Source organism: Hymenobacter fastidiosus, assembly GCF_039539565.1.
In the GTDB taxonomy this organism is placed as follows: Bacteria; Bacteroidota; Bacteroidia; order Cytophagales; family Hymenobacteraceae; genus Hymenobacter; species Hymenobacter fastidiosus.
Window position 1 is genome coordinate 56,567 of sequence record NZ_BAABDJ010000037.1, and the last position, 57,671, is coordinate 114,237.

General features: G+C 63.0%; 38 protein-coding genes and 1 riboswitch (2 of these 39 running past the window's edge). Of the genes, 16 read left to right on the forward strand and 22 right to left on the reverse strand.

The genetic code is table 11. From position 1 onward, the window contains the following. Both ABD833_RS16485 and ABD833_RS16490 read right to left on the reverse strand, forming a co-directional pair. Positions 1 to 2,596: the 5' portion of a beta strand repeat-containing protein gene (locus tag ABD833_RS16485; RefSeq protein ID WP_345074475.1), read on the reverse strand. It extends 659 nt beyond the left edge of the window; 2,596 of the gene's 3,255 nt are visible here — the first part of the coding sequence; the start codon lies at positions 2,594 to 2,596; its stop codon lies beyond the left edge, outside the window. A gap of 761 nt (positions 2,597 to 3,357) precedes the next feature. Beyond that, positions 3,358 to 6,075, reverse strand: coding sequence for a 4-alpha-glucanotransferase (locus tag ABD833_RS16490; RefSeq protein WP_345074476.1), 2,718 nt, complete (start codon positions 6,073 to 6,075; stop codon positions 3,358 to 3,360). Positions 6,076 to 6,537: 462 nt separating this feature from the next. Between ABD833_RS16490 and ABD833_RS16495 the strand changes: the two genes are divergently transcribed. Together ABD833_RS16495 and tamL are read left to right on the forward strand one after the other, a co-directional pair. Beyond that, a complete protein-coding gene (locus ABD833_RS16495) occupies positions 6,538 to 11,865 on the forward strand; it encodes a translocation/assembly module TamB domain-containing protein (RefSeq protein WP_345074477.1) in 5,328 nt (1,775 codons plus the stop codon). A gap of 30 nt (positions 11,866 to 11,895) precedes the next feature. Further along, positions 11,896 to 14,295, forward strand: a complete 2,400-nt coding sequence (gene tamL, locus ABD833_RS16500) for a translocation and assembly module lipoprotein TamL (protein ID WP_345074478.1) — start codon at positions 11,896 to 11,898, stop codon at positions 14,293 to 14,295. Between the two features lie 134 nt (positions 14,296 to 14,429). Here tamL and ABD833_RS16505 read toward each other — a convergent pair whose 3' ends face one another. Then, positions 14,430 to 15,017, reverse strand: a complete 588-nt coding sequence (locus tag ABD833_RS16505) for a hypothetical protein (RefSeq protein WP_345074479.1) — start codon at positions 15,015 to 15,017, stop codon at positions 14,430 to 14,432. Between the two features lie 537 nt (positions 15,018 to 15,554). Between ABD833_RS16505 and ABD833_RS16510 the strand changes: the two genes are divergently transcribed. The 3 genes from ABD833_RS16510 (at position 15,555) to ABD833_RS16520 (ending at position 17,989) form a co-directional block, all read left to right on the forward strand. After that, positions 15,555 to 16,016, forward strand: a complete 462-nt coding sequence (locus tag ABD833_RS16510) for a hypothetical protein (RefSeq protein WP_345074481.1) — start codon at positions 15,555 to 15,557, stop codon at positions 16,014 to 16,016. A 231-nt stretch (positions 16,017 to 16,247) separates the two neighbouring features. Then, positions 16,248 to 17,375, forward strand: coding sequence for an IS701 family transposase (locus ABD833_RS16515; RefSeq protein WP_345074589.1), 1,128 nt, complete (start codon positions 16,248 to 16,250; stop codon positions 17,373 to 17,375). 182 nt (positions 17,376 to 17,557) lie between these two features. Next, positions 17,558 to 17,989 carry a hypothetical protein gene (locus tag ABD833_RS16520; protein WP_345074482.1) on the forward strand — a complete coding sequence of 144 codons (432 nt, stop codon included), beginning with the start codon at positions 17,558 to 17,560 and terminating at the stop codon, positions 17,987 to 17,989. Between the two features lie 588 nt (positions 17,990 to 18,577). On the opposite strand, the gene ABD833_RS16525 is transcribed toward ABD833_RS16520, so the two are convergent. The 3 genes from ABD833_RS16525 to fdhD form a co-directional block, all read right to left on the reverse strand. Next, positions 18,578 to 21,175, reverse strand: a complete 2,598-nt coding sequence (locus tag ABD833_RS16525) for an FdhF/YdeP family oxidoreductase (RefSeq protein WP_345074483.1) — start codon at positions 21,173 to 21,175, stop codon at positions 18,578 to 18,580. Between the two features lie 54 nt (positions 21,176 to 21,229). Continuing rightward, positions 21,230 to 21,562 (reverse strand): DUF7009 family protein, encoded by a 333-nt coding sequence (locus tag ABD833_RS16530; protein WP_345074484.1) that lies wholly within the window; start codon positions 21,560 to 21,562, stop codon positions 21,230 to 21,232. A 75-nt stretch (positions 21,563 to 21,637) separates the two neighbouring features. After that, on the reverse strand, positions 21,638 to 22,531 hold the full coding sequence (fdhD, locus tag ABD833_RS16535) for a formate dehydrogenase accessory sulfurtransferase FdhD (protein ID WP_345074485.1): 894 nt from the start codon (positions 22,529 to 22,531) through the stop codon (positions 21,638 to 21,640). Positions 22,532 to 23,126: 595 nt separating this feature from the next. On the opposite strand from fdhD, the gene moeB reads away from it, so the two are divergent. Together moeB and ABD833_RS16545 are read left to right on the forward strand one after the other, a co-directional pair. After that, complete coding sequence (moeB, locus tag ABD833_RS16540) at positions 23,127 to 24,236, forward strand: molybdopterin-synthase adenylyltransferase MoeB (RefSeq protein WP_345074486.1); 1,110 nt, start codon at positions 23,127 to 23,129, stop codon at positions 24,234 to 24,236. Positions 24,237 to 24,415: 179 nt separating this feature from the next. After that, positions 24,416 to 25,591, forward strand: a complete 1,176-nt coding sequence (locus ABD833_RS16545) for a putative sulfate/molybdate transporter (protein ID WP_345074487.1) — start codon at positions 24,416 to 24,418, stop codon at positions 25,589 to 25,591. A 5-nt stretch (positions 25,592 to 25,596) separates the two neighbouring features. Here the strand turns inward: ABD833_RS16545 and ABD833_RS16550 are convergent, their stop codons facing one another. Both ABD833_RS16550 and moaA read right to left on the reverse strand, forming a co-directional pair. After that, the gene (locus ABD833_RS16550; RefSeq protein ID WP_345074489.1) at positions 25,597 to 26,868 is read right to left on the reverse strand and encodes a leucine-rich repeat domain-containing protein; all 1,272 of its coding nucleotides are present in this window, start codon (positions 26,866 to 26,868) and stop codon (positions 25,597 to 25,599) included. 301 nt (positions 26,869 to 27,169) lie between these two features. Beyond that, the gene (moaA, locus tag ABD833_RS16555) at positions 27,170 to 28,177 is read right to left on the reverse strand and encodes a GTP 3',8-cyclase MoaA (RefSeq protein ID WP_345074491.1); all 1,008 of its coding nucleotides are present in this window, start codon (positions 28,175 to 28,177) and stop codon (positions 27,170 to 27,172) included. A 128-nt stretch (positions 28,178 to 28,305) separates the two neighbouring features. Between moaA and ABD833_RS16560 the strand changes: the two genes are divergently transcribed. Together ABD833_RS16560 and ABD833_RS16565 are read left to right on the forward strand one after the other, a co-directional pair. After that, on the forward strand, positions 28,306 to 28,548 hold the full coding sequence (locus ABD833_RS16560) for a MoaD/ThiS family protein (RefSeq protein WP_345074492.1): 243 nt from the start codon (positions 28,306 to 28,308) through the stop codon (positions 28,546 to 28,548). Between the two features lie 92 nt (positions 28,549 to 28,640). After that, a complete protein-coding gene (locus ABD833_RS16565; protein ID WP_345074494.1) occupies positions 28,641 to 29,057 on the forward strand; it encodes a molybdenum cofactor biosynthesis protein MoaE in 417 nt (138 codons plus the stop codon). 303 nt (positions 29,058 to 29,360) lie between these two features. Here ABD833_RS16565 and ABD833_RS16570 read toward each other — a convergent pair whose 3' ends face one another. Together ABD833_RS16570 and moaC are read right to left on the reverse strand one after the other, a co-directional pair. Beyond that, entirely contained in the window at positions 29,361 to 30,542 is a 1,182-nt protein-coding gene (locus ABD833_RS16570; protein ID WP_345074495.1) for an NTP transferase domain-containing protein, read from the reverse strand. Then, entirely contained in the window at positions 30,532 to 31,023 is a 492-nt protein-coding gene (moaC, locus tag ABD833_RS16575; protein WP_345074496.1) for a cyclic pyranopterin monophosphate synthase MoaC, read from the reverse strand. The genes ABD833_RS16570 and moaC overlap by 11 nt, the downstream gene beginning before the upstream one ends. A gap of 458 nt (positions 31,024 to 31,481) precedes the next feature. On the opposite strand from moaC, the gene ABD833_RS16580 reads away from it, so the two are divergent. Continuing rightward, positions 31,482 to 32,702, forward strand: coding sequence for a molybdopterin molybdotransferase MoeA (locus tag ABD833_RS16580; protein ID WP_345074497.1), 1,221 nt, complete (start codon positions 31,482 to 31,484; stop codon positions 32,700 to 32,702). 34 nt (positions 32,703 to 32,736) lie between these two features. Here ABD833_RS16580 and ABD833_RS16585 read toward each other — a convergent pair whose 3' ends face one another. The 8 genes from ABD833_RS16585 to metH all read right to left on the reverse strand — a co-directional run bounded on the left by ABD833_RS16585 (position 32,737) and on the right by metH (position 43,149). Further along, a complete protein-coding gene (locus ABD833_RS16585; protein WP_345074499.1) occupies positions 32,737 to 33,183 on the reverse strand; it encodes a putative signal transducing protein in 447 nt (148 codons plus the stop codon). Positions 33,184 to 33,458: 275 nt separating this feature from the next. Continuing rightward, entirely contained in the window at positions 33,459 to 33,599 is a 141-nt protein-coding gene (locus tag ABD833_RS16590) for an MFS transporter small subunit (protein WP_345074500.1), read from the reverse strand. A 35-nt stretch (positions 33,600 to 33,634) separates the two neighbouring features. Continuing rightward, positions 33,635 to 35,035, reverse strand: a complete 1,401-nt coding sequence (locus ABD833_RS16595) for an L-lactate MFS transporter (protein WP_345074501.1) — start codon at positions 35,033 to 35,035, stop codon at positions 33,635 to 33,637. A gap of 426 nt (positions 35,036 to 35,461) precedes the next feature. After that, positions 35,462 to 35,995, reverse strand: a complete 534-nt coding sequence (locus tag ABD833_RS16600; protein ID WP_345074503.1) for a hypothetical protein — start codon at positions 35,993 to 35,995, stop codon at positions 35,462 to 35,464. Between the two features lie 56 nt (positions 35,996 to 36,051). Next, positions 36,052 to 36,642 carry an energy transducer TonB gene (locus ABD833_RS16605; RefSeq protein WP_345074504.1) on the reverse strand — a complete coding sequence of 197 codons (591 nt, stop codon included), beginning with the start codon at positions 36,640 to 36,642 and terminating at the stop codon, positions 36,052 to 36,054. A gap of 269 nt (positions 36,643 to 36,911) precedes the next feature. Continuing rightward, a complete protein-coding gene (locus tag ABD833_RS16610) occupies positions 36,912 to 37,391 on the reverse strand; it encodes a tetratricopeptide repeat protein (RefSeq protein WP_345074505.1) in 480 nt (159 codons plus the stop codon). 438 nt (positions 37,392 to 37,829) lie between these two features. Further along, positions 37,830 to 38,786, reverse strand: a complete 957-nt coding sequence (metF, locus tag ABD833_RS16615; RefSeq protein WP_345074506.1) for a methylenetetrahydrofolate reductase [NAD(P)H] — start codon at positions 38,784 to 38,786, stop codon at positions 37,830 to 37,832. Positions 38,787 to 38,883: 97 nt separating this feature from the next. Then, entirely contained in the window at positions 38,884 to 43,149 is a 4,266-nt protein-coding gene (gene metH / locus ABD833_RS16620) for a methionine synthase (protein ID WP_345074507.1), read from the reverse strand. 70 nt (positions 43,150 to 43,219) lie between these two features. Next, a riboswitch (SAM riboswitch) is annotated at positions 43,220 to 43,326 on the reverse strand. Positions 43,327 to 43,444: 118 nt separating this feature from the next. Between metH and ABD833_RS16625 the strand changes: the two genes are divergently transcribed. Beyond that, positions 43,445 to 44,584: a PA14 domain-containing protein gene (locus tag ABD833_RS16625; RefSeq protein ID WP_345074509.1), complete on the forward strand. Its 1,140-nt coding sequence runs from the start codon at positions 43,445 to 43,447 to the stop codon at positions 44,582 to 44,584. A gap of 112 nt (positions 44,585 to 44,696) precedes the next feature. Here the strand turns inward: ABD833_RS16625 and ABD833_RS16630 are convergent, their stop codons facing one another. The 4 genes from ABD833_RS16630 to ABD833_RS16645 form a co-directional block, all read right to left on the reverse strand. Then, complete coding sequence (locus ABD833_RS16630) at positions 44,697 to 46,136, reverse strand: hypothetical protein (protein WP_345074510.1); 1,440 nt, start codon at positions 46,134 to 46,136, stop codon at positions 44,697 to 44,699. 11 nt (positions 46,137 to 46,147) lie between these two features. Further along, the gene (locus ABD833_RS16635) at positions 46,148 to 48,712 is read right to left on the reverse strand and encodes a metallopeptidase domain-containing protein (RefSeq protein ID WP_345074512.1); all 2,565 of its coding nucleotides are present in this window, start codon (positions 48,710 to 48,712) and stop codon (positions 46,148 to 46,150) included. 223 nt (positions 48,713 to 48,935) lie between these two features. Continuing rightward, positions 48,936 to 50,615 carry a hypothetical protein gene (locus tag ABD833_RS16640; RefSeq protein WP_345074514.1) on the reverse strand — a complete coding sequence of 560 codons (1,680 nt, stop codon included), beginning with the start codon at positions 50,613 to 50,615 and terminating at the stop codon, positions 48,936 to 48,938. Positions 50,616 to 50,625: 10 nt separating this feature from the next. Beyond that, positions 50,626 to 51,051, reverse strand: coding sequence for a winged helix-turn-helix transcriptional regulator (locus ABD833_RS16645; RefSeq protein ID WP_345074516.1), 426 nt, complete (start codon positions 51,049 to 51,051; stop codon positions 50,626 to 50,628). Between the two features lie 418 nt (positions 51,052 to 51,469). Here ABD833_RS16645 and ABD833_RS16650 point away from each other — a divergent pair, with 418 nt between their 5' ends. From ABD833_RS16650 to ABD833_RS16670, 5 genes are all read left to right on the forward strand, one after another. Beyond that, a complete protein-coding gene (locus ABD833_RS16650) occupies positions 51,470 to 52,567 on the forward strand; it encodes an alkene reductase (RefSeq protein ID WP_345074518.1) in 1,098 nt (365 codons plus the stop codon). 369 nt (positions 52,568 to 52,936) lie between these two features. Then, complete coding sequence (locus ABD833_RS16655) at positions 52,937 to 53,782, forward strand: SDR family oxidoreductase (protein WP_425553700.1); 846 nt, start codon at positions 52,937 to 52,939, stop codon at positions 53,780 to 53,782. A 15-nt stretch (positions 53,783 to 53,797) separates the two neighbouring features. Beyond that, the gene (locus ABD833_RS16660) at positions 53,798 to 55,384 is read left to right on the forward strand and encodes a M20/M25/M40 family metallo-hydrolase (RefSeq protein ID WP_345074521.1); all 1,587 of its coding nucleotides are present in this window, start codon (positions 53,798 to 53,800) and stop codon (positions 55,382 to 55,384) included. 277 nt (positions 55,385 to 55,661) lie between these two features. Continuing rightward, a complete protein-coding gene (locus ABD833_RS16665) occupies positions 55,662 to 56,252 on the forward strand; it encodes a gluconate 2-dehydrogenase subunit 3 family protein (RefSeq protein ID WP_345074522.1) in 591 nt (196 codons plus the stop codon). 302 nt (positions 56,253 to 56,554) lie between these two features. Next, positions 56,555 to 57,671, forward strand: partial view of a GMC family oxidoreductase gene (locus tag ABD833_RS16670; protein WP_345074523.1) — the 5' portion only. 557 nt of this gene lie beyond the right edge of the window; the window shows 1,117 of its 1,674 coding nt (coding positions 1–1,117); its start codon is at positions 56,555 to 56,557; its stop codon lies off the right edge, out of view.

The following is a 57,671-nucleotide window of genomic DNA, read 5'->3' on the forward strand; positions in this document are numbered from 1 at the left end:
TGCGGTCGGCTACTCTAAAGCGGCCGGTGGCCGCGTCGAAGCCCACGCCTGTCGGCAGCGTAGAGTTGCTGAGTACGGCGTTGGTGATGGTGCCATCGGCATCCGAAACGGTGGCCAGGGTGTAGTCGTTGGCGTAGGGACCGGTTTTGGCCGGAGCAGCGGTGTATACCGCTTCGGTTTCGAACAAGTTGACTCCAACGGCTAGTATTGATTTGCCCCCCTTATTATCGACGGTACTCACCGTGAAGGAGTAATTGCCGTTGACGCACTCACTGGTATTGCTTACGCTACATAACCCGGTGGTAGCATTCAATGCTATACCAGCCGGCAAAGCACCTGCTGAAAGTACCCCCGAAGTAACGGCGCCATCAGCATCGGTTACCGTAGCAAGTGAGCTGCTTGTAGCCAAGGCATCACGGTTGAATGATTGGGTAACAGAATATACGGCTTCCACATCATCCACGATGGTGATGGTAACAGGATTGATGGTCGTAGTGCCACCCGCAATGTCCGTAGTGGTCACCGAGTAAGTGTAGGTGCCCGCCAATGGAACCGAAGTTGAGTTAACTGTGAACTGCCCGGTGGTGGCATTGAATGACATGCCGTTGAAAAGCGTACCGTTCAAAGTTGCATTCGTGACCGGACCATCCGCATCTGTAACCGTTGCCAGCGACGAGCCCGAAGTCAGAGCATCGCGGTTGTAGGTATTGGCAGTGGAGTAAGCTGCTTCAGTGTCGCTGGCTATAATTTTGATAGTAACCGGAATAGTTGTCGTAGTACCCGGCCCGGAGGTAGTAACCGTAAAGGAATACGTGCCGGCTGGGACAGCATTTTTGTTATCTCCGTAAAAAGTGCCTGCAGCCACGGTGAAAGCATTTTGACCATTGCCCAATGCGAGAGCTGTTGTAGCAAAAAACAGGTTACTTGGTAAATTACTGCCAAAACGAGTTGCAGTAGTTATAGTACCATCCGGGTCAGTTACAGTTGCTAACCGGTAGTTATTAATCGTTGCGGTAGTAGTAAATACGTTCGGCGAGCTATACACGGCCGGCTGGTCGGCTACTGTCAAGGCATAGTTGACATTTGGGCTAACTCCGCCGAAGGGGTCGGATACGAAATACTGGAAAGTAGCCGAGGTGGGAGTGGCAGTAGCGCCGCGCCGGAATTCCAGCGTGGTGGCCTGGGCGGCCGTCAGGGTTACGTTGCTACTGCCCGCAACGGCTACCCGTGTGCCGTTATTGGTGTAAGAGACGGTACCAAAGCCAGTCGCCGGAATGCTCGTGCCCACGATAGTAAAAGTCAGCGGGTCGTTGTCCTGGTCGGTACCCGTCATGGCTGGCAAAGCCGTGAACACGGCGGTATTAGGAGAAACGGTAGCTGACTTGAGTTGCGCCGTTGGGCTCTGATTGACGGTGGTCGTTACCTTGGCCGCGGCCAGCGAACCGTTGTTGTCGGCAGGGGCCGCGTCGTCGGTGTCGATGGTGCAGCTGGCCGTGCCCGTTACAGGTGTAGCCGGCATATTGAACCGGATGAGCGACGTGCTGCTGGCTCCAACGGCCAGCGTAGGAACCGTGGCTAGCGTCAACAGGCCCGTAGCATTGTTGTAGCTGCTGCCGGTCGGAAATACCGGGCTCTGCGAGTTCAGGTCAGCACTGAGCTGCACTTTAGGCTGCACGCCGGTGGCACCAAAGTCACCGGAGGCCGTGGTGGTTACGGTGTAGGTTACCTGGGAGGTAGGAATGGCCCGGGCCGGGCCGCTGAGCGTAGTCGCCACGTTCGCCTGCGTACACCACTTCATGTAGTCGATGGCGATGTACTGGTTGCCTGGAGCAACACCAGTAATCAGGTTCTGGTAGATGATCTGCAGGCGGATGATAGGCTTAAGCAGCACTATCTTGACGCTGGCCGTCGTGGCAAGGTTGTCAGAGGCCAGAATGCCTCTTATAAGGTTTCCGGTCAGGGTGTTGTAAGTCGTATTGTTCGTAACCTCCGCGTCCGCAGCCGACGACAGGTTGAGCACGGTGCCGTCAGCCAGCACGGCATTCAGGGTCACCCCATCAACGAATGAGCCGGCACCGAAGTCGATGTCCTGCATGTTCATCTCGAAGTTGTTGACCGGGCGGTTGAAGTTATACGTGATCTGGGTAGAAGTCAGCGCCGGATTAGCGGTAGTGGTAAGAGTAGCGTAATCGGCCTGCCAGGACAAAGGCGTGCCATTGGTGGTGTTAAACACGCCGCCGTTAGTGCCTGTCGTCAGGATCGTCTCAGTGCCGGTACCGGGCTCCTGGTAGGTGCCGGCCGTGCTGATGGTGGTGTTGGTGCTGCCGCCACCCGCGTTTACCGGGGTGCGGTTTTTCCAGTCTCCGGTATTAGTCCCAAAGTCCAGGGTGGTCGTTGTAGCGCAGGGGGCGGCCACGCTATTGGCAGTTTTGGCTGCCAGAGATGCCTGCCAGAGGGCATCCGCTTTGCGCGAAGCGGGAGTGCTGAGCTGGGGCTGTCCATTGCTGAGCTCCATATGCTGGTACTGGACCTGCGCGGTTGCTCCCAGTGGCACCAGGGCCAGCAGCAGGAACCATAACTGTAAGATTTGTTTCATATGCAGAGGGTTAGGTGTGTTTTTGTTGGAAAAGGCCGCTCGGTTAAAGGCTGACGAGCCGGCAAATGCAGAAAAGAATCAGGGGTAGCTCCCTCAAAAAAACGGCTCTGAGGCAATGGTCAGAACGAAGCAACAGTGCGGCTAATGAGGTGAAGGTGAAATGTTAGCTACTCTGCCGGATAAATATTAGCAGGGCTCTGAACCAGGCGGCCGGCTCCCAGACCAACGGCTTGTTTCAAGACGCTGACTGTTGCTAGATCCTCAAGATAACAGCTAGTTACAGTTACAAAAGTAAAATGTTTTTCTCAGCAAATCTGCACTTTTCGCCGAAACTCTTTTTTTGCCCGACTAAATCGGGCCAACCACAGTTATACTTCGGTATAAAGGCCTGTAAAAAGCAGCTACCCTAAATTGGGGAGAGGCAAGATAGCAGACGTAGGTGCTTTTGCAGCATTCGGGGTTTAAAGAATGATAAATTGAAATAAAAATTACTATTTGAACTATTATAATATTTTATAAAACTTTTATAAGTATAAGTTTTCTGGCTGAAGCGTTGCCCGGGGGCTTAAGCAGGTTTGTGATTATTCTGATACGAAGGATTGGGGTAACCAGGATCTGGTAGTACAGCGCCGACGCTGCGAGCTGATCCTGCTCCGGAAGTCCAATCACGTCAGCGTTTTCCGGCACTGTAAGGCAATAAACCAAAGCCCGGGCCCCTGATGAATATCAGGGGCCCGGGCTTTGGTTTATCCAGGATGAGCTTACCGTCCGCTGGCAAGCACGAGCTGCTGCACTTCGTGGTTGAAGCCGACCTCCTGGGTCAGCTCTTCCAGGTTGTGGTGCAGACGGTACTTCCAGAAATGGGTAGGATTGGAAGGCACGTTGATCTGCTCGTCGAGCGGGTTAGCGCGGCGCAGGCCTTTATCCATCGCCAGCAGATCCTGGAGCGGGAACACGGCCCACATGGCCGGGGAGTGCAGGTGCTGCACCGTAATTTCGCGGGCCACCCACGGCTCGCAGTAATACGGGGCCCTTTCGCCCCAGTGGCCCAGAATGGTTTCGAAGAAGCGCTGGGTACGGGCCGGGTCTTCTTCCCACCAGCCCCGCACCGTGCTCATGTCGTGGGAGCCCGGGCTGACCACGGACAGGTAGGGAGCGGCGTCGGGGTGGCCGAATTCCACGCTGGGGTCGGCGGGCATGCGCTGGATGTTGAGCCCCAGCATGCCCAGGGCCTTCATCACGCCCGGCACCGAGGCGGGTACCATGCCCAGGTCTTCGCCGCAGATGAGCATATCGGTGGCGTAGCGCACCGGGGGCAGCTTCACCAGGCCCTGCGCCCGCCAGAAATCCTCGTGGCGACGGTAGAAGAAGTCGTAGTAGATGTCGGCCATGCGGGAACGGTCAGCGTCGTTCAGCTCGCGGAACGAGTAGCTCTTGTCCACAGTAATGCGCGGATGGTAGGCATCGGCGCCGGTCTGGACGAACAGCACTTCGTTGGTGAGCTGGTAGAGGCCGGTGCGGAGCCACGTCAGATGCTCCGTCAGGCCCGGCTCGGCGGCCAGCTTGAGGGCGAAAACCTGCTCAATCTCGCGCTGGGTGCGGAAGCCTTCCCGGAGCAGAAACGCGCCGTGGCCGGCATCTTCCAGAAACTCCTGGCGCACGGCTTCCGCCTGATCCTTAAAGATATCGGTCAGCATGTGCCAGCGGATGTAGGGCTCGCCCAGGCGGCCGTAGTCGAACCAGCCGAGGCGCTGCTCAATCTCCTGCCGCGACATGGGCAGCGCGGGCGAGAAGTGACCCAGCAGGCCTTCCACCGAGTGCGCCGGCATCTCCCAGATGCGGAAGAAGCCCAGAATATGGTCGATGCGCAGGGTATCGAAGTAGCGGGCCAGGTGGCTCATGCGCTGCTTCCACCAGGTGTAGCCGTCTTCGGCCATCCGCTCCCAGTTGTACGTCGGGAAGCGCCAGTTCTGGCCCGTGGTGGAGAAGTCGTCCGGTGGGGCGCCGGCCTGCTGGTCCATGTGGTAGAGCTCGGGCTGGGTCCAGGCGTCCACGGAATGGCGGTAGATGCCAATGGGCAGGTCGCCTTTCAGCACCACGCCGCGCTGGCGGGCATACTCCACGGCTTCGCGCAGCTGCTGGTCGAGGTGAAACTGGGTGAAGAAGTGCAGCCCTACCTCGTCGAAGCCGGGCTGGCTGTCGTCGGTGAAGCGGTCCAGGTTCTGCGGCGTCTGAAACTCGGCGGGCCACTGGCTGAAGTCGGCGGTGCCGAACCGGTCGCGCAGGGCGCAGAAAGCGGCGTAGGGCACCAGCCAGCTGTGCTGCTCGGCGCGGAACGCCCGGAACGCCGGGTCGGCCAGGAACTGCTTCTTTTCCTGCTGGTAGAGCTTTTTGATAAAGGCCCACTTGGCGTTCATCACCGGCTCGTAGTCCACGAAGTCGCGGCCGTTGAACTCGTCCCGGAGGCGGGCCAGCTCGGCCCGGTCGGCCGGGTCGGCCAGCTCGGCCACCTCATCCAGGTTGAGGTACTGGGGGTGCAGGGCAAACACCGAAATGGCCGCGTAGGGGTACGAATCAACCCAGGTGTGGGTGGCGGTGGTGTCGTTGATGGGCAGAATCTGCACCATTTTCAGCCCCGTGCCGGCGGCCCAGTCCACGAGCAGCTTCAGGTCGGGGAACTCGCCCACGCCCAGGCCGCGGCGGCTGCGCAGGGCAAAAACCGGCAGGGCCACGCCCGCGCCGCGCCAGGTGGTAGCGTAGCGGAAGGTTTCATCGGCCCGCACGCGCAGGGTTTTGCGCTCCGCCGAGGCCGTAATCAGGCGGTCGTCGCCGGTTTCGAGGCAGACGATTTTCTTTTCCCGCGGGTCCCAGATACCATACTTGTACTGCCCCGTGCGCTCCGGGTGCTCCAAAGCCACGTCGGCCGTCCAGGTAGGGTAATGCTGATCGGAAAGGACCACGGCTTTGCGGGCGTCCCAGGCGCCCAGGGCCGGGTCGGAGCCCAGCACGCAGAGCAGCTGGCCGGAGTCGACGCGGGGCGCGGAAAGCTGGAAGCGGACCACCGAATCGGCGAGGCGGGCGGCCGGCTTTGGGCTTTTGCCCGTCGCTGCCGGGCGCCGCATCAGGGCTTTGGTAAAGGCGGCGGTGTGCAGCTCGTTTTCGGGCTGGGCCGCCGGCCGCCAGTAGTCTTCCAGCACCACGCGGCTGAACGGCCGGCCGTCGTAGTCGACGCTGCGGTTGCCCCCCCATTCCCAGTCCTGACTGTCGGTGCGGTCATCGAGCAGCACGTATTTATACTCCACCGTTCCGGGCTGCTCATCGGGCAGGCTGATTTCCTGGCTCCAGGTGCCCGCGGCGGGCTGGTAGTTCAGGCTCAGGGCGTGGTCGAGGTTCCAGGAGCCGAGCGACGGCTCCGAGCCGCAGACGACCAGGCGCTGGCCCCAGGTGGTACGGAAGGGCAGCGTAAAACGAAGAATCATAAAAGCGGGAATCTAATGGGGGCGAAAGATACTAGAGTAGCGGGCGAAGTTACGCGTTGCCAGGCGCTGGAAAGAGGAAATATTTACCGCAACTAATCCGGGTTGGCAAGCAGCGTTTGCCAATCGGGTAACTGATGTTACGCCGGGGGCGGTGGGGTGCCGGCGGTGAGAAGGTATAGCGGTTTCGGAATCGGGGTACCGGTCATTGGCTCCGGTCCGGCGGCTTTTTCAGCCGCCGGACCGGAGCGTACCCCGATCAGGAATCCGCTGTAGCTGAACGGCCCTATTAAATAGGCACCCATGTTCATTCGCGCTCTGCGTGGCTCTGCGTCCTCTGCGCGAGATTTAAACCAGGCAAGCGTCTGCCAAATCAGCTTGTCAGTTCACCTGGCTCCTCCAACAGGGTTTCAGTAATACCTCGCTTAACCTCAGTCAGGTAAGGTAGTTGGCGGGGCCGGCCCGATGCCGGTCCGCGCTTACGTCGGACAAAAAAATGGGGTCGGAGCCGGGGCGCAGGATGCTAAAGCTACCTTTGCCAACCCCAACGCCCGTTCCTTCGTTTGGACGGGCGGACACCTATTTTTCTGCGTTATCGATTCCCTGCCTACTTACGTTCGCCGCTCCCTCTACGCCATTCTGGGACTGCTGGCCTTGGTGCTCCTGCTCGTTGTGGCAGTAGTGGTGGCGCTGCAGTTCCCCGCCACCCAGGATTTCGTGGCCCGCAAGGCCGAAACCTACCTGCGCGACAAGCTCGGCACGGAAGTGCGCATCGGGAAATTCCGCACCGACTTCCGCAATGCCATTTCCCTGGACAACGTGTATGTGGAAGACCGGCAGAAGGATACGCTGCTGGCGGTAGGCCACCTGGGCGTGAACCTGGATCTGTGGGCGCTGACCAGGTCGGAAATCAACGTGAAGAGCCTGGAGCTGAACGATGGCCGGCTGGCCATCACGCGCACCCTGCCCGACAGCGTATCGAACTACGACTTTATCGTGGCCGCCTTTACTACGCCCGATACTGCCGCCGCCGTGCCCGCCGACACCACCGCGGGCTTTAAGTACAACATCGGCGACCTGCACCTGTCCAACATCTTCCTGACCTACCAGGACCAGGTCGACGGCAACGACATCCGCACCAAAGTCGGCGACCTGGCCGTGACCATGGACGAGGTCGACGTGGACAAGTCTATTTATAAGATCAATAGCGCGGCGCTGAAGAATACCAGCATCGGCATCGTGCAAACCAAGGTGCCGCCGGAAACGCCTGCCGAGCCGCTCACACTGACGCTCGGGCTGAACACGGCCGCGCTGACGAATGTGAGCCTGACCTACCGCAACAGCGTGGCCGGCCAGTTTATCAGCACCCGCATCGGCGAGGCCGAAGCCACGGCCGACAACATCGACCTGATCAACTCCCGCGTTGCCCTGAACCAGCTCAGGCTGCGCAACACCTCCTTCGCCTACGCCCAGAACGAGAACGTGCCGGTAGCGCGGCGGGTGATAAACCCCGCCGAAGCCGTGCGCGACTTGAACGAGTCGGTGGAAAAAGCCACCGGCCAGGCTACCAGCTGGGTGGTCACGCTGAAGAAGTCCGACATCAGCGGCGTCGACGTGGCCTTCGACAACTTCGACGAGCCCAAGCAGCGCACTCGCCTGCCGGCAATGGACTACAACCACCTCAAATTCACCGATCTGGTGCTGAACACGGAGAACCTGTTCTACTCCGAAAACCGCACCACCGGCCGCATCGTCAACCTGGCCGGCAAGGAGCAGAGCGGCTTCCAGGTGGAAAGCGCCACCGCCGACGTGGTCTTCGACTCGGTGCAGACCCGCCTCGACCGCCTCGACCTGATTACGCCCCACACCCGCATCCGCCGCACCCTGGCCATGCGCTATAAGAGCCTCGATGCGCTGGCCGACACCAGGCAGCTGCCCAACCTGGGCATTGAAGGCGACCTGCGCAACGTGCGCCTCGGCTTCCGCGACATCCTCTACCTGGCTCCGCAGCTGGCCGGCACGGCTCCGTTCAACACCGGCCCCAACCAGTCGGTGCTCATCAGCGGCCTGGTGAAGGGGCGCGTGGGCGACTTCCGGGTGCAGAACCTGGAGTTCGTGGGCTTCCGCAACACCCTGGTGAAAGCCAGCGGCCGGATTCGGGGCCTGCCCGAAACGGACCGCCGCCTGTACGCCGACCTGAACATCCGGCAGTTTACCACCACCGCCGCCGATCTGAAAAGCCTGCTGCCCAAGGGCACGATTCCGGCCGAGTACCGCCTGCCGGAGCGCATGACGGTGGCCGGCACGTTCAAAGGCCGCCCCACGGCTCAGATTTTCGACGCCAACCTGCGGGCTACCACTTCCTTCGGCAACGCCACGGCCAAAGTGGATATGGGCGCCGGGCCGCAAGGGCAGGAGCCGGTTACGGCCACCTTCAGCACCCAGGGCCTCGACGTGGGCAAGTTCCTGCGCGACCCGACCATCGGCAAAGTCACGGCCAGCGGCCGGTTGAATGCCCGCGGGCTGGACCCGGCCCGGATGCGCGGTAAGCTGGTGGCCAACGTGCAGAGTGCCCGCTACAACGGCTACAACTACCGCGGCATCACCGCCAACGTCGACATCGACCGGCAGCTGTATAAGGTGGACGCCCGGAGCAAGAGCGACCCGAACCTGAACCTGGATCTGCTGGCCACCGTGAACCTGCGCGACGCCCGCAACCCGACCTACACCGTGGACCGCCTGAACCTGCGCGGGGCCAACCTCACGGCCCTGGGCTTCTACACCGGCGGCGACCTGCGCGTGCGGGGTGACCTGACCGCCAACCTCAGCGGCTCCGACCTGAATACCCTTAACGGCACCTTCGCCGGCCGCCGCATCGTGATTGTGAAAGACAACCAGCCCTTCGCCCTCGACTCGGTGAACGGCCGGATTCTGCAGCGCCCGGGCCGTACCGAGGTGGACTTTGCCTCCAGCGTGCTCGACGCGAAGCTGCGCGGCAACACCCGCCTGGGCGACCTGGCCCCGGAGCTGCAGCGCCACATCGACCGCTACTTCGACCTGCCCGGCGTGCAGTACCGCGCCTCGACGGCCTACCGGCAGTTTACCTTTGAGGCCAACCTGAAGGACCCGAAGATTGCCACCCAGCTGGTGCCGGACCTCAAGCAGATTTCGCCCTTCCGGCTGACCGGCAGCTATGACAGCCGCGCCGCCAACCTGACCATCGACAGCCGCATTCCGCTGATCCGCTACCAGACCTACACCCTGGACTCGCTGCGCTTCAATGTGCAGTCGGACCCGCAGAAGCTGGACTACGCGCTGCGGCTGCGGCAGGCCCGGCAGGATACCACCCTGCGCCTGCCCAACCCGAGCCTGACGGGCAGCATTGCCGACAATAAGATCGGCACCAACCTGCGCATCGCCGAGTCGGACAGCGTGCAGAAGCTGAACCTGGCGGGTGTGCTGCAGGTGCTGAACCAGGGTGCCGCTTACGCCTTCAGCTTCGGCCCGGATCTGGTGCTGGACAACCAGCCGTGGACGGTGGCGCCCGGCAACGAGCTGCGCTACACCACGGCTACCGGTGCCATCTTCGCCCAGAACGTGCGGCTGAGCCAGGGCAGCCAGGCGCTGGCCCTGCAAACCCTGCCCGGGGCGCAGTACCCGCTGCAGGCCACCATCACCAGCTTCGACATCAACGCCCTGGCCAAATCGGCCGGGATGGCCGATTCGCTGGTGGCGGGCACGCTCAACGGGCAGGCCGTGGCCTACAGCATCGGCCAGCCCAGGCAGGCGTTTACGGCCGACGTAACGCTGACCAGCTTCGCCTACAACAAGTCGGCCATCGGCGACCTGGCCCTGAAGGCTACCAACCCTACCCCGGACCGCTACAACGTGGATGCCCGCCTGACCAACGCCACCGGCACCGACGTGCGGGCCGTGGGCTACTACCTGGCCACGCCACCCAGCCCGATTCAGTTTGCCGTGACGGTGAACAAGTTCGACCTGAAAACCATCGAGCCCTTCTCGGCCGGGCAGCTGCGCGAACTGCTCGGCGGCATCACCGGCAACCTCGCGGTGAGCGGCACCGTGGCCCGGCCCCAGGTGCGCGGCGTGGTCACGACCACGCCCGACGCGGGCTTCACCCTCACCCAGCTCGGCGCGCCCTACCGGCTCGTCAGCCAGCCCATCACATTTGATGAGCAGGGCCTGAGCTTCGACAACTTCACGGTGCTGGACTCGGTGGGCAACAAGGCGGTGGTGAGCGGCCGGATGTTCACCAAAAACTACATCGACGACTACCGCTTCGACCTGGAGGCCACCACCGACAAGTTCCTGGCCGTGCAAAGCTCCCAGCGCGACAACCCGCTGTTCTGGGGCAAGCTGGTGGTCGATTCGGACTCGCGCATTACCGGCAACCTGACCCTGCCCGTGGTGCGGACCCGGGCCGTGGTGGCCGAGGGCTCCGACCTGAAAGTGGCCGTGCCCAACGATGACGCGGGCCTGGTGGAAACCGACGGCATCGTCACGTTCGTGGACAAAAGTGCCCCGCTGGACTCCATGCTGGCCCGCACGGTGAAGCTCGACTCGGCCGAAGCCGCGCCCGGCTACGATATCCGGGCCGTGGTGACGGTGAACGACAACACGCCCTTCACTATTATTATCGACCAGGCTTCGGGCGACAACCTGAAAGTGCGGGGAGCGGGCACGCTCAACACCACCATCGACCCCACCGGCAACATCACCCTCAACGGCCGGCTGGAAGTAACCCAGGGCAAGTACGCCATGTCGCTCTACGGGCTGGCCTCGCGCGAATTCGACATCGCCCAGGGCAGCTACATTCTGTGGAGCGGCGACCCCTATAATGCCCAGCTCAGCGTGGCCGCCATCTACAACGTGAAGGCGCCGCCGGCCGAGCTGCTGGCGGCCCAGGGCGTGGAAGAGGAAACCCTGAAGGCCGTGGGCCGCAACCAGCTGCCCTTCCAGGTGTTCCTGAACGTGACCGGCGAGCTGCTCAAGCCCACCATCGGCTTCGACATCAAGCTGCCCGAGGAGTCGCGCAGTGAGCTGCGGGGGCCCATTGAGGCCCGGCTGGCCCAGCTGCGGCAGCCCAGCGAAACCACCGAGCTCAACAAGCAGGTGTTCTCGCTGATCGTGCTGAACCGCTTCCTGGCCCAGGACCCCTTTCAGAGCAGCAGCGGCAACTTCGTGGCCGACCAGCTGCGGGGCTCCGCCAGCCAGGTGCTCACCCAGCAGCTCAACAACCTCACCGGCTCCTACCTCTCGAACCTGGGCGTGGAGCTGGGCGTGAACTCCTACGCCGACTACTCCTCGGGCACCGAGAAAACCCGCACCGACCTGAACGTGGCCGTGCGCCGCCAGCTCTTCAACAACCGCGTGACCGTGCGCCTGGGTACCGACGTGCCGCTGGGCGGGGGCAACCAAAGCTCCCAGGGGCAGAGCGGCAGCGGCCTGAGCTCCTTCGCCGGCGACGTAAGCATTGAATACAGCGTGCTGGCCAACGGCCGCATCCGGCTGCGGGCTTTCCGCAACAATGCCTACGGCGACATCGACGGCCAGTTTGTGCGCACCGGGACCTCGCTTATCTTCCAGCGCGACTACCGCACCCTGGCCGACCTTTTCCGCGGCATCGACAAGGAGGTGAAGGAGGATGTGAAGCTGGAGCAGCGCCGCACCCGCCAGGAGCGCAAAGCCGCCCCCGACACCACGCAAACGCCCGCCGCCCCCATCGTCCGCCGCGACTCGGTGCGGACCCCGAAACCCACCACCAGCCGCTAGTTTTCGTTGCCACCCATCCTGATTTTGTCCGTGTCTGCATTTCGCCGCCTTTATTCTGTTTCTCTCACGCCGCTCCGGGGGCTGACCGTGCTGGTCGGGCTGCTGGCGGCCGGCTGCTCGGGCACCAAATTCATTCCCGAAAACGCCCGGCTCTACACCGGCGGCACGGTGCAGGTGAAGTCACCGGCCCCGGTGCCGAACGAGGCCGTGCTGACCACCGAGCTGGAAGGGGTGCTCACGCCCAAGCCCAACGCCTCTATTCTGGGGCTGCGGCCCAAGCTGTATTTCTGGCACCTGGGCGAAGGCAAAACCAAGGGCCTGGGGCATTGGCTGGCCGATAAGTACGGCGAAAAGCCCGTGCTGCTGAGCGAGGTGGACACCCAGAAGGTGAAGAAGCTGATGGTGAACCGCCTCACCAACCGCGGCTACTTCAAGCCCGGCGTGGGCAGCAAGGTGCAGGTGAAGGGCCGCACCGCCACCGTCGACTACACCGCCTTCGTCGACCGGCCCTACCTGATCAAGGAAATTCACTTCCCTGAGCGCGACACCCTGATTGACCGGGCCATCCGCGCCACCCAGGCGCAGACGCTGCTCAAAGCAGGCGACCCCTACAACCTGCAAACCCTCGTCAATGAGCGGACGCGCATCGACGGCGTGCTCAAAAATCAGGGCTACTACTACTTCGCGCCCGACTACCTGCTGTTCGAGGTAGACAGCACGCTCGACAACCAGGTGAACATCTACCTGAAAGTAAAGGGCTCGGTTCCGCGCCGGGCCGCCCAGCCCTACGTGCTCAGCCGCGTGGCCTTAAACACCGACTACTCACTGTCGGATACGGCCTCGCTGGGCCGCAAACCCATTATCTACCAGAAGTACCGCTACTTTCCCGACGAGGTGATGTTTAAGGCGAAGGCCATTACCAACGCCACGTTCCTCTACCCCGACAGCGTGTACCGCCGCCGCCGCTCCGACCAGACCCTGAGCCGGCTGATGAGCCTGGGCACGTTCAAGTTCGTGGATATCCACTTCCGCCCCGACCGCAGCGTGGCCGACTCGGCCGGGTATGGCCACCTCGTCAGCAACGTGCGCATGACCCAGGTGCCCAAGAAAAGCCTGCGGGCCGAGGTGCTGCTGGTGAGCAAGTCGAACGGGTTCGTGGGGCCGGGCTTCCGCCTCCAGTTCCGCAACCGCTCGGCGCTGCGCGGGGCCGAGCAGCTGCTGGTGAACGTGACCGGGGCCTTTGAAAACCAGACCCGGGCCAACACCAATACCATCGGCCTGACGTCCTACGAGCTGGGAGCCGATGCCCAGCTGCTGGTTCCGCGCCTTATCACCCCGCCCTTCGACATCCGGCTGGTGAACTCCGACTTCCAGCCCCGCACCAGCTTTGGCGCGGGCTATAAGTACATTCAGCGGCTGGAGGCGTTTCAGGAGGACGTGTTCAACCTCAACTACGGCTACACCTGGAAAACCAGGCTTACCAATGAGCAGGAGCTGCGCCCGATTGACCTGCAGTATATCCGGCTGGGTACGGTTTCCGACCAGTTTCAGGACCTGCTGGACTCCAGTCCATTCCTGGCCAACAGCTTCCGGCAGCAGTTTATTCTGGGCAGCAGCTACCGCTACACCTACAACCAGCAGGCGCTGGAGCAGCGCCGCAACCAGATTTACTTCAGCGGCGGCGTGGAAGGCTCGGGCAACCTGGCCTATCTGCTCAACAGCCTCGCGGGTCAGACCAAAGTCACCAACCCCGATGGCAGCCAGGCCTACCGCGTGCTCAAGCAGCAGTTTTCGCAGTATACCAAAGTCGACCTGGAGCTGCGCAACTACTTCCGCACGTCGGCGGACCCGACCAGCGGCAACAAGCTGGCCACGCGCCTGCTCATCGGGGCCGGCGTTCCGTACCTGAACTCGAACGTGCTGCCCTACCTGAAGCAGTACGGCGTGGGCGGGCCCAACAGCGTGCGGGCCTTTCAGGCCCGGGGCGTGGGTCCGGGCACCTACCGCGCCCCGGCGGCCAGCGAAACCCAGTTCTACGACCAGGTCGGCGACATCCGCATCGAGGCCAACGTGGAGTACCGCCAGGATTTGTTTCCCTACGTGAAAGGGGCCCTGTTTATGGATGCCGGCAACATCTGGCTCGTGAATAATGACCCCAGCCGGATGACCGTGGATGCCAGCGGCACGGCCGACGGCAGAAACGGCCAGTTCACCTTCAGCCGTTTCCTCCAGGAAATGGCCGTGGGCGCCGGCGCCGGCCTCCGCATCGACGCCCAGGTTTTGGTTATCCGCCTCGACGCCGCCTACCCGCTGCGCTTTCCCTACAGCACCAACGAAATCCGGGGTACCGGCAACGAGGTCATCTACGAAGCGCAGAAGATCAACCTGGCTAGTCCCCGGCTCAACATTGCCATCGGCTACCCCTTCTAGGCTGCTGGCTTCCTCATTGAACGAATGTAGAGACGCGATACTTCGCGTCTGCCGCGTGCTGATAGCTTCACTGAATACGCAGCCTCAGGTCGTTCAACGAGGAGACGCGAAGGGTCGCGTCTGCACCGTTCAGGCTATTGGGTCTGGTACCGGGCGGCGGCGCGTTGGTGGTAAGCCAGCAGGTCTTCTGTTAGCCAGTTACCGGGCACAAAGCCCAGGTTCAGGTCTTGCAGCGCCAGCACTTCGTTCGGCTGCAGCTGCCCGCCGCTTTGCCGGAAGGCATCGTAGGCGTCCTGGTGCAGGAATTCCGGCAGGCGGTTGTCCGGCAGCCAGTCGCCGAGCAGGCTTGAGAAGTCCAGCTCGTCCTGTTTGGTGTAGGTGCCCGCGGCCGGGTCGAGCAGGCCGATGGGGGCGTCGGTGCCTTCGTCGGTTGTTTGCTCGGCCACCAGCAGCATGCCGTAGGCATTGCGGCCGATGACGATGCGCTCCACGCCGGGTTCGAGCAGGCTGGCCCATTCCGCCAGCACCGGGTTCAACCGCGGCAGCTCCGCGCCGAACAGAAACAGAAACCCGTTGCGGTACCAGCCCGCGCCCACTTCGTCGTACATCATCCGCCACAGACTCTTGTCGAACTTGTCGGCGAAAAAGTCGCCGGGCGGCACGGCGGGGTCGGGGCGGCCGAAGTGGTGGGTGAAGGCGGAAATCTCGGAGTCGGCGGACATGGAAGCGGGGTTGCGAACAGCAAGGTTACGAAGAAAAGCCGCCGGCAGGATAGGGAATGGCGAGCAAACCATTCCGCGCATCAAGCCGCATCCAGCCGTCCCGGGCAATGAGCTGCCGTGTGTGGGGGGCGCTCAGAAAACGGAAATACAGCACGCTGAGCAAACTGGAGTAGCCGGATGAAGAAGCGTTCCTGAAGTGACAGTGCAGGGAGCCAATCATTTCTTATTTCCTTTACATGGCATCGGTTATAGCCCTGACCTTGGAATAAGGGTAGTTTTGGCCTCCCGGCGCGAGCTGCGGCCGGCGTGGTACTTTGGCGGGGAATCAGGCTTCATTTTGGGCGTTTACGAAACTCATCCCTTCGGGCTATTTCGTAAGCTTTGATTCGTAGACGGGTTTCTTAAACTCGCTCTGCCCTATTGGGGTCAGCTGGCCACCAGGTGCCGGGCTGATTCCTGCTGTTCACGGAAAGGAGGATTAACGTGGTCCTTTGGCCAATATCTTTACCAACTTCCTCCCTTTCAACTCATCCTGCCATGCGTGCTTATTTACAGAAAATGAGCTTTTTGCTGGTGGCAGGGGCCGCGCTCGGCAGCTGCCGAAAAGAGGTGGAGCCGAAAGGGCTCTTTGTCCTTCACAATCAGTCTGGTCACGCGGTGACCCTTCGGGTATTTAGCACGCAAGACCGACGTAAGGCGCCCCTCACGCTGTCGTTGCCCAATGGCCAGCAAGTGGAGCGGACCGCTTACGGGGGAGCTGGCGCCATTGCCTATTCCGAGTTGTTTTTTCAAGGGGATTCGGTCCAGTGGTCGTTTAGCGACGGGAAACAACTCGTGCATCATTGCACCCAAGCGCAACAACTCAGCGGTCAATGTTCGCCCGCCGTGCACAACATCCTCTCCCTCCAGGAATATGCGCAGGAGCCCCTCGGCGAGGGGTACGACCGGTACACCTACACCTACACCTTGACCCAAGCGGATTACGCCACTGCCCGTTGAGGTTGGGGCTTGCGACAGGACAGAGGTAGCAAGTAACCAAAATGCTCATTCGGCCACGTTTAGGGAAACGGTCCAAATGGCAAAAAAGAGGCTTTCGACTGCACACGTATCTCTACTTTGGCAAGTTAGGCAAGTGGCCGCGCAGGCGTAATTTTGGGGGATGGATTTACCCGTAACTGAAAAAAAGCAGAGACGTACGTAGCGAGCTACGGCACGTTTTTCCGGCCACGCCTGCACGGCCAACTTGCTCATTGTCAGCAATATTTTAAGGGCTTGTTTCACGCTTGCCGAAGCAATGTAGAGCGCATGGACGAACGCCTGCCCGATTCGCCGTATGATGCCCTGCATCACTTTATCAGCGTCTCTACCTGGGATGGCGCGGCCGTGATGGACGAGGTGGCCCGGCGGGTGCAAGCCAGTCTGGCCCCGCTCGGCGGCGAACAGGGCTTGCTGCTGGATGAGTGCGGCTGGGAGAAGGCGGGGCATAAGAGCGTGGGCGTCGCCCGCCAGTATATCGGGCAGGTGGGCAAGGTCAGTAACGGGCAGGTGGGCGTGTTCGCCGTGCTTTGCCGGGGTCGCCACGCGGGGCTGGTGGGCGGGCAGCTGTACCTGCCCACGGCCTGGAGTATGGATGTGGCCCGCTGTGCGCAGGCCCGCATTCCGGCCGCTGCCCAGGCCTACCGCAGCAAGCCCGAGCTGGCGGCAGAACTGGTCAAGCACCTGCTTGGCAGCGGGTTGGTGCAAGCCGACTGGGTCAGGGGCGACGCGGCTTACGGCAACTCGCCCGCCCTGCGCCAGGCGCTGGAAGAGCGCCAGCAGGCATATGTGCTCGACGTTGGGCCGGGCCTGGGGCTGCACCTAGCTGACCCCACCCCAGCCGGCCCCCCGGCCAGCACCGGGCGGGGCCGCCCCGCCCGTCGGTTGCAGCCCACGCACCCGGCCCAGCTCTTGCCCGCGTTGGCCGCCCAGGTGCCGGCCAGCGCCTGGCGGTGCTACACGTATCGGACGGGGCGTAAAGGCGCCTTGCAGCGCGAAGCAGTACTCCTGCCGGTCTGGCGCTGGGAGCCGGAGCGGCAGCAGGCCCAGGCGCTGCACCTGCTCATTTCGCGCGAGGTAGATGGCTCACAGGTGAAATACAGCTTATGCTACACCCCGCCGGGCGGGGCGGCGTTGGCCGTGGCCCAGGCCCTGTACCGGCAGATGCAGCGCTACTGGATTGAGCGCGTGTTTCAGGAAGCCAAGCAGCAACTCGGCCTGCACCAGAACCAGACCCGCCACTGGCCCGCCTGGCAGCACCACGTGGCCCTGACCATGATGGCGCTGCATTTTATGCTTGAGGCCCAACTCGAAGGGCAGTAAACGATTCCCTATTTATCCTTTGCCAGCCTCAAACTGCTGCTGGCCCAAAAGCTGCAAAATTTGCTGCAAGAGGATGAGGCGCTATTGGCTGCTGTGCGCAAACGCGCGGCTTACGCCGTCCCAAAACCCACTGCAAAACCGCCTACCTAACTTGCCAAAGTAGAGGTATATACCTTCGTAATATGAAAAAGACATTACTTTTGGCTTTTTTGGCCTTAGGAACAGGCAGTTGCGATAAAAAAGGGGGCGATATCGCCCCCAAACCGACCCCCGAACCATCCCTGCTGGGTCAATGGACTGCGGGGCCCGTAGCCTTTGCCTATTATAATTCACAGGGTGCCGTCACTCAGACGGGCGTAATCCGTCCGGGTGCCCCCACTACGTACCTGAACGTATCGGAAATGGTCTGGCAGAACACGGCGTCAAGACCCGCTGACTTTCTGTACCGCCGTGCGGATAGCACCGTGACCACTTCGCTGCTTGTGAATGGCAATAGGCTAACTATTGAGAAGTATGCCATCATTGCATTGAGTGACCACCAGCTGATTCTACGGTCGCAACTAGCCCTCACCGGTGGCGGGAGGTTCGTTGAAAAAAACTATTTTTCGCGCTAACGGGGGTCGCACTAGACAAGAAACCGAAAACAACGGCAAGGCTTTTCAACCCCGAAAAACGAGCTAATTTATCTCAATAAGTCAGCCATCGGGGTCAAAATAAGTCGTTGATGGGTGAGATGAGGAAAAGCAACAAATTAGCTTGGTCGAAATCACCACTGGCTGAAAACAGCCATAGCAGCGTCAAAACGGACGTTTCGTGAGGTAGTGGGCCTGCGCAAATTTCCCTAACGGGAATTTTTGTTCCTGCTCTTGCGCTACCCCTATTTCCCCACAGAGCAGTAGCCAAATGGTGCGACTCGTGATTCAATAGCTTATAATAGACGCCAGCAGTTCACGAAAACAGTGGTTTAGATGAGGTATAAGCCCTTTTACATACTGCAAACGGTCGTTTACAACACGTAAAACCGCGGTCCTGAAGGTCGCTTTCAGATCCTTCACGTACTATATCCTCCGTTTTCTGAGAGGCCCCCTTTTCCAGCAGAAAGCCCTGACGTATACCTCACGTCAGGGCTTTCTGCTGAAAAAGGGCTTTTTACCTTACAAAGGATGGATTGCTTCGCTTTGCTCGCAATGACGGCTATTACGCTACCCGGCTTCCTTTTCCCGGGCGGTTACCCGGGCTTCGAGGTACTCCTGCGTGCTGTTGATAGCTTTCGTGGGCACCACCGTCACTACCACGTACTTCGAGGTGGGCGTGTTGCTCACCTTGGCTACGCTGGAAATAGGCACCAGCGGGTTGGCTTCGGGGAAATACGCGGCCACGTTGCCCTTCGGAATGTCGTAGGGGACGGCCACGAACTTCTCCAGCGTGCGCTGCTCCCCCTCAAAGTGGCTGGTGATGTCGATCAGGCCCTGGGCTTTGATGCCGCGGGTGGCCATGTCCTGGACGTTCATGAACAGCACGCGCCGCTCGCCATAAACCCCCCGATACCGGTCGTTGTACTCGTAAATCGTCGTGTTGAACTGGTCATGGCTGCGCACGGTCATCAGCACCAGCTGGTCGGGGAGCAGCGTGTGTTTGGGCAGGGTGGTGGTGGTGAAGTTGGCCTTGCCGTTTTTGGTGGTGAACTTCCGTTCGCGCGGGCCGTTGGGCAGATAGAACCCGCCGGGGCGGCGCAGCTTCTGGTTGAAGTCCTCGAAGCCCGGAATCACGCGGCTGATATGGTCGCGGATGACGTCGTAGTTCTCCGTCATGGCTACCCAGTCGGCGATGTTGGTTTTCGCGCCCAGCGTAGCAATGGCCATACCGCTGATGATGGCCACCTCGCTCATCATCTCGCCCGCCAGCGGCACCAGCACGCCCTTGTTCTGGCTCACCACCCCCATCGAGTTTTCGCAGGAAGTCATCTGCTGGCCGGAGCGTTGCAGGTCTATATCGGCGTGGGTGAAGCAGGGGAGCAGCAGGCTGGTTTGGCCCGTGACCAGGTGGCCCCGGTTGAGCTTGGTGCCCACGAATACGGTCAGGCTCTGCTTGCGCATGCCGTCGGCAATCAGCTCGGTATCGGGGCCGGCGGCCAGCAGATTGCCGCCCAGGCCGAAGTACACCTTGATGCGGCCGTCGTGCATTCCCCGGATGGTTTCCACCACGTCGAGGCCGTCTTCGCGGGGGGCGGAGAAGCTGAATTCCTTTTCCAGCGCATCCAGAAAGCCCGAGTGCACCCGCTCCCAGATGCCCATCGTCCGGTCGCCCTGCACGTTGGAGTGGCCGCGCACGGGGCAGGTGCCGGCGCCGGGCTTGCCAATGGCTCCCTTCATCAGCTGCAGGTTCACGATTTCCTGAATGGTCTGCACGCCGTGGCGCTGCTGCGTAACGCCCATGGCCCAGCAGGTAATGATCTTCTGCTTGCTGGCGATAATATTGGCCGCTTCCAGCAATTGCGCCCGCGAAATACCGCTCTGCTCCTCAATCTCTTCCCAGCTGGTGGTCCGGATATTTTGCTCAAATCCGGCGAAGCCCGTGGTGAACTTGTCCACGAAAGGACGGTCTACCACCTGGCCCGGATTGCGGTCCTCGGCCTCAAACAGGTGCTTCATAATGCCGCGCAGTAGGGCCATGTCGCCATCCACGCGTACCTGCAGGTATAGGTCCGTTATCGGGGTGCCGTCGCCCATCAAAGCCCCCAGGGCCCGCAGCGGGTTCATGAAGTCCTGGGGGTTTTTGAAGGCCACGAGGCCCGCCTCAATCAGCGGGTTGATGCTGATGATCCGGGCCCCGTTGCGCTTGGCCTTCTGCAGGGCCGTGAGCATCCGCGGGTGGTTGGTGCCGGGGTTCTGGCCGATAATCAGGATGACTTCGGCCTCGTGAATGTCGTTGAGCGTGACCGAGCCTTTGCCCAGCCCCAGCGTGGGGCTCAGGGCCGAGCCGCTGCTCTCGTGGCACATATTGGAGCAGTCGGGCAGGTTGTTGGTGCCGAACTGGCGCACGAACAGCTGAAACAGAAACGCCGGCTCGTTGGGCACCTTGCCCGAGGTGTAGAAGGCTGCTTCATCGGGCGAGGCCAGCGTGTTCAGCTCTTTGGCAATGATATCGAAGGCTTCGGGCCACCCGATGGGCGAGTAGTGATTGTCGCCGGGGCGCTTCACCAGCGGGTGGGTGAGGCGGCCGGCGTTGTTCTGGTCACGGTCGGTCATACGCGACAGCTCGGCCAGGCTGTGGCGGGCGAAGAATTCGGGGCCGGCGGCTTTGTCGTCGGCATCGGAGGCGGCGGCTTTCGCGCCGTTTTCGCAGAACTCGGCCACGGACCGATGCCCGTCGGGGTCGGGCCAGGCGCAGCTGGAGCAGTCGAAGCCGTCGGTCTGGTTCATGCCCAGCAGGGCCTTCGAGCCGCGCCCCACGCCGCCCTCGCCCCAGCTGAACTGCATGGACTTGAGCACCGCCGTGACCCCGGCTGCCACCCGGGCCGGGCCTTCCAGCCGCAGCCCGGTCAGGGCTTCGGGGGGCTGGGCCAGAACAGGGTGCAGGAACTTAGCGTTAGCCGGTTCGGGGGCCGGAATATACTGCCGGGGCGCATCGGCGCTGGCTTCGTGTGCCACTTTGGTCGGGTTGTCGGCGTTGGGAATCTCGTGGTCGGCCACGGGTGCGGCGCCCTGGTCGGGCCGCTCACCGCTTTTGGGAGCATTTTCAGCTTTCTGTTCTTCGGCCTTACCAGCTTTGCCGGGGTCCGTAACGGGGGAATCTTCCATGGGGCTTATCAGAACAGAAGCGTGAGGGTATACCTGCAAACTGCCGGACCTCGCCTAGTGGCGGCAGTCCAGATCTTTCTCTACCAGAATCCGCAGGGCCGGCACCCCGGCTACGGGCAAATTACTGGCAAAGCCATTTTGTTCGGTGGTCGTCCAGGCGTCGGCGGTGGCGGCGGGGACCAGCACGGTGAGGCCCCCGGCTTCGTAGCGCGCCCACACGGCCGCGGCCTGCGGGCGCGCGTCGCGCTCCAGAGCGTAGGTGAGCTGCTGCTGCGGGCCCGCGCCGAAATGCACCACGGCAGCTACCCGCCCGGTTTCGGCGAATTCGCGCACCTCCGGGGCGGACAGGCGCAGGCGCAGGGTATCGTCTTCAATCCGAAGCTTCATCGAACAACTGACTCTCGAAGGGTGAGTAGCAAAGTTAAACGGAAGGGCTGCATTGCCGTTGCCCGGCTATAGCAATTAAGCAACTTTATCCGGCCCGCCTGCCGGTTGCTGGTTCACCAGCCGCCAGCCGTGGCAGTATACGTTGTAGCGCTGCTGGCGCACGAAGCCCAGCAGCGTCATGCCGAAGTTGGTGGCGGCCTGCACCGCCAGGCTGCTCGGGGCCCCCACGGCCGCCATAATGGGAATGCCGGCCACGGCGGCTTTCTGCACCAGCTCGAAGGAGGCCCGGCCGCTTACCAGCAATACGTGCTGGTGCAGCGGCAGCCACTCGGCCAGCAGCGCGGCCCCGATTACCTTGTCCAGGGCATTGTGGCGGCCCACGTCTTCGCGCAGCAGCAGCAGCTCCCCGGCCGGCGAAAACAGGGCCGCCGCGTGCAGGCCGCCGGTTTGCTCAAACAGCGCCTGGGCCGCCCGCTGCCGGGCCGGCAGCTCGTGCACCACGGCCACATCCAGGTAAGGTCCATCGGTGGGCAGCACCGGACAGGACGTCGCGTGCACCGCGTCGATGCTGGTTTTGCCGCATACGCCGCAGCTCGACGAGGTGTAGAAGTGCCGTTCCAGGCGCGGCAGGTCCAGGCTCAGTCCCGGCACCAGCTCGGCGCGCACCACGTTTTCGCGCTCCTCGTCCTTTGCCACGTCGGGGCAGTAGAGGATGCCCGTCAGGTCGGCGCGGCTGCGGATGATGCCCTCGGTGAGCAGGAAGCCGGCCGTCAGCTCGAAGTCGTGGCCGGGGGTGCGCATGGTGATCGACAGGGTGCGGTGCTGCCGCTGCCCGGCCGGCCCGTAGCCCAGCCGGATTTCCAGGGGCTCCTCGGCCGCCAGCACATCGGAAGCTTCGGTGATAGTGGTGCCGGCCACCTTCTGCACGGTCGCGTATTCGTAGCTGGTAGAGGGCAGGTAGGTTTTCAATTATCAATGAGCAGTTATCAATGAGTACTTACAGCGGTGTGGCTGCCGGTCCGGCGGCTTTTTCAGCCGCCGGACCGGTCGTCGCTTGCGCCATGCCGCCTGAACCGCGTCAGCTAACGGAAACCGGCCCGACGGCTGAAAAAGCCGCCGGACCGGCAGCCATACCGTTCACCAAACTGCTATATCAATGGGCAATTTCCCCCGGCAGCGCGGATGGGGCGGACGGATATCGGTTGGCTTTAAACCTGCGGCCTGGTTCAAAAGTTAGCATATTTCCAGCGGTAGCGTACCGCCTACCTTGTAACGCGAAGTTGCACGTCGCGATGCGCTGATCAACAGCTTTAGGATTGCTTCAGGGAGCCACACCGGGTCGCGAAATGCAACTTCCCGGTACTGCCGCCTGCGGATAGCCGTCCGGCCCGGCCCGGCGCTACCGGAATTCCCCGTACTTGGTACCTGCTGTTACGCAGTGAGTCGCGCAGGATACCGGAAAGAAGCTTGCGCTGCTTCGGAAAAGACCGTTTCCAGACCACCCGACAATTCGGCGCGTAACAGCAGTTGATAATTGCTCATTGATAATTGTTAATCGAAAAAGATGCTTACTCCCGACGAACGCCAACGCTACCGCCGCCACCTGCAGTTACCCGAAATCGGCGAAGCCGGGCAGGAAAAGCTGAAGGCGGCCCGCGTGCTGGTGGTGGGCGCGGGCGGCCTGGGCTGCCCGGTGCTCCAGTATCTGGCCGCCGCCGGCGTGGGCATCCTGGGTATTGCCGACGGCGACGAGGTGGCCGCCAGCAATTTGCAGCGCCAGATCCTGTTTGGCCCCGCCGACCTGGGCCAGAACAAAGCCGAAGCCGCCGCCCGCGCCGTGCAGCGCCTGAACCCATTGGTGAGCTGCCAGATCTACCCCCAGCGTGTCGACCGCGCCGCGGTGCGCGAGCTGGTTTCGCGCTACGACGTGGTGGTGGATGGCTCCGATAACTTCCCCACCCGCTACCTGCTCAACGATGCCTGCGTGAGCGTGGGCCGGCCGCTGATTTCGGGGGCCATCTACAAGTTTGAGGGGCAGGTTTCGGTGTTCAACTTCGAGGGTGGCCCCACCTACCGCTGCCTGTTTCCCACGCCGCCCTCCGCCGCCGAGGCCCCCAACTGCGACACTACCGGCGTGCTGGGCGTGCTGCCGGGAATTATCGGCTGCGCCCAGGCCACGGAGGCCCTCAAGGTGATTCTGGGGCTGGGCGAAGTGCTCCGGGGCCGGCTCTGGGTGTTCGACGCGCTGTCGTTTCAGACGCGCCTGCTGAAGTTTCCCCGCCACGCCGAACGGGCCCACATCAGCCTCGACACCTCGGACCCCACGGACTATGCCGAGCTCTGCCAGCCCGGCCTGGCCAGCCTGACCGCGCCCCAGCTTCAGCTCCAGCTCAACTCGGCCGCCCCCCCGTTTCTGCTGGACGTGCGCGAGCCGGACGAGTACGCCCTCTGCCACCTGCCCGGGGCGGCGCTGGTGCCGCTTGGTAGTCTGGAGCTGGGCCTGGCCGGCATTCCGCGCCATCATCCGGTGGTGGTGTATTGCCACAAGGGCGGCCGCAGCGCCAGAGCCGTGGCCCGCCTGCAAAGCGAGTTTGGCTTCGACAACCTGCTCAACCTGCAGGGCGGCATCAATGCCTGGGCCGAAACCGTAGATGCCGACATGCCGCAGTACTGAGCATGTTGACAAAGCTCCCAGAACGTTGTTCCGGGCGCAGCCGAGGAATCTCGCGTGGGGTCGTTAAACCAGTAATCAGCCGTCAGCACTCGAAATTTCCCGGTTTCTGCCTGATGCGCAGAACGCCCGTAATGACGTTCCGGTAGCTTTGTCCTCTTATTGTAAAACCGCTACCTATTTTGCCAACCACTCATCCTACCCCCAGTCAACCCTCTACCCGCCGCCGCATCCGCTTCGACCGCAACGAGCTGGCCGGGGCCTTCGGGGATCTGGGGACTGATTTACCCCTGCTCATCGGCATCATTGCCGCTTCGGGCATGGACAGCGCCGGGGTGCTGGTGGTGTTTGGGCTAATGCAGGTGTTTTCGGGGCTGTGGTACGGGATGCCCATGCCGGTGCAGCCGCTCAAGGCCTTTGCCGCCCTGGTCATTGCCCAGCAGATTCCCGGCCGCGTCATCTTCGGCGGCGGGCTGGCCATTGGCCTGAGCATGCTGGTACTGGCCGCTACCGGCCTCATCGACGCCCTGGCCCGCCTGATTCCCAAGCCCGTGGTGCGCGGCATCCAGTTCGGGCTGGCCTTGCAGCTGGCCACGCTGGCGCTCCGGGAATACGTGCCCGCCGATGGCCTGCCCGGGTTTGCCCTGGCCGCCGCCGCGTTTCTGATTACGGTGGTCCTGCTCGGCAACCGCCGCTGGCCCGCCGCTCTCATCGTTATTGCCCTGGGCGTGGTGTATGCGCTGGTGTTCAAGCTCGACCTGGCCACCGCCCAAAAAGCCGTGGGCTTCCACCTGCCCGGCTTCCACATCCCGCAGCGCGCCGACATCCTGACCGGCGCCCTGCTGCTGGCCCTGCCCCAGATCCCGCTGTCGCTCGGCAACTCCATTCTGGCGACCAGGCAGGTGCTGGCCGACCACTTTCCCGAGCGCAACGTCACGGTGCGGCAGATCAGCTTCACCTACGCCTGCATGAATCTGGTAGCCCCGTTCTTCGGCGGCTTTCCGGTGTGCCACGGCTCGGGTGGGCTGGTGGGGCACTACGCCTTCGGGGCCCGCACGGGCGGCTCGGTGGTGCTGTACGGCGGATTATTTCTGGTGCTGGGCCTGTTTTTCAGCCAGGGCTTTGCCGAAGTAGTCCAGATTTTTCCCCTCCCGATTCTGGGTGTGCTGCTCCTGTTCGAGGCCCTGACGCTGGCCGCCTTGTTGCGCGATATCGTCACCAGCAAAGCCGACCTGACGGTGGCGCTGCTGGTAGGGCTGCTTTGCGCCGGGCTGCCCTACGGCTACCTGGTGGGGCTGGTGGTGGGCACGGCGGTATACTATGCTATGCGGCGGGGCTGGGTGGGGTTGGGAAGGTAAGACGCCTACCGTTCCAGCTTCTTCAGATTTGGCAAGCGCCGAAGATCAATGCTGGTGGAGTCGAGGTCGTTCCACTCAATGTTAAGCTCCTCCAGCTTAGGCATCCGGTAAATTGCCCCGGGCAGTTTGTCGGCAAGGCCGCCTTGCAAGTTGAGGCTTCGCAGCTGAGGTAGCGCCAGCAGGGCGCCCAGGTCAACCATTTGGTTCCGATACTTATTGTTCCAGAAGCCTTTTAGCCCCAGTACCTCCAGGTGCTGAAGCCGGCTTATACTACCGGGGAGCACGTGCAGGTTGGCATTGCCCAAGTGCAGTTCCCGCAAGCTGACCAGGGCATTCACTGCTTCCGGATAGCGGACCAAGTGATTATCGTCGAGGTTAAGCACGCGCAGGCTTTTCAGGTGGGCTATGGAGGGTGGAATGCTGTCCAGGCGGTTCCATGCCAGATTCAATTCCTGCAGGCTGTCCAACTGATAGAGCTCAGCAGGGAACAGAGTGAGGTGATTGTATCCCAAATCTAGTTTCTTCAGCCGCTTCAGGTTCGCGAAGCCCGGAGGTAACGCTGGCAGGTGGCTCAGGCTCAAATTCAACTCCTCCAGATTATGTAGCTCCCCAAGGCGCGCATACAGCGTGTCAGGGCCGCTGTCCTGCCCGTTGCGTTTTTCATATTGGATGGCATACGTGACCAGGTCCAGGCTCTTGACTTTTGCGGGTTCTTTCAGGGCCAGGCGCAAGTCGTCGTACTGGCCTTGATAATCCTTGCGGGTGCGCTGGAAATAGGTGGAATCCAGCCGGAAAGTAAACGTGCGCCGCAACAAGCGCTTTTGCCGCTGCTTCCGATCAACATATTGCAAATCGAAGCGCAGGCGAGGCTGAGTGGGCGAATTATTCAGCCGGGTAATGGTGCCGGCAATCTTCTCAAACGGCTCAAAATGCCACGTGGCCCGGTCGTAACCAATGACGGCGAAAGCGACGTTGGGCACTGCTACCGGCTGGCCTACCGGGAGGTTGTTCAGCTGCGTAAGGCGTAGAAATACCTCTTTGCTGTACCACGTGTCGCTGATATTGGGGCGGTCGGAAGAGTAGCGGTAGCGCAACACCTCGAAGCGGCCACTATCCAGCTCCGTGCCACCGACTACATCGGCCTGGCGCAGGTACTTGGTTTGTGTTTGCGTTTGCTGCCGACGAGTGGTGCGCCAATAAGCTCCTTTCAGGGGCTTACAGCTCACCGCCGTTGTCAGAAAGATGAAGACCAGCCAAAAGGTGGATTTCCAATGCATGGATGAGTATATCTAATCTGTAACGGGATAATGCTTGATTTTTCACGCCAAACTACGACTTCTTAAATAGGGGTTTATTATGCCACGCGGTGGGGCTGGGGAAGTGCAATTGAGGTTTCGGCTGTCATCCTGAGCAAAGCAATTTGCTGCCTTAATCGATAAGCGGCATTCAACGCCAAAAGCCCTTTGCCGTCGCAGCGACAAAGGGGCTTTTTACATTTATCGGAGTTCAGTAGGTCAGGAAGGTCCTTCGCTTGGCTCAGGATGACAGACCAAGAAAGCAGTTCTGCGCTGCCAAGCCCTACCCCCCAATCGTGCTCATCGACTCGAAGCTGAGCTGGTGTACCGGGCGCTGGCGCTCGGCCTCGAAGCCGTCGGCGGCGCGGTGGCGGAAGGCGTGGGCCAGGGCGGCGGTTACCTCGGCATCCGTAGCGCCGCCGCGCAGCAGGGCCCGCACGTCGAGTACGCCCTGGTCGTAGAGGCAGGTTTTCAGGCCGCCCTCGGCCGTGAGGCGCAGGCGGTTGCAGGTGCCGCAGAACGTGCGGGAGTAGGCCGCGATGATGCCCACCGTGCCCTGGTGGCCCACGATGCTGTACTCCGAAGCCGTGGCGCCGTAGGGCTGCGGCACCGGCGCTAGCGCGCCCAGGTGCTGCTCCAGGTGCTCCCGAATACGCACGTGGCTCCACGGAATCTGGATGGCGCCGTGGCTGCCGCCGTTGAAGGGCATTTCCTCAATGAAGCGCACGTCCACCGGCAGGTCGCGGGTCAGCTCCGCCAACGCTACCAGATCCTGGGTGTTCTGCCCGTCCATCACCACGGCGTTGATTTTGACCCGGATGCCGGCCGCCAGCAGGGCGTAAAACGTGTCGAGCACCCGGGGCAGCTCGTCGCGGCGGGTGATGACGGCGAACCGGGCCCGGTCCAGGGTGTCGAGGCTGAGGTTGACGGTGCGGATGCCCAGGCGCACCAGCTCCGGAATGTGGGGTTCGGTGAGTACGCCGTTGGTGGTCAGGCTGATGTCCTGAATGCCGGGAATCTGCGCCAGGCGGCCGATGAAGGGCACCAGGTCGCGGCGCACGAAGGGCTCCCCGCCGGTGAGGCGCACCTTACGTACGCCCAGCCCGGCCAGTAAGCCTACCACCCGCTCCATCTCCTCGTAGGTCAGCAGGTCGTGTTTGGGCAGGTACTGAATCCCTTCCTCGGGCATGCAGTAGAAGCAGCGCAGATTGCAGCGGTCCGTGACGGCCAGGCGCACGTATTCGAGCGGGCGGCCGTGGTTATCGAACAAAACGGGAGTAGCAACGGACATAGAGCAGGAAAACTAGTAGTGCCTCAACGTTGACACCAGCCAAAGGGGTTCAGAACAAAAAACGGCAACTTCGCCTTTCCGTTCCGCGCCGGGTCGCGTATACTTCTCCCCGGCGTCTGACTCAACAAATGAAACTAAAAATTGCTCTTTTTGGCATCGCCAAAGAAATCGTGGGTAGTTCCGCCCTGGACCTGACCACGCCCGACCACCAGTCCGTGGCCGGCCTCATGGAACAGCTGCGCACCCAGTACCCGGCGCTGCGCGAGCTGACCAGCTTTGCCGTGGCCGTCAACAGCGACTACGCCACCGACGACTACCAGCTGCAGGAAAACGACGAACTAGCCCTCATTCCGCCCGTCAGCGGCGGTTGATTAGCAATTATCAATGAGCAATGAACAATGTCGTTCTGTCGCTTCAGGGTAATTGCTCATTGATAATTGATAATTGTTCATTGATAATCTTCATGCACATACAACTTACCGACCAGCCCATCGACGTGGCGGCCGTGCTGGCATCCGTGCAGGATGAGGGCGCGGGCGCGGTGAACACCTTCATCGGCACCGTGCGCAACCAGTCCACGGGCCGCCGGGTGGTGCGCCTCGACTACGAAGCCTACGACAAAATGGCCCTGCACCAGATGCGCCGCGTGGCCGAGCAGGCCCGGGAGAAGTGGCCCATGCTATGCCAGGTAGCCGTCACCCACCGCAAAGGCCGGCTCGCCATCGGCGACGTGGCCGTGGTCGTGGCCGTTTCCACCCCCCACCGCGCCGACTCGTTTGCCGCCTGCCAGTACATCATCGACACCATCAAGCAGGTGGTGCCCATCTGGAAGAAGGAGGAGTACGAGGACGGCTCCGTCTGGGTCGCCGCCCACCCGTAGCGTGTTGCTCAGATTGGAATAGAACGTCATTCCGAGCGAAGTCGAGGAATCTCGCGGGCAGTCGTTGGCTTAGTAACTGATGTTACGCAGCCCTATGTAGCGCCTCACCCCCCCAGCCCCCTCTCCGAAAAGGAGAGGGGGTGCCAATCGTCCGCTACTGGCGGATAAACAGCTTTTTAATTGTCCGTCTCCCCCTCTCCTTTTCGGAGAGGGGGCCGGGGGGTGAGGCGCTGCGTAACATCAGTTAGTAATCAGACGTCAGCACGCGAGATTCCTCGACTTCGCTCGGAATGACGTGCTTTTTTATGGTTCCGTACCCAGCTCCTGCCGCGCCTCATCGGCCTCCTCCGGCGTATTCACGTTGCGCAGCTCCTGCGGGTCCGGCGCGGCCAGCAGCTCGATATCGGAGTTGATGAGCGCCTTGCGGGGGCAGGAGTAGCCCAGGCCCAGAAAGCGCAGCAGCACCGCGTAGCTGCGCGGCTCCCAGATGGTAATCAGCGGCTCGGGAAACTCGTTTTCGGGGCTTTGAAAAGCCGTGGCCACTTTAGCTCCGTTGCGGTGCTGTGCCAGATGACGGAGGGTGGCTGCCGAAAGAAAGGGCAGGTCGCAGGCCACTACCAGCCAGGCGGCATTCGGGTCCAGCTGCATGGCACTCAGGATGCCGCCCATGGGGCCCAGGTCCAGGAACCGGTCGGGTAAAGGTTGCAGGCCGGCGGGCAGCTCCGCTACCTGGTCGGGGCGGCAGGAAACGTGCACGTCGGTGCAGACGCCGACCAGCAGCCGGGCGGCATACGCGCGCTGCTCCTGCCCGTGGTAGCTCAGGCGGCCTTTGTCGGTTTGCATCCGCCGGCTCTGGCCCCCGGCCAGCACGAGGCCGCGCAGGGGCGGCTGATGCAGCTGCCACCATTGGCGGATAAAAGCCGCCACGCCTTCCGTATCCTCCAGCAGCATCGTCGGGATCTGGCCTTTTTGGGCGAAATGCGCCAGCAGATACTCCGGCAGCTCCCGCACGCCTTCGGGCAGCAGGATCAGCTGCACGTCGGTGAGGCGGTCGAGCTTGCGGTCCAGGGGTTTGGCGGGGTCGAGGATGATGATCTGCTGCTGGGCGCGGAAGTGGTTGCCGTTGACGAGCACCAGACTCTGGTGAGCCAGCATTTCCTTCTGCGAAAAGCCGTCCAGCTCCCGGCGCTGATCCACGCGGCGGAACTGAATCTTGTCGGTCAGCTCGGCACTGGCCCCGGCCAGCAGGATGGCGCTGGCCCCGCCCGCCCCGCCGTCGGCCGCGTCGTCGCCGGCGGCGTGGTCGGCATCCACGTAGCCCACGCTCAGCGTTGCCGAGAGCCGGGGCAGCAGCCGCGTGACCAGCTCCTTGATCCTGCCGCAGGGCGCGCCTAGGATGGCCAGCTCGTGGCGGCCGAATTCACCCACGGCGGGCCGGGCCAGGGCGGCGTGCTTGGTGCGGGGCTTGGGGTCGTTAGTCAGCATGGTGGAAGTCGTTTTTGCCGCCGGTTTTGTCCAGCAGCCGGGTTTCCTGAATCACAATGTCGTGCGACAGGGCCTTGCACATATCATACACGGTGAGGGCGGCTACGGAAGCGCCGGTCAGGGCCTCCATTTCCACGCCCGTTTTGCCCGTCACGGTGGCTGTGCAGATGATGTGAATGGCGTCGGGCTCCACTACTTCAATCTGAATCCGGCAGTCGTCGAGGCCCAGCGGGTGGCAGAGCGGAATCAGGTCGGCCGTTTTCTTGGCAGCCATGATGCCGGCCAGAATAGCCGTCTGAAACACCGGCCCCTTGCGCGTGGGCAGGTCGCCGGCCTGCACCAGCTGCAGGATTTCGGCGCCCAGCACCACGCGGCTGCGGGCCCGGGCCAGGCGGCGGGTGGGAATTTTGGCCCCTACGTCGACCATGGCGGGCTGGCCGGCGGCGTTGAGGTGGGTAAAGGTTGAGGCGAGGTCAGCCATAGTAAAGAGGTATAGAACCTGTTTAGGGGTTCGGTTTTTTCGTCGTTTGTCATCCTTCATCTGGCGTACGCTTGCGAAGGACCTTCTCACGACTGCTCATGTTGGCCTAATTCCAAGTGGTACGGACGTGATAAGGTCCTTCGCTCCGCTCAGGATGACAGCTTTTTCGAAACCCTAAACAGCCTCATAGCGGGAAAGTCGGGGGGCGGGGCCAAAGTTGCAGGAAACGGCGGAATGTAGCTGCCCGAGCGAGGGAATGACGCGACCCTCCGCGGCTCAGGATTGAACGACCCAGCCGAACGACTGTGCCCGGACGAATAGTGCTGCCCCCGCCCGAACGCCCAATCCCGCTCCGGTTGAACGGCTGCCGCCCGCGGGAGATGCGAAGGGTAGCGACTCTACCTCGTTCGGGCTTACTTTGCGTTGCTCTCCCGTATTTGCTCCTAACGCTGCCGCTCATGATTTCCGTCGAAGAAGCCACGCGCCTCGTGCTGGGCACGGTCCGCCCCGTGCCCACCGAAACCATTGCCCTGACGGCCGCTACCGGCCGGGTAGTGCAGGCCCCACTCTACGCCGACCGCGACTTCCCGCCCTTTGATCGGGTGGCTATGGATGGCATTGCTTTAGCGTACGGTGCCGTCGTCGCCGGGCAAACCGACTTCCCCATTGAGGCCACCCAGCTGGCCGGTGCCCCGCCGCAGCCCCTGCACAACCCACGGGCCGCCGTGGAAATCATGACCGGGGCCATGCTGCCGCCGGGCGCTGACACGGTGGTGCGCTACGAGGATATTATTTTCCACGAGGAGGCCGGCCAGCGGATTGCCCGCGTACAGGTGCCGCCCCCCGCAGCCGGCCACAACGTCCACCGCCAGGCCGCCGACCGCCAGCAGGGCGACCTGCTGCTGCCCATCGGCACCCGTCTCGGGCCCGCCGAAATTGCCGTGGCCGCCACCGTGGGGGCCGCGGTGGTGGTGGTGGCGCGGGCGTTGCGGGTGGCCGTAGTCAGCACCGGCGACGAGCTGGTGGAACTGGATCAGGCCCCGCTGCCCTACCAGATCCGGCGCTCCAATGCCTACATGGTGCAGGCTGCGCTCCAGGAAACGGGTGCGGTAGGGGAGATTTTTCATTTCAACGACGACCAGGACGCCTTACGCCAGGGTCTGCCGCCGCTGTTGGCTGATTTTGATGCGCTGGTGCTGAGCGGGGGCGTATCGAAGGGGCAGGCCGATTTTCTGCCGGGCGTGCTGCGGGAGCTGGGGGTGGAGCAGCTTTTTCATGAGGTGCAGCAGCGGCCCGGCAAGCCGTTCTGGTTCGGGCAGCAGGCCGGTGGTGCGGTAGTGTTTGCCTTGCCCGGAAATCCGGTGTCCACCTTCGTCAACTTCTACCAGTACGTGCGACCGTGGCTGCGCCAATGCCAGCAGCCCCAGGCAACGCCGCCTCAGCCGATGGCCCTGCTGGCGGCTACTTTCACTTTCAAGCCGCGGATGACGCACTTTTTGCCCGTGCGGCTGGAGGCTTCGCCCTACGGCCACCTGCTGGCCCACCCCCAGCCCGCCGGTGGCTCCGGCGACCTGGCTTCGCTGCTCCAGTGCGACGGTTTCCTGCGGCTGCCCGCCCAACAGGAGTACTTCCCGGCCGGCGACGCCTTCCCGCTGGTGCGTTTCCGCGACGGGCACTGACCCCGAACCGGTACTCCGCATTCTGCTCCGGGCATCAGGCCTCGGAGCGCTTGAATTCGTGGCGGCAATGAAAGCAGTGGTACCGTTTGCCCCGCAGCGGGTAGGCCAATAGCAGGGAAAGCAGCAGCATGGGCCAGCTGTAGGTGTTGCGCGTGGCCGGCCCAAAAGCGACATCGGTCGAGTTACACCTGGGGCAATGCCGCTCGTCCGCGGGCGTCGCGTCGTCGGCGGGGGAAGCCGTCATGGATACAGTTTCGTAGCGCAGGATATCGACGGCCGCCGCTACGTCCTGCTGACGCACGTGCAGGCGCACGCCGCCCGAAGCCGGACCGTAGAGCCGGTTGAGCGACACCAGATTTTCGTTGGTCAGAAAACAGGGAATCTGCTCGGCTTCCAGCCGGCTTTTGGCCAGGTGAGCCGTAATGGGGTCCGCAAAAGATTCGAGCAGCACGATACGATCTTCCGGTGGCTGAGCGGTCATGAAAGGAGGCTAAGAAGCAGACGGTGAAGCTGTTTAGAAAGTCGGTTTTTCTAAGCGTTTGTCATCCTGAGCACAGCGAAGGACCTTATCACGCCTGGTAGTTCATCGAGCGGGTAGCGTTCAGCCGGGATAAGGTCCTGCGCTCTGCTCAGGATGACAGACTGCTTGACTTTCTAAAGAGCTTCGGTAAATAACAAACAAAAGAGCATTCGGCCGCGGGCCAAATGCTCTTTTGTTTTACGGCTCATGGGCCGCGGAAGGGGGGCGTAGCCGGGTTAGTTGAACAGGGCCAAAGCCTTGATAAAGGTTTGCGAGACGCCCCACAGCAGGGGTACGCCGACGTATAGCCAGGCGAGAGCTATTTGCAGCCCGGAGCTTTCAGCACCGTCGGTGGGGGAGGGGGTTCTGGATTCCATGGGAGAGGAAGTGAGCGGAGAAAAACAGCGACTAATCAGGCGATTACCTTCGCCAGGGCCGCTTCCTTAACGTGGTAGCGGGCACTGACGGCCGTCACCAGCAGGTTGGCCATGAAGCCGACGACCAGCACTCCGGCCATGGTGTAGAATACCGTTTCATAGGCTGCCGCGCCGGTGAGGTTCTTGGCCTTTTGCATGTCGCGCAGGTAGTTTACCAGCAGCGGGCCCAGCACGCCGGCGGTAGACCAGGCGGTGAGCAGGCGGCCGTGGATGGCGCCCACCTGCATGGTGCCGAACATATCGCGCAGATATGCCGGGATGGTCGCAAAGCCGCCCCCGTACATACTCATAATCACGCAGCAGACCACTACGAACAGCGTCAGCGAGGCATTAGCGGCCAGCGTGGGTACCAGGGCATACAAGACGATGCCCAACCCGAAGTAAATCATGTAGGTGGGCTTGCGGCCCAGCTTGTCGGAAGCCGAGGACCAGAAGAAACGTCCCAGCAGGTTAAATAAGCTCAGCAGCCCCACGAAACCGGCGGCAGCAGCGGCCGTAACGCCCCGGCCTACGCCCATTGCCGTATCGGAGAAAGATTCCTGAATCAGCGGCGAAGCTGATTCCAGCACCCCGATTCCGGCCGTCACGTTCATGCACAGCACCACCCACAGCAGCCAGAACTGCGGAGTCTTGATGGCGTTGTCGGCATCCACGTTGGCGGTGGTAATAAGGGCGTTGGATTGGGTGTTGGGCACGAACCCCTCTGGTTTCCAGCCTTCTGCCGGTACCCGGATGGTGAACACCCCAAACATCATGAAGATCAGGTAAATGATGCCCATGGCAATGAACGTAGGCGCAACTCCCATCGGAGCCACGTCCTTGAACTGGGCCATGAGCGCCACGGCCAGCGGGGAGCCAATCATAGCGCCGCCGCCAAAGCCCATAATGGCCATGCCCGTAGCCACGCCCGGGCGGTCCGGAAACCATTTGATAAGCGTGCTTACCGGGGAGATATAGCCGATGCCCAGGCCGCAGCCACCCACGAAGCCGTAGCCGAAGTAAACCAGCCAGATGTTGTGCTGCTCAACGCCTAACGAGGCAATGAGGAAACCACCGCCGAAGCAGAGCGCCGAGGCCAGCATGGCTTTGCGGGGGCCTACGCGCTCCAGCCACTTCCCGAATACCGCCGCCGAAAGCCCCAGCAGTACAATGGCAATGGAAAATACCACTGCCAGCTGCCCCGGCGTCCAGTCCAGGGCGTCAGGCTTGTCAACGTTGCCGCTGATAAGGGCTCCCATGGGCTTTTTGAATACGCTGAAGGCATACGCCTGGCCAATAGCCAGGTGAATGGCCAGCGCGGCGGGGGGCACCAGCCAGCGGTTGTAGCCCGGCCCGGCAATAGTGCGGCGGCGGTCCAGGAAAGAGTCGGTTGCCATGGGAAAAGGGGGAGTTTTGGGTAAGAAGAAGAAAGAGCGGAACAAGGCGGGTCAGAGACTAGCGGACCCGTCAAAATAGGGGGCAACCTGCTTAGGCCGGGGAAGTTAGGCTCTTTGTGGGAGGATCTGACCGAACGGCCGGTATTTTTTGCTAAACTGTTATAGGTATCAGGTTGTAGTTTGGGTACCCTGGCAGGGATAGCTGGTCAGGCGGGCACTTCTCCGCCTTTGCGGGCTGGAGCGGCTGCTCACCAGTGGGCCTGCGTACGGTTGGCTGGTATCGACAAGGAATAGCGTTTGCCGCATGTCGAGCTGCGAGCAGGTACGTTCAAGGCACTGAGCAAACCGCGGGCATACCAACGTAAAGCGCCCAGACGCAAAAAGCCCCGTACCGGACGGGGCTTTGAAAGAAGCGGAAAGCAGATTTTACTCGTTTACGGCGTCGCGCAGGTCTTTCACATCGCGGCTGGTTTCCATTGCCGTGAACTCCGCCTGCAAGGCCCGAATGTGTAGTTCGTCGCGGCCCCGGACATCCAGCCGGATAACTTTCAGTCGCTCGTTCAGCCGCTTGTAAGTAGCCGTGGCGTAATCCCAGTCGCGTTGCGTCCAGTCGTTACGCCGGGTCCGCACCTGCTGCAAAAATTGTTTGTAAGCCGGCTCAATCATAACTGGCGTGAGCTGCTCAACCCCGGCATACGTACCCAGTAGTTCCGTGGCGAAGGTGGCGGAGCTGCCGGCATCCAGGGGTTGGCGGTTGCGCAGCCGCGAGACGGAGTCGAAGCGGGCAGCCCGGTTGCCCGCGGTTTTCAGCCTGGCCGCGGCGCGGTCGGTCAGGCTATCCAGATTACGGGCTTCGTTGCGAACCATCTCCTGCCGTTCCCGCGGGGTTGTGTCGCAGGCGGTAAGCAGCGTGGCGGCCAGCAGCGCCGCGGGCAGGGAGTACAGACCAGATCGTTTCATAACCCGGGTGTACGCAATTCAGGCGCCGAAGATTTAAAACGGCCGCCGAGGCCGGCTTACTGCGAAACGAGTGCCGGGGGCTGCAGCTTGAAGGTGAAGGGCAATTCATACACTAACGGGACGGCGCGCCCGTTTTTCCGGGCCGGAATCCACTGATCGGGAATCTTGCGGCACACGCGCATGGCTTCCTCATCGCAGCCCCCGCCCACACTCAGCAAAATCTTGTGGTCTGAAGCGCGGCCCAGGGTGTCAATCATGAAGGAGATAAGCACTTTGCCCTGCAGGTTGCGCTGCTGGGCGCCCGCGGGGTACACCAGCTTCGTGGTATAGGACGCCAGCACCGGGTCGCCCCCAATGAACAACGGGGGCTGATCAATCCGGCTACGGGTCCACTGACCAGCCTGCAACTCCACGCTGTACGGAATGTCTTCGATGGGCCGATAGAACACGAGCTTCCGGGCGGTGTGGTCGTACTTCTGCACGGTGATCTGGCGGCCATCCCGGGCGTGGACATAGTATTCCCAAACGCCGGTTTTATTTCCTTTTTCGATCATGCCGCTTTCCGACTCGGTGGTCCGCAGGCGCTGGGCCTGCGAACTAAAGGAAAGTAACAGGGCTATCAGCCCGAGAAGTAACCGTTTGTTCATGGGAGGGGGAATTTTGGGTGGGAAAGAGTGCGGGCAATGGCGATAAGCTGAATTCAGAGCGGCTACTGGGCTGAAAAATTCCGTATTATGAAAAAAATTATGGTTTAAGTACCATTGATAATAGGGCTGCAACACCGGTTGAAAAGAGCAATATTCCGGCCAATACGTAAGACAGACAGTCAGATACGGAAAATCTTGGCAAACGCGCCGGCGGAATTGGTCCGGGAAATTTACAAATTTTCCCGAACTCCCGCACTACCCGTATATAGTTACTGCCCGGAGTTGCCGAGCTGGTCGCGCAGGTCGCGGAGCTGGCTCTGCAGGCCGGGCAGCCGGGGGCAGATTCGGGCCAGCCGCTGCAACACCCGCAGGGCGCGGGGCCCGTCATTGAGCATGCGCAGGATGGCGGCCCAGCCGGCCAGCGCCCCGAAATGACGGGGCTCGCGGCGCAGGGTTTCCGCAATATCCAGCAGGGAGGCCCGGTACTCGCCGCGCAGATAGTAGGCCGTAGCCCGCTTGTTCCAGCCCTCGGCAAAGTCCGGCTTCGCCGTTGTAAGCTGGGTGAACTCGTGAATAGCGTGCGAAAAGTCGCCCGCCGCCAGCGCCCGCATGCCTTCTTCCAGCTGCTTGTCGAGGACCACGTCGCCGGGGTCGAGCCAAAGCTGCCAGATGCCGTTTTGCAACGCCTCTATTTCCGTCGGAGCGGTAGCCACGCGCAGCTGAGCAAACAGATCGTCGAGCGCAGCCATAGATCAGGTACGACTTAACCGTTAATAATTTTCCAATGCCACCACCCGGCGCAAGCGGCCTGCCAGCCGGGGTACGAGGGTGAACGGATACCTGCTGTTACGCACCAAATTGTCTGGTGGTCTGAAAAACGGTCTTTTCCGAAGCAGCGCAAGCTTCTTTCCGGTATCCTGAGCAACTCACTGCGTACCTGCGGTTACGCGGGGCCTTACTGAAACCCTGTTTGAGGCGTCAGAAGCGGGAAGGCAGAAGCTGGAAGTCAGCATAAGAGCAGGGTGCCGATGCAAGGCGCGGCGGCCTGGTCACCCGTTTCGTTCCTGCCTCTTTTACCGCCTGCGCCCTAAACTCCTGGCGTCCCGCTCCTGACGGCTAACCGCCGGCAACCCACCTCCCCCGGCGTAACCTCAGTGCGTAACCGCAGCTGAGAACGGTCAGTTGCATCAAAACAGCTCCGCCGCCACCCGCCGGATCGACTCCGATTTGCCCATGGAATAGTAATGCAGGCAGGGTACGCCGTGGGCCATCAGCTCCTTACTCTGATTGACGCACCACTCAATGCCGATCTGCCGCGCTGCCTCATTGTTAGGGGCCAGATGAACGGCTTCAGTCAGTGCCTCGGGAATATTCAGGTAGAACGAGCGGGGCAGCATCGTGAGCTGGCTTTTGGTCGTCAGCGGCTTCAGGCCGGGGATGATAGGCACGGTGATGCCCGCCTCCCGGCAGCGCTTCTCAAAGCTGAAATACTGCTCGTTGTCGAAAAACATCTGCGTCACGATGTAGTCGGCCCCGCGGTCCACCTTGTGCTTGAGGTAGCGCAGGTCGGTGCCGTAATTCGGCGCCTCAAAGTGCTTTTCGGGGTAGCCGGCCGTGCCGATGCAGAAGTCAGTAGCCCAGGTGTCGTCCTGCTCCTCGTCCAGGTACTCGCCGTGGTTCAACGACGCCACCTGCCCGATCAGGTCGCAGGCGTAGCTGTGGCCGTCGGCCTCGGGCTTGAAGTGGCCTTCGCTCTTGATCGGGTCGCCGCGCAGGGCCAGCACGTTGTCGATGCCCAGGAAGTTGAGGTCGATGAGGGCATTTTCGGTTTCCTCCTTCGAGAAGCCCCCGCAGATCAGGTGGGGCACGGTATCCACGTCGAAGCGGTTTTTGATGGCCGCGCAGATGCCCACCGTACCAGGGCGGCGGCGCACGGTCTTCTTCTCCAGCAGGCCGTTGGGGTGCTGGCGGTACACGTACTCCTCGCGGTGGTAGGTGACGTCAATAAACGGCGGCTTGAATTCCAGCAGCGGCTCGATGTTGGAGAAGAGCGTCTGGATGTTCTCGCCCTTGCGGGGCGGCAGCACTTCGAAGGAAAACAGCGTTTTGCCGTCGGCGCGGGACAGGTGTTCGGTTACTTTCATGGTCGTGGTGGCGCGACTTGGACGCCTCACCCCCCGGGCCCCTCTCCGAAAGAGGAGAGGGGGTGCCAGACGGCTGATTGCAGACAAGAGTAAAGAGTTAGTTGGCAGAAACGGGCAGGAGGGCTTTAATAGCTGCCAGCACTTCGGGAAGGCGCTGAGTTACCTGCTCGTTGGGAAAGCGCAGAACCTGATAGCCCAGTTCCGTCAGCAAGGCCGTGCGTCCCTGGTCATAAGCGGCCTGATCGGACTGCTGATGCACGTCGCCGTCCACCTCCACAATCAGCTTGGAGCCAATGCTGACAAAGTCCACGATGTAGCGGTCAATGCTGTGCTGGCGGCGAAACTTCGAGCCCAGCTTATTGTCGCGCAACGCCTGCCAGAGCACTTCTTCCGCTTCCGTGGGCTGCTGCCGCATTTCCCGGCTTCGTCCTTTCAGGTCCAGCTTGCCGTACTGCCGCTTATCGGCCGTAAGAACTTTATCCTGCGGGTAAAAATGCTCGGCAGCTGGCGTTGTCGTCTGGCTCCCCCTCTCCTCTTTCGGAGAGGGGGCCGGGGGGTGAGGCGCACTACTCGCCACCTCGTAGTTCAAATTCGGCGACAACCACCGCTCCAGCTCCGCTACCGGCATGTTCTTGCGCTGGGCAATGTCCGCCACCTGGTCCTTGCCGATTTTGCCGAGGCCGAAGTAGCGGCTGTCCGGGTGGGCGTAGTAGAGGCCGCTGACCGAGGAGGCCGGGTACATGGCCAGGTTTTCGGTGAGGATGATGCCGGTTTGCTGGTCGGCGTCGAGGAGCTGGAACAGGGTGATTTTCTCGGTGTGGTCGGGGCAGCCGGGGTAGCCGGGGGCGGGCCGCACGCCGCGGTACTGCTCCTGAATCAGCTCTTCCTTGGTCAGCTTCTCATCCGAGGAGTAGCCCCAGAACTCCTCCCGTACCCGCTGGTGGAGGCGCTCGGCAAAGGCCTCGGCCAGCCGGTCGGCCAGGGCCTTGATCATGATGCTGGAGTAGTCGTCGTGGTCGGCCTCAAACTGCTCGATGAGCTTTTCGATGCCCAGCCCGGCCGTGACGGCAAAGCCGCCGATATAGTCCGCGCGGCCCGACTCTTTCGGAGCCAGGAAGTCGGAGAAGGCGAGGTTGGGAATGCCCGGACCCTTCTCGCCCTGCTGGCGCAGGGTGAAGAACTCGGTCTGCACCTTGTCGCGCTGGTCGTCGGCGTAGATTTCGATGGTGTCGGCGCCGACAGTATTGGCGGGCCAGAAGCCGACCACGGCGCGAGCCGTCAGCAGGTTTTCGGCAATGACCTTTTGCAGCATGGCCTGAGCGTCGGCGAAAAGCCTGGTGGCGGCTTCGCCCAGGGTTGCGTCGTCCAGGATGCGCGGGTAGCGGCCCTTCAGCTCCCAGGTGTGGAAAAACGGCGTCCAGTCGATGTACTCAGCCAGCTCGGCCAGCGGGTAGTGGTCGAGGACTTTGGTGCCCAGAAACGTGGGTTTGGTGATGGGCGCGGCGGCCCAGTCGGCCTTAAAGCCGTTGGCGCGGGCGGACTCGATGGGCAGGTAGTTTTTGTCGCGCTGGCGGCTGGCGTAATCCTGGCGCAGGCTGGTGTACTCGTCGCGCACGGTGCGGCCGTAGGCTTCGGCGCTGGAGCCCAGCAGGCTGGCCGCCACGCCCACCGAGCGGGACGCGTCGTGGACGTGCACGATGGGGCCGGAGTAGTTGGGCGCGATTTTCACGGCCGCGTGCAGGCGCGACGTGGTGGCGCCGCCGATGAGCAGGGGCGTTTTCAGGCCGCGCTTTTCCATTTCCTGGGCCACGTACACCATCTCATCCAGGCTGGGCGTAATCAAACCGCTGAGGCCGATAACGTCCACCTGCTGCTTCACGGCCTCGTCCAGAATCCGCTCCAGGGGCACCATCACGCCCAGGTCCACGATGTCGAAGTTGTTGCAGGCCAGCACCACGCCCACGATGTTCTTACCGATGTCGTGCACGTCGCCTTTCACTGTGGCCAGCAGGATTTTGCCGGCCGTCTGCCGCTCCTGCCCGCGCTTGTCGGCCAGCAGGTAGGGCTCCAGGTAGGCCACGGCCTTTTTCATCACCCGGGCCGACTTCACCACCTGGGGCAGAAACATCTTGCCGGCCCCGAACAGGTCGCCGACCACGTTCATACCGGCCATCAGCGGCCCCTCGATGACTTCCAGCGGGCGGCCGACCTGCCGGCGGACTTCCTCGGTGTCCTGGTCGATAAACTCGGTGATGCCGCGCACCAGGGCGTGCTGAAGCCGCTCGGCCACGGGCAGGCTGCGCCAGGCATCAGCCACCACTTCGACCTTGCCTTTCTGCTGCACGGTTTCGGCGAAGTCGACCAGCCGCTCGGTGGCGTCGGCGCGGCGGTTGAGCAGCACGTCTTCCACCAATTCGAGCAGGTCTTTGGGCACCTCGTCGTACACGGCCAGCTGGCTGGGGTTCACGATGCCCATATCCAGCCCGGCGCGGATGGCGTGGTAGAGGAAGCTGGAGTGAATCGCCTCGCGCACCACGTCGTTGCCGCGGAAGGAGAAGCTGATGTTGCTGATGCCGCCGGAAGTCAGCGCCCCGGGCAGGTTGGCCTTGATCCAGCGCACGGCCTCGATAAAGTCGAGGGCGTAGTTGCGGTGCTCCTCCATGCCGGTGCCCACCGTGAGGATGTTGGGATCGAAGATGATGTCCTGGGGCGGGAAGCCCACTTCGTTGACCAGGATGTCGTAGCTGCGCCGGCACACGGCAATTTTCTTCTCAAACGTGTCGGCCTGGCCGGTTTCGTCGAAGGCCATGACCACCACGGCGGCCCCGTACTGACGCACGGTGCGGGCGTGCTGTTTGAAAACTTCCTCGCCCTCTTTCAGCGAAATGGAGTTGACGATGCTCTTGCCCTGCACGCACTTCAGGCCGGCTTCGAGCACGGTCCACTTCGAGGAGTCAATCATCACCGGCACCCGGGAAATGTCGGGCTCGGAGGCAATCAGGTTCAGAAACGTCGTCATGGCCTGCTCCGAGTCGAGCATGCCCTCGTCCATGTTCACGTCGAGCACCTGGGCACCGCCTTCCACCTGGTCGCGGGCCACCTGTAGGGCGGCCTCGTAGGAGCCGGTGCGGATCAGGCGGGCAAAGGCCCGGGAGCCGGTCACGTTGCACCGCTCGCCCACGTTCACAAACAGACTGTCGGGGTAGATATTGAAGGGCTCAAGGCCGGCCAGGCGAGTCGCGCTTGAATTAGTAATTAGTAATGAAGAATTAGTAATTGGCTCGTCGGCTTGCTGGTCGTCGGCAATTCTTAATTCTTCATTACTAATTACTAATTGCGCATTGCGGAGCTGAGGAAGTGGGCGTGGCGCGTAGCGCTGAGCCAGCTTACTCAGCTCCGCAATGTGCTGGGGCGTGGTGCCGCAGCAGCCGCCGGCCACCGTCACGATGCCTTCCTTCAGGTAATTCTCCACCACGGCCGCGAATTCCTGGGCCGACTCGTCGTAGCCGCCGAAGGCGTTCGGCAGGCCGGCGTTGGGGTAGGCGGAAATATGCACGTCGGCAATCCGGCTCAGCTCCCTGACGTAGACGTGGAGCTGGTCGGCCCCCAGGGCGCAGTTCAGCCCCACGCTCAGCAGCGGTAAGTGGCTGATGGAGTTCCAGAAGGCCTCCACCGTCTGGCCCGACAACGTGCGGCCGGAGGCGTCGGTGATGGTGCCCGAAATCATAACCGGCACCACTTTGCCGCCCTCGTCGAAGAACTTCTGCACCGCGTACAGGGCCGCCTTGGCGTTGAGCGTGTCGAAGATGGTTTCGATGAGCAGCGTGTCGGAGCCGCCGTCGATCAGGCCGCGCACCTGCTCGAGGTAGGCCGCGGCCAGCTCGTCGAAGGTCACGGCGCGGAAGCCGGGCCGGTTCACGTCGGGCGACAGGGAGGCCGTGCGGTTGGTGGGCCCTACGGCCCCGGCCACGAAGCGCGGCTTGTGCGGCTCGCGGGCGGTGAATTCGTCGGCTACCTCTTTGGCAATCCGGGCTGATTCGAAGTTGAGCTCATACACGATATGCTCCAAACCATAATCGGCCTGGGCGATGGTGGTGCCGCTGAAGGTATTGGTTTCCACCATGTCGGCCCCGGCGGCGAAGTAGTCGTGGTGGATGCCGCGGATGATGTCGGGGCGGGTTATTGACAGCAGGTCGTTGTTGCCGCGCAGGGGCTTGGCGTGGTCCGCAAAGCGCGGGCCGCGGAAGTCGGCCTCGTCCAGCGGGTGGCGCTGAATCATGGTGCCCATGGCGCCATCGAGCACGAGAATGCGCTGCTGAAGAATAGCGTAAAGCGGGGATTTGGGGCGGGGCGTCGGTTGCATAGCTGCTTCTATTCTAATGAGGCGGTACCAAAAAGCCTATCCAGAAAGAGCCGCGCAAGGGCGAGTCCGGTACTTATCTTTATTCGCCGCCGAAACGCCGAAATGGGAGTTGGCACCTTGTGTAGCAGGTTGCCAAGACGTCGTCGGGCCCAGTCCCTCGGTCTTTCTGGATAAGTAACTAAAACGAAGATACAGTACGAAAATCCGGAATCCAATTTTGGGAACCGGTCGGGCGTTATCCGGTAGCTTTAGGCCCGTAGGCAACGCGCGACGCTTTCAGATGATCAATTCAGCCATGCTGTTTCCCCGATTTCTCCCGGCCCTGCTCCCGCTGCTCCCGCTGTTGCTGCTGCTATCCGTTCGGCTGCCGGCCCAGAGCCTGCCCGGTACCGGCCTGCGCGGGCAGTACTACGACGGCAGGAACTTCAACCGCCTCGTGCTCACCCGTACCGACCCCACCATCGACTTCAGCTGGACCACCGGCCCGCCCAACCTGATGGGTATATCGCGCCGGTTTGTGGCTCCCGGCCCCGGCGTGCCGGCCGAGTATTTCTCGGTACGCTGGACGGGTCACATCTTCATTCCCGTTACCGGCCGCTACACCTTCCGCATCCTCAGCGACGATGGCATGCGGGTGTGGGTGGGGGGCAAGAAAATCCTGAGCGCCTGGCGCGACCAGGTCGCCACGGAGTCGGCGGCCGAGGTGACGCTGGTAGGCGGGCGCTACTACCCGCTGCGGGTGGAATATTACCAGGTGCAGTGGGATACCCGCGCCCTGCTCACCTGGCAGCTGCCCGGGTCGGCCGCCGAGCCCCAGCCCATTCCGGCCAGCAGTCTGTACGCCGAGCTGCCCGCGTCCGCCAAACCAATACCAGCCGTGGCGGTACGCCCCCAGCCGGTTGCTCCCCCGGCCCCGGTCGTTAGTCCGCCGACTGCGCTGCCTCCCAGAGTAGTTCCGCCCAACCCCGGGCGCGGGCACCAGACCGCCGCGGTTTCCCGGCGGGCGGCAGCAATGCCGGCCGCTCCTCCGGCCGCGGCCCCCGCCAGTCCGGTTGCGGTACCCGACACGCTGCCGGATTTATCGGCCCTGAGCAAAGGAGCGGCCGTGACGCTGTCCAACCTGTATTTCACCCAGAGCACGGCCACGCTGCTGCCCACTTCGCGGCCCCGGCTGAACCAACTGACCCGGATGCTGCGCGCCCAGCCCGCTTTGCGCCTCGAAATTGCGGGCCACACCGACAACGTCGGGGAGCCGGCCCTGAACCTGCGCCTGTCCGAGCAGCGGGCCCGCGTCGTGCGCCGCTACCTCGTGCAGCAGGGCATCGACTCGGTGCGGCTCACGGCCCACGGCTACGGCGCCACCCGCCCGGTAGCCGACAACCGCGACCCGCAACAGCTCCCCCGCAACCGCCGGGTGGAAGTCATTATCAATTAACAATGAGCAATTGCTTGCCTTGCGCGGTAGTGGATACGTGACTGATGCCCCAGAAAAAGCTCCGTTACCAACTGGTAACGGGGCTTTTTCTGGGGCATCAGTCAGGCGGGGTTTACTCGCGGACGATACGGGCTACATAGCGGCGGCCGTCGGCGGCGGTGCCGGTGAGCAGGTAGAGGCCCGGCGGCAGGCCCGCCAGCGACAGGCGCTGCCCACCGGCCTGGGCCAGCGCCCGGGTGGCGGGCCAGGTGCGCACGCGGCGGCCCAGCGGATCGGTCAGGGTCAGCTCGCCCGCTACCTGGCGGTCGGCGCGCAACGTCAGCTCGGGCTGGCCGGCCGCCAGCGGGTTGGGCCAGGCCTCAAAGGCGACCCGGGGGGCGCGGGCGGCCCGGGTAGAAAGGACGCGCCAGTTGGCGTGGATGCCCAGAAACAGATCGGAGCGGCCCAGGGGGCCTTGCGTGGCCTCGCCGCTGAACACGTAGTTGTTGGTGCCCGGCTCCACGGCCAGGCTGCGGATGGTTTCCGAGCCGCCGGCGCGGAAGAGCACCGTGTCGCGCAGCACCTGCCCGTCGGGCGTGATCTTGCCCAGGTACACGCGGTAGCCATCGGCGAAGTAGAAGCTGCCGGCCAGCACGAAGTTGCCATCGGCCAGGGGCTGCACCTGGCCGGGCGTGGCGTAGCCCGTCACGACGCCATTGGTGTAAATCAGGTACTTGGTCCAGACGGTATCAAGCGCGGCGGTAAAGCGCGTGAGCTTGCTGGCCTGACACATCAGGTAGCCCCCCTGGTTGGGCAGCGGGGCCACGCTGGTGATAAAGTCGCTGCCTTTACCGTACAGGGGCTTGGTCTGATCTACCACGCCGGCTTCGGTCAGGTGCAGTAATTTCCGCTCGCTGATGGTACTGCCATTACTGTTCTGGAGCCAGTAGCCGCCCCGTCCGGAGTTGTCCTTGAACAGCCCGGTCACCACTCCGATGTTGTCGGCATCGTAGTTGATGTTGGTTCGGGCCACGACCTGGCCGGCGGCGTTGACCTTGAGCCACTGCGGGTAGGTGTTCAGCGAGGCCGTGAGCACGAAGGTGCCGTCGTTGCCCAGCAGCAGGCCGGTATACGAGTCACCGGTAGGGCCATCTACCTTGCGGGTCCAGAGCGTATCGCCCTGCGGATTCAACAGGATCAGGATGGCTTCATCGGCAAAGCCAATATTGGCGTCACCCCCAGCTCCCGCGACCAGCACCTGTCCGGCGGCGTTCTCGCAAATGGCCCGCACGTTGATTACCGTGAAACCCGGAATTTTGTGCGTACGGGTCCAGAGCGTATCGCCCTGGGCCGTGGTGCGGACCAGGTAGAGCTTTTCGTCAAGGGCCGTAGGGGGCGTTTTTTGTTGGGTGCCAACTAGCAAATAGCCCCCGGCTTGCACCGGGGTCAGATACCCAAGCCGTTCCGGGCCGGCCGACCCGTACACCTGCTGGTGGAGTAGCTGGGCCAGGGCTGGCGGCCCGGTCAGGACCGCCAGCCCGCCCAGGACCAGAAAGAGCAGAAAGCGTTTCATCGGCGGGCGCATTAGGGATTGATCTGGACCTGACGGGTGAGGTACCGGCCCCTGGGGCCGGTGAGCTCCAGCAGATACGGCCCGGCCGGCAGCCCGGTCAGCGACAGCGCCGGCTGGGTACCCGGTCCCGTCCGTACGGCCCGGCCGTGGGCGGTGAGCAGCCGGTAGGTGTAGGTGGCCGCTTCGGCGGCCGGTACCCCACTCAGGGCGAAGCGCAGCTCCCGGCCCTGAGTGGGGTTGGGAAACACCGTCAGCGCCGGGGCGCTCCGCTGCTCGACTGGGGGCCCGCCCACGGGCGAGCGGATAATCAGCTGGCCGCCAGGCTCGACTTCGAGCTGGCCGAACTGCTGGAGCGCGGTAGCTTCGGCCTGGGTTTTGATGCTCAGCACGCCCCCGCTTCTCACCAGAATAGCGCTACCCGGTTCCGCGAGCAGACGGCCGGAATTAGTTATGAATACGGTGCTGCCACTGCCGATTTCCATTGCCCCGCCGTCTTCCAGATGGACGTATGCCTCCGGCCCCACTGTCAGGTAGGTGTCGTTGATGAAGTCGGCCCGTGGTCCGGGCGTGGTCCGGTTGGGCGTGCCGCTGCGGTTGATGCGCAGCCGCACGCCGGGTTTCACGTTCACCGCGTAGCCGCCGGCCGCGCCGGGTACGTGCTGCACGGCCAGGTTGCCGGTCCAGCGCGTACTACGGTCCACGTCGGTATCGGTAAAGCTGACGGCTACCCGCAGGCTACCGTCGCCGAGCTGTTCCAGCAGCCGCACCGATACGCCACTGAGCTGCATGGGGGCCAGCTGCTGCTGACTGACGCTAAAGTCGGGATTGGAGGCCAGCGCCGGGTTGGAGGCGAGCCCGATCTTGTTGGCAGGAGCGCCGGAAACGAAGTTGAAGCGGGCGTCGTGGCCCAAAAAGCCGTAGTTGGGTGCGTTGTTCAGCGCCGAAAAATGGAAGTACTCGTTGCTGGTTGCTCCGTTGGTCCCGGTGGTGTAGCCAATGCTGCCATTGGCATCCTTGTCGCCGCGCAGGAACATGAAGGTGCTTTGCCCGCCCGTGGGGTTGGCCGCGCCCTGCTGGAAATTGTAGATTGGGTTCCCCCACAGCGCGTTGCTGTAGGTGCTGCTGGTGCCGTTCCAGCTCAGGTCGTAGTGGCCGGCGGCCGAGAGGTATTTCAGCCCGTTGGCCCCCAGATCGAAGCCTGCCCAGCCGAGCGGGTTGTCCTTGTTCTGGCGCAGGTCTTCCACGTAGGCCATCAGGCCGGTCGGAATGGTGGGGAAGGCCTGACCCGCGCCGTTGAGGGTCCACTGCAGCTGATCCCAGATGCTTTTCTGCTGCCGGTTTTCCAGCCACAGATACTGGTAGGTACCGGTAGCGGGGTTGAAGGTATTGGGCAGGCGGATGCGTAGCGCGTCGCCGGTCGTGATAAAGTCGCGCAGCAGGTAGCTGCCGGCGGGGGGCAGCTGGGTGGCGTCGGTCACATCGCCGCTCACGCCGTTGCACCGCAGCGGGGCCCAGCCCAGAAACCAGCGCTCCCAGGCGTTGATGTTGCCGGTGGTCATGCTGTTGCCGGTGGTCACGTAATACTTGCTGCCGCACACGCCGTTGTTGCCGTTCACGTGGGGGGCGTTGTAGAGCGTATGGGCAAATTCGTGGACGAACAGCTGATGGTCGATGCCTTTAATCCCCAGGCACTGGGTGAAGCCGTCGTAGGTAGTCAGCGCCGGAGTGGTGCCGGTGGCGGCCATGAGCGTGTGGGTACCGATGCTGGCATAAGCGCCGCCGCTGCCCAGTGCATTCTGCAAATTGTCTGTTGCGAAGGGGCCACCCGTACCGGGATTCGTGCCGGCGTAGCGCCAGATGATGATCGTGTAGTCAATTCTGCTGTCGGGCGCGGAGGTGCTGTTGTCGAACGTGTAGGCCGGATTGTTGGTCCGGCCGTCCAGCTGGGCCCGGCTCAGGCCGGCCATGTGGGCTTGCAGGGCCGGCTCGGTGCGGATCTTGTCCATCACCTGCTGGGTATAGGGACCCCAGGCCCAGCCGGCATTCTGCGCCGTGGTGGCCGTCACGTTCACCCGCACGGGGAAGTTGAGGGCCGTCATGCGGAAGGGGCGGCCGTTGAACTGCGACATCTGGTAGTAGAAGTTCGACAGGGTCTGGTCGGGAGCCGTGGCGCTGAACTGGGCCGGGCTGGTGTAGAAATTATTTGCCGCCGAGCGGGGCAACGACTCGCCCCAAGCCGAGCCGTTGAGCGTCTGGGGCCAGGGATTGTTAGGGTCATTATCGTTGTTGTTGGGGATGCCAGCAGCCCCTTGTGGGTCAATATTTGGGTCCACGTTATCATTGGTGAAGCCGGCATAGATCACCAGTACGCGCAGGTCGCCGCGGGGCGTGAGGGCCGCGCCGTATTCCGACAGGCGGGTTGCCGTGGTCCCGTTGGGGGGTATCGGACCCGACTCCGGCTTGCCGGCCGGATTACCGGGAAAGCAGGTGAAGGTGTTGAGAAAATTGTGGTACGGCCCCGGGCGGGAAACCTCCTGGGCCCTGGTAGGGCGGGCGTAGCTAGCGCCCAGCAGCATGAGCAGGACCCAGAAGGCCGTGCGGGGGTTGATCCGCGCTAAGCGGATGGGGGGGTAAACGTGCTGTGCATGAGATAATTGGGTAAAAAGTAAATGGGTAAGGACAGCGGCAATAGGTAGGATAGTAGAGCGGGGCAAGGCCTAAAGAGAGCAAATTAAATCCGGCCGGCCAAACGCTGCTCGAAATAGTAATGCGCGGCTCTGCCCATAAACCGGGGTCACCTCAGGGCAGAATCTCCAGACTTAAAATATTGGCCCGCAGGCCCGGCAGCCGCAACCGCGGGTGGGCCTGGTGCTGGCGCAGAAATTCAGCCACGGCCGGCGTGGGGGGCGTGGCCGGGTTCAGGTCGAACAGCATCAGTACCGGTTTGGACGTACGCAACGGCAAGTGAGCCAATAGCGAATCGGCATCCAGTACGATATGGCCGGCCAGCCGGGCCGCAATTTCCACCCGCTTGTTGTAGGAGTTGCGCCCCAGGATGAGCGGTTCGCCCGGACTGATGGTGCGCAGAAACTGGTCGAGCCGGCGCACGTCGGCGGCGTGGCCGGGGGCTTGGTCCATGAAAAAGGCGGGGGGCTGCCGCAGGCTCTGCACCGTGCGCCGGTCCCGGGTAGCCACCGACAGCAGGAGGGAAGCGGCGAGCAGCCCCAGCCCGGCCGCCCGCACGGCCGGCCGCAGGCGCGCGGGGCGGCTCAGCACCAGCACCAGCAGCATAGCCGATACGCTCAGAAACGCGGGCAGAAAGTAGCGCGTGTCGGCCACGTACGTCCATCGGCCCCCCGCAAACCAGCCTACCAGCGCGGCGGGGTAGCGTAGCGAAACGGCCGTCAGCAGCCCGGCGCAGATCAGGGCGGTGCTTCCCGCCAGCAGGTGAAACAGCACCCGGCGCGTGGGCCAGAACCGGCCCCGGCGGTGCGCCGCCCGCCATTCCCGGCGCAGGCCGTCGCCCAGCACCATAATTACCACCGCTGAAACGAGAATTACCGCCCCGATTCGCAACCCCACCCCGGAGGGTACGCGGCTAAAATCCAGCTCATTCGAGAAAAAGCTGTGGTAGAAAACCGGGTCGAGCTGGAGCAGGTGGTGCCAGTACAAACCCAGGGTGGCGGCGCTGGCCGGCTCGGTGGCCAGCTGGGTGTAGAACTTCGTGATGTAGTAGGCGTCGCCGGCCACGCGGGCCTGATACACGAGCAGCCCCGCCACCAACCCGGCCAGCAGCAGCAGCGCGGCCAGCGCCGGCCGCACCAGCCGGGGCCGCCAGCGCCCGCCAAAAGCCAGCAGCGCCAGGGGCAGGAAGAAGGCCAGCGGGTAGTAGGCAAACCGCAGCAGGCAAGCCGCAAACCCCAGCCCACTCATCAGCAAAGCCGCTCCGAAAACCGTCCGGCGAGCCGCGGGCGGCTGAGTCAGCAGCCGGAACAGCCCGGCCAGTCCGCCCGAATAAAAAGCCAGCGCCAGCAGATCGGTACCGAACAGCAGGTGGAACGGCGCGTTGCTGAGGCCCCAGAACAAGAAAAAAACCGCCGGCGCGTACGGCACCAGCGCGCGGTGCAGGGGTTTCAGCAGATACCACCACGCCGTCAGCAGCCCCAGCAGGCCGGCCCAGTGCAGCACCTGCATCGAAACCAGGAATTCCGGCGACACCCCGCGCAGCAGCCCCGCCATCAGCCAGGCGTAGCCGGGCGGCCACAGGTTGAGGGGCTCAAACCCCGGGGCGGCCAGATCCTGCCAGTTGGCGCGGGCCAGACTCACGCCGTGGCCCCGCAGCAGGTTTACGGCGCTTTCGGTCTGGGTCTGCATGTCGCGGGTGAGGGCCGGCATGGCCAGCTCGTGGGCCCAGCGCAGCAGCACGGCCAGACCAAAGGCCAGCCGGTTGAGGACGGGCCAGGAAACGTTGAACGTCATGCGCGCCGCCTCAGGAAGTCACGACCAGGACTGCCGCCGCCGCGGTCGGCACCGGCCTGGCCTGGCCCGCCCCCAGCCCGCAAGCATCGTCGGAGGGATTGAGCGGGGCCAGGCCCAGCGCCTCGCGGTGCCGGATGCCCCAGGCGTATAACGACTCCAGCACGGGTTTCAGGGTCTGGCCGTGCTCGGTGAGCCGATACTCGACCCGGGGCGGAATAACGGCGAATACCTGCCGGTGCAGCAGCCCGGCTTCCTCCGGTTCCCGCAGCTGCCGGGTCAGCATCTTCTGCGTCACCTTCGGGATGCGCTTCCGGAGCTTCCCGAACCGGAGCGTCTGGTCTTTGAGCAGCATCAGGATAAAGATTTTCCACTTGCCGCCCAGCACGTCCAGCGCTGCCGCGGTAGGGGAGGTTAATTCTTTCTTGACGTTGGCCATAAAACTAGAGCAGATTTCAGGATGGGGCACCTAGTCGTTCAACGAGACGCCTCACCCCCCGGCCGCCTACGCCGCCTGAGGCGCGGAATGAAAAAGGAGAGGGGGAGCCAAACGTCAGAAGCATGTCCGGTGTCCCCGCTCCTTTTCCGGACTCCGCGCCTAAAGCAGATGCGGGGCCAGGGGGTGAGGCGGCCGCTAGAACGGCCGGGTACACCAACCTGAGATTTGATCTATGCGCCTGATTATCAATGTTTTTTACTAAAAGACACCTGCCTTACGAAAAGGTGCCTACTCGACAAAAGTATCCTGAACCGAGAACCTTTGCAACTCTTCGCGGGCCCGGCGGTTACCCAGCCGCCGGTAGGGTCCGCCCCGTAAGAAGCGGAACCAACCTTTTTCTTTCCTAATCAGCTGTTTTATGACCAACAAGCTTTTTGCTCCGGCCCAGCTCGGCTCTTTGAGCCTGACCAACCACGTGGTAATGGCCCCGCTCACCCGCAGCCGCGCCATCGGCAACGTGCCCAACGCCTTAATGGCGACCTACTACGGCCAGCGCGCCACGGCCGGCCTCATCATCACCGAAGGCACCTCACCCGCCGCCGATGGCCTGGGCTACTCCCGGATTCCGGGCCTCTACAGCGCCGAGCAGGTGGCGGGCTGGAAGCTGGTGACCGACGCCGTACACGCCAGGGGTGGCCACATCTTCGTGCAGTTTATGCACACGGGCCGCGTTGCCCACCCGCTGAACCTGCCCGCCGGGGCCGAAATCGTGGCCCCTTCGGCCAAAGCCGCCGCCGGCGAAATGTGGACCGACCAGGAGCAGATGCAGCCCCAGCCCACGCCCCGCGCCCTGACTACGGCCGAGGTGAAAGAGCTGGTGCGGCAGCACGCACAGAGCGCTAAGCTGGCCATCGAAGCCGGTTTCGACGGCGTGGAGCTGCACGGCGCCAACGGCTACCTGATTGAGCAGTTCCTGAACCCCGCCGCCAACGAGCGTACCGACGAGTACGGCGGCAGCCTTGAAAACCGCAGCCGCTTCGCCCTGGAAGTAGCCCGCGACACCATCGCCGCCATTGGGGCTGAGCGGGTGGGCATGCGCCTGTCGCCCTACGGCGTGGCCGGCGACCTGAAGCCCTTCGACGAGCTGGACGCCCAATACTTCTACCTGGCTGAGCAGCTGCAGGCCCTGGGCCTCGTGTATCTGCACCTCGTGGACCACTCCAGCATGGGCGCGCCGAAAGTACCGGCCGAGCTGGTCGCCGGCATCCGGGCGCGGTTTACCAACACCCTCATTCTGAGCGGCGGCTACGACAAGGCCCGCGCCGAGGCCGACCTGCAAAGCGGCAAAGGCGACCTTATCACCTTCGGCCGGCCCTTCATTTCGAACCCCGACCTGGTGGCGCGCATGCAGCAGGATGCCGAGCTGGCCCAGCCTAACCCCGACCTGTTCTACACGCCCGGCCCCGAGGGCTACACCGACTACCCCGTGCTGGCCGAGCAGGCCGCGACGGTTTAAGTTGAACCAAGTCATTGCAAATCCCCGGTTCGCCTCATGGCGGGCCGGGGATTTTTGGTGACGTACAAGGTAGAGACGCATAATTGCGTCTCGTCGGCCGCGCCGTCTGAGCCGATATCGTTCAAGGCCGGGACGCATCCTTGCATTGGGCAGCTGACGTCATTCTGCACCGTTGAGCTTGCTGGCAAAGTCGGGCAGAAAGTATCCCGGGCGCAGCTTTCCCCGGGCTTTTGCGTAAGCGCAAGCTCCACTCTTATCTGCTTCGCTATGCCCGCCAAAAAAGCTCCCGCGCCCGCCAAAGCGGCCAAAGCTCCCGCCAAGAAAGCCGCTCCCGCTGCCAAACCCGAAACCCGTCCCACGGCCAGGGACATGAAGGCCGCGGCCCAGACGCTGCCCTACCCGGCTAAGCAGGCCGACATGAAGCTGCAGCCCGACACGGATTTTGCCAACTACAAAGCCGCCGGCAAGCTCCAGGGCAAAGTAGCCCTCATCACCGGCGCCGACTCCGGCATCGGGCGGGCCGTGGCCATTGCCTTCGCCCTGGAAGGCGCCGACGTGGCCGTGCTCTACAACGAAAACGACGCGGACGCCCAGGAAACCCAGCGGCAGGTGGAGAAGCGCAAACGCAAATGCCTGCTGCTCAAGCTCGACGTGCGCGACCCGGAGCAGTGCCGCCAGGCCGTGCGCCGTACCCGCGCCGAGCTGGGCGGGCTCAACATCCTGGTCAACAACGCGGCTTTCCAGATGAGCCAGGAGAAGTTCGAGGACATCAGCGAGGAGCAGATCCGCCGCACCTTCGACACCAACATTCTGGGCTACATCTGGATGGCCCAGGCCGCTATTCCCCACCTCAAAAAGGACGACTGCATCATCAACACCGGCAGCATCGTGGGCCTCACCGGCATCCCGATTCTGGTGGATTACGCCAGCTCCAAGTCGGCCATTCACGCCCTTACCAAGAGCCTGGCCCAGTACCTGGGCGAGAAGGGCATCCGGGTGAACTGCGTGGTGCCCGGCCCGGTCTGGACGCCCAACATCCCGGCCACCATGCCCCGGGCCGAAATCGAGAAGTTTGGCCACGAAGTAGCCCTGGCCCGCCCCGGCCAGCCCGAGGAAATTGCCCCGGCCTACGTGCTGCTGGCCTCCCAGGACGGCTCCTTCATGACCGGCAGCCTCGTGCACGTAACCGGGGGCAAGATGAGCTCGGACCAGTAGCCCGGGCGTGGATTTATGGGCGGCACCGCCTACCTTACCAGCGACCGGGTAGCCTACAGCCCGGCCGCTGCCATGAAAAAACGCTACGCCACGATTCTGTTTCTCCTGCTGGCCGTGGCCGGCTTTGGCCCGCCCGATTCAGCCCAGCAAAAAGTGCGGCGCTACCGGCAGGCCCACGAGCTGCCGCTGCTGACGGAGTACATGGCGCTGCTGGCCATTCCGAACGTGGCCGCCGATACGGCTAGCCTGCGCCGCACGGCCAGCTTCATTGCGGGCATGATGCGGCAGCGCGGCATCCAGACGCGGCTGCTGCCGGCCGCCACGCCCGGCGTACCGCCCGTGGTGTACGGCGAAGTGCGCACGCCCGGGGCCCGGCGCACCCTCGTGTTCTACGCTCACTACGACGGCCAGCCCGTGAATGCCGCGCAGTGGGCCCCCGGTCTGAGCCCGTTTCAGCCCCGGCTGGCCAGCGGGCCAGTAAGCCAGGGCGGCCAGCTGCTGCCCATGATTAAAGCCGGTGAAGCCACCAACCCCGACTGGCGGCTGTACGCCCGCGGCAGCTCCGACGACAAGGCCGGCGTGATGGCGATTCTGGCGGGCTACGAGGCGCTGGTGCAGAGCCGGATCAAACCCGGCGTCAACCTTAAGTTTTTCTTCGAGGGCGAAGAAGAAAAAGGCTCGCCCCACCTCGGCGAAATCGTGGAAGGCAACCGCGCCCTGCTGGCCTCCGACCTCTGGATTATCTGCGACGGGCCGGTGCACCAGTCGGGGCAGAAGCAGGTGGTGTTCGGCGCCCGCGGCGACGTGAACGTGGGCCTCACGGTATATGGCTCCCGCCGCCCGCTGCACAGCGGCCACTACGGCAACTGGGCCCCCAATCCGGCCCTGGCCCTGGCTCAGCTGCTGGCCTCCATGAAAGACAGCACCGGCCGCGTCAGCATCGCGGGCTTCTACGACGACGTGGTGCCGCTGACGGCCCTGGAGCGCGCGGCCCTGGCCCGCGTCCCCAACCTCGACGCTACCATTCAGCAGGAGCTGGGCTTCGCCCGCGCCGAGGGTTCGGGGCAGGGACTGAATGAGCTTATCAACCAACCCTCGCTCAACATCAACGGCCTGCGCAGCGCCAACGTGGGGGCTCAGGCGGCCAATGTGATTCCCACTACTGCTGAGGCCATGCTGGATCTGCGCCTGGTGCTGGGCAACGACAGCGAGCGGCAGGTGGCGAAAGTGGTGCAGCACATTCAGCGGCAGGGCTTTTTCGTGACGACCGACGAGCCCACCGCGGCGGAGCGGGCCCGCTACCCGCGCATCGTGCGGGTAGCGCCCCAGACCGGCTACAATGCCGAACGTACGCCGATGGATCTGCCTCTGGCCCGCGAGGTGGTGGCGGCCGTGCAGCGCACTACCACCCGGCCCGTGGTGCAGCAGCCCACGTCCGGCGGCAGCCTGCCGCTGCACGTCTTCAAAAAGATAGGGGCCACCACCCTCACGGTGCCGGTGGCCAACTACGACAACAACCAGCACGCCGAAAACGAGAACATCCGCCTGGGCAACCTCTGGGACGGTATCGAAACGATGGCGGCCATTATGCAGCTGAAGTAGCGGCGGAGTGGCCGGAAGGCGTAGTTCTACAGTAACATTTGTCATGCTGAGCGAAGTCGAAGCATCTCGCGTGCTGATGTTGGATTACTAATCATATGTCAGCACGCGAGATGCCTCGGCTGCGCTCGGCATGACGTACTTGAGCAGTTGGAAGCGGCGTTTCGGAACAGGCTCGGACCGGAAATAAAATGGTTGGGCTTTCGGCCGGCGGGAAGATTTTACCCGTAAGCGGTTTACCTTCCGCCAGTACCCGTCGTGCTGGATTCGCTAGTTCCCTATGCCTGATTCGCCTTATCCCGCCGGCACCGTCCGGGCCTTGCTGAACACCGATCTGGTAACGGCCGCTACCCGCGCCGTGCTGGAAGCCCGGCTGACCGCCCCGGCGTACGAGCCGCAGTTTTTTGAACCCGAAACCTACGCGCTGCTCCGCGCCGTGGCCGCCCGCCTCATTCCCCAGCCCGACCGTCCCGAACCCATCGAGCTGGCCCCCGCCATCGACCAGCGCCTGTTGCAGGGTGGCTCCGACGGCTGGCGCTACGATGCCCTGCCCCCCGACCGGGAAGCTTTTCGAATGGGGCTGGGCGGCATCCGCCAGAGCGCCCAGGCCCTGTTTCAGCACGATTTTATGGAGTTGGCCGCTGAGCAGCAGGACGCGGTGCTGCAAGCCGTACAGGAGGGCCAGGCACCCGGCGAAATCTGGCTGACCATGCCCGCCGCCCGCTTTTTCGAGGAGCTGCTGGCCGAGCTGACCGAGAACTACTACGCCCACCCGCTGGCTCAGGAAGAAATCGGCTACGTAGGCATGGCCGACGTGCCCGGCTGGACCAAAATCGGCCTCAACGAGCGGGAGGACCGGGAGGTTTTTTAATGTGCTGAGGTGGGGTTAATGTGGGTAATGTGCTGATGTGCTAATGTGGGTAATGTGCTATGTGGGTGAACGGGCTGGTGTAAGATTGATGTGCTGATGGCTGATAGCCAGGCAGCCGGCTTTGTTTGCCGGGTCAATTTCACTTCAACGCTGCTGCACTACCCACCACTTTTTAAAGCCTCACAAAGCTCAAGCATTCCGGCATCACCGCCTCAGCACATTCAATCACATTAGCACATCAGCACATTAACCCCACGCCAGCACATTACCCACATTAGCACATTACCATCACATTAGAAAAAATGCCCGACGAAGAAATCCTGGAAGAAGGTGTATTGAGCCCCGTAGAGCCGGCAGTGCAGGACCCGTTGCTGCGCAGCATCCTGGCCGAAAACGCCGCGCCCGAAGCTCCCGTGGAACGGGAGCTGCCGCTGGAAATCCCGGGGCCGGCCGAAGAGGTAGACTGCGTGGTGATTGGCACCGGCGCGGGCGGGGCCCCGCTGCTGGCCCGGCTGGCTATGGCGGGGCTGAAGGTAGTCGCCCTGGAAGCCGGCCCCTGGCACGACCCGAAAAAGGACTTCGCCACCGACGAAAAAGCCCAGGAATACCTGTTCTGGAACGACGAGCGGCTGTCGGCCGGCAAAGACCCGGTGGCCTTCGGCAAGAACAACTCCGGCACCGGTGTGGGCGGCTCCACCCTGCACTACACGGCCTACACTCCGCGCCCCCAGCCCGCCGACCTGCACCTGCACCGCGACTTCGGCGTCGGCGTCGACTGGCCCTTCGGCTACGAGGCCCTGGAGCCCTACTTCGAGGAGCTGGAGCAGTTTCTGGGCATTTCGGGCCCGACACCCTACCCGTGGGGGCCCGCCCGCCGCAGGGGCTACGCCCTGGCCCCGCTGCCGCTGAACGGGGCCGCGCAGCTGATGCAGCGGGGCTGCTCAACGCTGGGCATCCGCACTTCGCCGGCGGCTAACGCGGCCTTGTCGGCGCGCTACTACCAGGAGGGCGTGGGCTGGCGCGCGGCCTGCACCAACCGCGGCTTCTGCCAGGCCGGGTGCAGCACCGGGGCCAAAGCCAGCATGGACGTCACGTTTCTGCCCCTGGCCGTGGCCCACGGCGCCGAAATCCGCCCCGGCAGCTACGTAACCGAGATTGAGCGCGACGACACCGGCCGGATCACCGGCGTGATGTACCAGCAGAACGGGCAGGAACTGCGCCAGCGCTGCCGCCACCTGTTTCTGTGCGCCGGCGCCATCGAAACGCCGCGCCTGCTGCTGCTCAACGAGCTGGCTTTGAACAGCGGCCACGTGGGACGCAACTTCATGTCCCACCCCGGGGTGCAGGTGTTCGGCACGTTTGAGGAAACCGTGCGGCCCTACAAAGGTATTCCCGGGGCCCTGATTTCGGAAGATACTC

Excerpts from the sequence above, each read along its gene's own strand:
- ABD833_RS16490 (WP_345074476.1), bottom strand. The coding sequence starts at position 6,075 with ATGATTCTTCGTTTTACGCTGCCCTTCCGTACCACCTGGGGCCAGCGC.
- ABD833_RS16495 (WP_345074477.1), top strand. The coding sequence starts at position 6,538 with ATGCCGGTCCGCGCTTACGTCGGACAAAAAAATGGGGTCGGAGCCGGG.
- ABD833_RS16505 (WP_345074479.1), bottom strand. The coding sequence starts at position 15,017 with ATGTCCGCCGACTCCGAGATTTCCGCCTTCACCCACCACTTCGGCCGC.
- ABD833_RS16510 (WP_345074481.1), top strand. The coding sequence starts at position 15,555 with ATGCGTGCTTATTTACAGAAAATGAGCTTTTTGCTGGTGGCAGGGGCC.
- ABD833_RS16520 (WP_345074482.1), top strand. The coding sequence starts at position 17,558 with ATGAAAAAGACATTACTTTTGGCTTTTTTGGCCTTAGGAACAGGCAGT.
- ABD833_RS16525 (WP_345074483.1), bottom strand. The coding sequence starts at position 21,175 with ATGGAAGATTCCCCCGTTACGGACCCCGGCAAAGCTGGTAAGGCCGAA.
- ABD833_RS16530 (WP_345074484.1), bottom strand. The coding sequence starts at position 21,562 with ATGAAGCTTCGGATTGAAGACGATACCCTGCGCCTGCGCCTGTCCGCC.
- moeB (WP_345074486.1), top strand. The coding sequence starts at position 23,127 with ATGCTTACTCCCGACGAACGCCAACGCTACCGCCGCCACCTGCAGTTA.
- ABD833_RS16550 (WP_345074489.1), bottom strand. The coding sequence starts at position 26,868 with ATGCATTGGAAATCCACCTTTTGGCTGGTCTTCATCTTTCTGACAACG.
- moaA (WP_345074491.1), bottom strand. The coding sequence starts at position 28,177 with ATGTCCGTTGCTACTCCCGTTTTGTTCGATAACCACGGCCGCCCGCTC.
- ABD833_RS16560 (WP_345074492.1), top strand. The coding sequence starts at position 28,306 with ATGAAACTAAAAATTGCTCTTTTTGGCATCGCCAAAGAAATCGTGGGT.
- ABD833_RS16565 (WP_345074494.1), top strand. The coding sequence starts at position 28,641 with ATGCACATACAACTTACCGACCAGCCCATCGACGTGGCGGCCGTGCTG.
- ABD833_RS16570 (WP_345074495.1), bottom strand. The coding sequence starts at position 30,542 with ATGCTGACTAACGACCCCAAGCCCCGCACCAAGCACGCCGCCCTGGCC.
- moaC (WP_345074496.1), bottom strand. The coding sequence starts at position 31,023 with ATGGCTGACCTCGCCTCAACCTTTACCCACCTCAACGCCGCCGGCCAG.
- ABD833_RS16580 (WP_345074497.1), top strand. The coding sequence starts at position 31,482 with ATGATTTCCGTCGAAGAAGCCACGCGCCTCGTGCTGGGCACGGTCCGC.
- ABD833_RS16585 (WP_345074499.1), bottom strand. The coding sequence starts at position 33,183 with ATGACCGCTCAGCCACCGGAAGATCGTATCGTGCTGCTCGAATCTTTT.
- ABD833_RS16590 (WP_345074500.1), bottom strand. The coding sequence starts at position 33,599 with ATGGAATCCAGAACCCCCTCCCCCACCGACGGTGCTGAAAGCTCCGGG.
- ABD833_RS16595 (WP_345074501.1), bottom strand. The coding sequence starts at position 35,035 with ATGGCAACCGACTCTTTCCTGGACCGCCGCCGCACTATTGCCGGGCCG.
- ABD833_RS16600 (WP_345074503.1), bottom strand. The coding sequence starts at position 35,995 with ATGAAACGATCTGGTCTGTACTCCCTGCCCGCGGCGCTGCTGGCCGCC.
- ABD833_RS16605 (WP_345074504.1), bottom strand. The coding sequence starts at position 36,642 with ATGAACAAACGGTTACTTCTCGGGCTGATAGCCCTGTTACTTTCCTTT.
- ABD833_RS16610 (WP_345074505.1), bottom strand. The coding sequence starts at position 37,391 with ATGGCTGCGCTCGACGATCTGTTTGCTCAGCTGCGCGTGGCTACCGCT.
- metF (WP_345074506.1), bottom strand. The coding sequence starts at position 38,786 with ATGAAAGTAACCGAACACCTGTCCCGCGCCGACGGCAAAACGCTGTTT.
- metH (WP_345074507.1), bottom strand. The coding sequence starts at position 43,149 with ATGCAACCGACGCCCCGCCCCAAATCCCCGCTTTACGCTATTCTTCAG.
- ABD833_RS16625 (WP_345074509.1), top strand. The coding sequence starts at position 43,445 with ATGCTGTTTCCCCGATTTCTCCCGGCCCTGCTCCCGCTGCTCCCGCTG.
- ABD833_RS16630 (WP_345074510.1), bottom strand. The coding sequence starts at position 46,136 with ATGAAACGCTTTCTGCTCTTTCTGGTCCTGGGCGGGCTGGCGGTCCTG.
- ABD833_RS16635 (WP_345074512.1), bottom strand. The coding sequence starts at position 48,712 with ATGCTGCTGGGCGCTAGCTACGCCCGCCCTACCAGGGCCCAGGAGGTT.
- ABD833_RS16640 (WP_345074514.1), bottom strand. The coding sequence starts at position 50,615 with ATGACGTTCAACGTTTCCTGGCCCGTCCTCAACCGGCTGGCCTTTGGT.
- ABD833_RS16645 (WP_345074516.1), bottom strand. The coding sequence starts at position 51,051 with ATGGCCAACGTCAAGAAAGAATTAACCTCCCCTACCGCGGCAGCGCTG.
- ABD833_RS16650 (WP_345074518.1), top strand. The coding sequence starts at position 51,470 with ATGACCAACAAGCTTTTTGCTCCGGCCCAGCTCGGCTCTTTGAGCCTG.
- ABD833_RS16655 (WP_425553700.1), top strand. The coding sequence starts at position 52,937 with ATGAAGGCCGCGGCCCAGACGCTGCCCTACCCGGCTAAGCAGGCCGAC.
- ABD833_RS16660 (WP_345074521.1), top strand. The coding sequence starts at position 53,798 with ATGGGCGGCACCGCCTACCTTACCAGCGACCGGGTAGCCTACAGCCCG.
- ABD833_RS16665 (WP_345074522.1), top strand. The coding sequence starts at position 55,662 with ATGCCTGATTCGCCTTATCCCGCCGGCACCGTCCGGGCCTTGCTGAAC.